Source organism: Aquimarina sp. 433 (genome assembly GCF_054054605.1).
On sequence record NZ_JBSWZK010000010.1, the window covers coordinates 139,031 to 180,206 of the forward strand.

A 41,176-nucleotide genomic window follows, 5' to 3' on the forward strand; every position below is an offset into this window, starting at 1 on the left:
AGTACTTACTTCGTTAGGAATCGGAGAAGCTTTAGTGTCTGCACTGGATGAAAAAGGGAGACCTACTCCACTCGCTGCCACTATGCTTAGAGCACCGATGAGTAGAATGGATATGCTTTCAGAAAGTGAATTAAAAGAATTGCTTAATGCATCTAAACTTTCTAAAAAGTACAATGAAGATATTGATAGAGAAAGTGCCTATGAAATACTTAACGAAAAAATAGAAAAAGCAGAAGCAGAAGAAGCTAAAGCTGCTGCAAAAAAAGAGCGAGAGAAGTTAAAAAGAACTTCCTCTAGTTCGAGATCAAAAAGCAGAAGAGCTAGCACCACTGAAAAAGCAGTTATCAAAGTATTAACAAGTGCAACTTTTATACGAGGAGTACTTGGAGTTCTTAATAAATTATTACGCTAAACAACGCACAAATCATAGTTTAACTTTGGGAATAACTAATACATTATGTTTAAAAAAATTCATTGTATTTTACTAATCAGTTTAAGTTTATTAAGTTGTCAGAAAGATAAAAAGCAAGATCCTTTTGAAATATCTTTTAATCGAATTGGAAAATTAACCAACACTACAAAAGTTAGTCAATTAGACTCTATCTATGCCAATGATTCAATCGTTAAAGCATCGCAAGGTGGTAGTTTTGTAAATGTTGCTAAAACCATAGAGATTTATGAAAAAGGAGGCTCCAAGCTTTTATCTTTAGAACCCAGAGAAGAAAATAACCCAGAATCTTCTATAGAAAGTGTTCAAATTATAGACTCCAAATTTAAAACTACTTCAGGTTTATCTACCAAAAGTGTTTTTAAGGACATCAAAGATAACTATACGATAAGCAAAATTAATAATACCCTAAGTTCTGCGGTTATTTTTATAGACAGTATACAGGCTTCTATTTCCATAGACAAAAAAGATTTGCCTAGTAGCCTTAAAGCGAATACTGCTGCCAAAATCGAAGCATCACAAATACCAGATACTGCTGCGATCAAATATTTTATTATTAACTGGGAAGAAAAATAAATGCCGAAAGATAACTTTATGGGTAAAAAATATCAGATTCAAAAATCACCATTTGTCGTCCCTACTACAGATGGTAAATTAATCGAAGAACATTTCGGAAGAGCAACAGATGGAAATACTCAAGTCAGTATTGCTCACATGGTAGCACCTCCAGGATGGAGCGAACCTTTTCAAACACCAGAATTTGATGAATATACCTATATTATCAAAGGAAAAAAACAATTTATTATCGAAGGAGAAAAGGTCGTTTTAGAATCAGGTCAGTCTATCAAAATTGAAAAAAATACCAGAATACAATATGCAAATCCTTTTGATGAGCCATGTGAATATATCGCGATTTGTCTTCCTGCCTTTTCAATAGAATCCGTTCATAGAGAGGAATTATGAAGAAAAAACTTAAAAAGTATCTTCCTATATTAATCGGAAAACGACTTTTATTACTTTTCTTTTTTAACAAAAAAAAAGCACTGCGCAGCGCATATATTCTATTTAGCACACCACTGAAAGGAAAAATATTACCGGATCAAGAATATTTCTTAGAAGAAGCAGAAGATGAAGTCGTTTCTTTAAATGGGCATTATTTACAAACCTACCGATGGCCAAATATGGGAGAAACTGTATTAATGGTTCACGGATGGGATAGTAACACCCATCGATGGAAAACACTCATAGAAAAACTTCACCAGAAAAATTATAACATCATAGCGTTTGACGCTCCGGCGCACGGAAACTCCTCAGGAAAAACATTAAATGTGCCCTTATACGCAGAATGCCTTCAGAAAATTATCGAATTGTATCGCCCAAATTATGTGATAGGACATTCTATAGGTGGAATGACTTCAATTTTTCATCAATTCAAGTATCCCAATCTGGAGATACAAAAACTAATCGTCTTAGCACCTCCTACAGAATTAGCAGTAATTATGGAAGGTTATCAAAAAACATTAAAGCTGTCTGATAAATTTATGACAGCTTTAAGTCATTATTTTAAGGAAAAGTTCGGTTATTATTTCGAAGAGTTTTCAGTTGCTGAGTTTGCTAAAAGCTTAACACATCCTGGCTTGCTTATTCATGATCGATTAGATGATATTGCGCCTTATTCTGGATCCGAAAAGATTCATAAAAATTGGAATAACTCAGAATTCATCACTACCGAAGATTTTGGACATTCTCTCTTTTTTGACGAAGTAGATGATATGATCATTGACTTTTTAAAAAAATAAGCACTTCGTAAAACACTTTTTTTTTGACTAAAATAGATTTAGTTGTAACTACTTATCCATAAAAGCCATTTTCAGATCCCTAGATATCGTAGCTATAAATACTATATTTGCATTTTATTTAAAATATGTCAAATACGAACCTTACCAGACTCAACAAATACTTAAGCGAAGTAGGATACTGCTCGAGAAGAGAAGCAGATAAATTGATTGATCAAGGTCGTGTTACGATAAACAACAAAGTACCAGAAATGGGCACTAAAGTTGCTCCAGAAGATGTAGTAAGAGTGGATGGAGAATTAATAACTAAACCTAAAGAAAAACATGTATATCTTGCTTTTCATAAACCTATAGGAATTGTCTGTACAACTGCACAAAATGAAAAAGATAATATCATTGACTATATCAATTATCCTAAACGAATTTTTCCTATCGGAAGATTGGACAAACCTAGTGAAGGGCTAATACTATTAACTAGTGATGGAGATATTGTAAATAAAATTTTAAGAGCTAGGAATAATCACGAAAAGGAATACATTGTTACTGTAAACAAATTGATTAGTCCTCAATTTATTAAAAGAATGGGTAATGGGATTCCTATTTTAGATACTGTTACTCGTAAATGTGAAGTTGAGCAAATTAGCAAATACGATTTCAGAATTGTCCTCACCCAAGGCTTAAACCGACAAATCCGCAGAATGTGCGAATACTTAGGGTATGAAGTAACTCGATTAAAGCGAATTCGAATAATGAATATTAATCTAGATACTCCTGTTGGAAAATGGAGATATCTCACAGAAGAAGAGTTAAACATTATTAATAAAGATGTTGGAGATTCGAGTAAAACAGAAGAAGCATCCTTTGTAAAAGAAAAATCGGAAGATAAAGCACCTCATTCTTCTAAACGTTTTAATTCTAAAAACAATAACACAAGAAATTCTTCACACTCAAAAAAAAGAAAGAGAAGCGATAGAAGACGCTAAATGAAGCGTGTTAATTATATCCTAATGGGCTATAACTTTCCTTTTGAACTAGGTAAATTACGTCAAACTTTAGTTCATAAAACGAGAGTATAAAAACACATAGAACTACATTAATTAATTCAATTATGAGCACCTTATCTCCTTTCCATTTGGCTATTCCTGTATACAATTTAGCAATAGCAAGAGATTTTTATAACAACACACTTAATTTAAACGAAGGACGAAGTAGTGATCATTGGGTAGACTTTGATTTTTTTGGACATCAGTTAGTAATTCATTATAAACCAAAATCAGAACAAGAAAAAGCGCATCACAATAGTGTGGATGGTAAAGAAGTTCCAGTTCCCCATTTCGGAATTATTCTAGAATGGGATACTTGGCAAGAATTTGCTAATATGCTATCCGAAAAAAAAATACAGTTTGTTATTGAACCTTATATTAGATTTCAAGGAGAAGTTGGAGAGCAGGCTACAATGTTTTTTTATGACCCTTGCGGAAATGCCTTAGAGTTTAAATCTTTTAAAGATCCATCTCAAATTTTCATGAAATAAACCCTTTCATATTCGTAAAATTCACTCTTTTCTAGTAAACAATCGTTAAAAACCCATCTTTTTTAATTTAAAAGGTACGAATGTTAAAGTTTTACTACAAATTCTTACTATATTCTGCCCCGTAAAGAAAAGAATTGAAAAAGAATGGATTTTACCAACCCATTAGTCTATGGAGTACCTTGCTTCTTAGGATTAATCTTAGTAGAACTTACATATAGTAAGACAAGTAAACACAAAGAACTTTATGAATGGAAAGATCTAGCCGCGAGTGTTTTTATGGGCGTAGGCTCGGCTATTTTAGGACCATTAATTAAAACAATAACGATCATCCTATTTTTTAACTATGCTTATGATCTCTTTAATCCCGAGGTCGATGGCGTAAGAACTAATATTATGGGATGGGAATCTTTTGGATATAGTTGGCCCATATGGCTATTATGTATGTTGGGAGATGATTTTTCTTATTATTGGTTCCATCGACAAAATCACATGGTACGGTTTTTTTGGGCTGCACATATAGTTCATCATTCCTCAGATAATTTTAACTTGGGTACTGCTGTACGGAACGGATGGTTTACTTTACTATATAAACCTTTATTCTATGTTTGGTTACCGATTATTGGTTTTCCTGTAGAAATGGTTATTGTTTGTTTAGGAATTGAAGCCTTATGGCAATTCCAACTACACTGTGTATTTATTCCTAAAATGGGCTTTGTTGAAAAAATTCTCAATACCCATACCATGCATCAAGTGCATCACTCTAAAAATATAGAGTATATGGATAAAAATCATGGTGGGATTCTTAACATCTTTGATAAAATTTTTGGTTCTTGGAAAGAACTTGATGAAAATATAAAAGTACAATACGGAGTTACTCATGCTCCTAATTCCTATAATCCTTGGGTAATACTTACCCATGAATACAAAGACATTTGGAACGACACCAAAAAATCAAAAAACTGGTATCACAAGTTTATGTACATTTTCGGACCTCCAGGATGGAGTCATGACGGTAGTACTCTCACGGTAAAACAAATGCAAAAAGAGCTAGAGCTTAAGAAGCAAATGCAGGCATAATCATAATGCTTTTCTAGATATATTTTTATACTTTTAGCTATGAATTATCAAGAAGTCATAGACAAGCAAAGGGCTTTTTTTGAAACCAATGCTACTAAAAATATCTCATTTAGAATACAACAATTAAAACACCTTAAAAGTGTTTTACAACAAAATGAAGAGTTATTATACAATGCTATCTACTCAGATTTTAAAAAGTCCAAATACGAAACTTACACGACTGAGCTTGCGATCATGTACCATGAGATTGATCTAGCTCTGGTAAAAATCAAAAAATGGTCTAAAAAAAAGAGCGTTTCTACAGGACTTGCTAATCTTCCTGGAAAAACCTATATCATACCTGAACCTTTCGGAACTGTTTTAGTAATGGGTGCTTGGAATTATCCATATCAATTATCAATCGTACCTGCAATTGCTGCCATTACCGCTGGTTGTACGGTTATTATGAAACCAAGTGAAATACCAGCTAATTCTTCTTCCGTTATGGCTAAAATAATTAATGAAAATTTTAGTCCTGAATTCTTTAAAGTGATTGAAGGAGGAGTACCAGAAACTACAGAATTATTAAAAGTAAAATTTGATAAAATATTTTTTACTGGAAGTATTCCAGTTGGAAAGATCATATATCAGGCTGCTGCGAAACACCTTACCCCTGTAACTTTAGAACTTGGAGGAAAAAGTCCAGCAATTATTACCAAAGATGTCAACATCGACATGACTGCCAAACGTTTGGTTTGGGCTAAATTTTTGAATACTGGTCAGACTTGTATTGCTCCAGATTATGTAATGGTTGATAAGGCTGTACATGATGATTTATTGGTTGCTATACAACGTCATATCGAGAGTGCAGATTATAAAATAGAGAATCAAAATTATACGCAAATTGTAAATCAAAAAAACTTTGAACGATTACAAAATATGATTGAACCTGAGAAGGTTTATTTTGGAGGAAATTGCGATGCTGAAAATCGCACTATATCGCCAACCGTAATGACTAGAGTTTCTTTTTCTGATAAAGTAATGCAAGAAGAGATTTTCGGTCCTATTTTACCAATAATTTCTTTTGATAATCTGGATCAGGCTATTGGCGATATCAAAAAATTATCCAAGCCTCTATCCTGTTATGTATTTACAAAAAGTAAAACAATAAAGAACAAAATACTACAGGAGATATCATTTGGAGGAGGTGCTGTAAATGATGCTGTAATGCATTTCATGGAACAAAATTTACCATTTGGAGGTGTAGGTGATAGTGGTATTGGGAGCTATCATGGCAAAGCTGGTTTTGAAACCTTTTCACATTACAAAAGCATTTTGGAAAAATCCTTTTTAATAGAGTTAAACCTTAAATATTCTCCTTATACCAGCACTAAATTAAAATGGTTAAAAAGGTTGGTTGGATGATATTATTTCATAGCACCTGACACAGGAATATCTAAAAGATCCAAGATTTTCTGTTCTACCTCATCACTATCCCATTTTTCTTCGATATTATCAATATTCATTACTTCATCCATAATAGCTGCTTGTTGGTCTCCAATCGCAAGAGCTTCAGCGTAAGGTCTATTGGTAAAAGTGACTCTAGAATAAAGAGGAACCCATTTATCGGGATGGTTTTCAGAAAAACGCTTCTCTATTTTCTTTCGAAGTAAAAAATTGGAATCCGCAGTTTTACTGCTCATTTCCATAAAATTACGATAAGAAAGTTCTGCAATAGCATCGGCACTTGGTTTTCTAGCTTCTTGATATTCCTCAAAAATCTCTTGCCAATTTTCTCCATTATGGTCTTCTATAATCTGATCAAGAACAGAAATATCCTCAAAACCAGCATTAATTCCTTGTCCATAAAATGGCACAATAGCGTGTGCAGAATCTCCTACCAAAACAACTTTATCCCAATAGCTCCAAGGATAACATTTCATCGTAACTAATGCACTGGTAGGATTATTATTAAAATCTTTTAAAAGTGTTGGCATAAGATCTATAGTATCCGGAAAATACTTTTGCCAAAATTCTTTTACCTCTTTATCCGTCTTTAAACTCTCAAAAGAATTCTCCCCTTCATGCGGCATAAATAAGGTGCAAGTAAAACTTCCATCTAAATTTGGCAAGGCAATCAACATAAACTTTCCTCTAGGCCAAATATGAAGTGAATTTTTATCTAATTTATGTGTTCCATCTTCATTAGCGGGAATACCTAATTCTTTATATCCTGCATCTAAAAAATCTTGTGAATAATCAAATCTACTTCTTCGCTGCATTTTATGTCGTACTCTAGAAAAGGCACCATCACATCCAAAAATTAAATCATATTGATACTCCTTCCACTCCCCTTTTTCTGTCTCTCCTGTATAAATTTTAGCTTCTGGTAAATTTACATCCCACACTTTTTCATTAAATCTAAAAACGGCTCCAGACTCTTCTGCCAAACTAATCATTTTTCGATTTAATACCCCTCTGGAAATTGAATATATCGCTTCGCCTTCTTTTCCGTAGTATTGATGATATATAGGTTGGTCATTTACATGCATCGTTCTTTTATCCATTGGAATAGCAAGTTTTCTAATTTCTTCACCAATTCCAACAGTATCCAAAGCTTTCCAACCTCTAACCGACATTGCTAGATTAATTGACCTACCACTAAATTTCACCTGTCTGATATCGGGTCTTCTATCAAAAACAGTTACTTTATGGTTACGCTTTCTTAGATAAATTGCTAATAGTGAACCTGCTAGGCCACTCCCCACGATAGCTATATTTTTTGGTTGCATATGTAAAAGTGATTCCAGTTTGCCAAAATATGAAAAGGAACATTATACGATCCGAGTTTTAATGTTCTTGGCAAACTAGCTCTATATACTTCAGAGCTTTTGTTGACACCAAAACCTTCAGCAAATGTAAAAAAATTATCAATGAATTGTTACTTAAATGCTTTAATAGCAAATAGTATTGGGTATAATTTATCCTTAGTTTCGAACATTCCGTCATTATTCCTTGTCATATTAGGAAACACGTTGTACGGAGATTGATCATATTCTTTCAAGTATTCTATAGTTAATCCAGCTTCAGATAGAGCAGACACTACCTCTCCCAATCCATGGTTCCACCCATATTCTTTACTAATCATGCTAGAGTTCATATCAGCATAAGTACCCTGGTATTCTTCATAGATAGCTTCTTTTTGATGATATCCATATTTCATTTTAGGGGTTTCTTCTAGGTAATCAAACATCCAAACTATAGGATGAAACTCTACTATATAAAAGATTCCTCCCGGTTTTAATCTTTCTGCAATCACTTGCCCCCAAGGTTTCAAATCGGGTAACCACCCTATTACACCATAACTCGTAAAAACAATATCGAATTTTTCCTCTACATGATCAGAAGTATCCAATACATTACAACAATAGAAATTAGCTTCTAACTTTAATTCCTTTGCTAGTTCTTTTGCTAGGTTTATTCCTTTATCAGAAATATCAATTCCCGTACATTCAGCTCCCATCCTACTCCAGCTTAGAGTATCCTGTCCAAAATGACATTGCAAGTGCAATAATGATTTTCCCGAAACATCTCCCAATGCCTCTAATTCAAATTTTGCAAGAGAGCTTCTCCCATCTTTAAAAGATTTTACATCATAAAACTCACTAGCTGCATGTATCGAAACCTTTGTATCCCAAGTCGATTTATTGGTCGAAAAATATTCTTGAAAATCTTTACTCATTATATCACCTCTTTTTTCACAAAACTACATATAAAGTACTTTAACTGCTTTCATTAAATGAGATTTATTAGACTTTCCCTAACATATTTTATCAAGTTAAATAATTAATTTTGTATCAACTTAACTTTGAAAGTTATTTGATCATTTTATGAAGTGGTAAAAGGAACATGTAATTTTTTAAATGCAATTGCGACCTATACGTCATACATAATTATTCAGATTTTTTAATCTACATATTTTTTGCCCCGGTATTGTAGTATAATTTAATGATTTACTTAAAACGTACCAGTATGAAAACTTTTTACAATTCATTTTTCACAGCAATTTTCTCATTGATAAGTTTATCCTTTTCTTATTCGCAAGAAGATATGTATAAATCTCAACTAGAGACAGTATACTTACAAAACACCAAAGAAACTATCTATAAGAATACTTTTAGTCAATACAATAACGACTTAATCGCTTTAAATGAAATTAAGTTCAAAAAAGAAATAAAAAATTTAAAGGGAAAAAGTAGTCTTTTATTTTTTGATTCAAATAAAGAAAAAATAGTGTTAGAAAAAGCTTCTTATCTGAAAATCATACGAAAAGCCGCTAATAGAAGTAAAAACAAAGATTCCTTTGAAACTTTTTTACGAAACAATTTACCACAACTCTCTAATCAATTGTCACAAGATAACAATCTGGAACAATTGTATTTTATATCTAGAAAGAATACATTTAATGGTAAAATAGACGCGTTACCCAGCGTTCTATAGTAACTAACACAAACTCTGAAAATATTTAACAATGAAAAAGGCCATACCCCTGGTACTAAGAATAATTGTAGCTATTATTCTTATACAAACCCTTAGATTTAAGTTTACTGCGCACCCCGACAGTGTTTATATTTTTTCAAAAGTGGGCTTAGAACCTTACGGAAGAATAGCCACCGGAATTGTAGAATTAATTGCCGGCATCTTATTATTAATTCCTAAAACAGTATGGATAGGTGCTACGATAACACTTGGTGTTATTGGAGGAGCTATTTTTATGCATTTAACAAAATTAGGAGTTGAAATCAACAATGATGGAGGTGTTCTTTTTATCACCGCATTATTAACTTTTATTCTAAGTGGTATTATTCTTTGGATAAAAAGAAGAGAAATTAAATTCTTCTAAAACTTATATACTTACTGTAAAAAACCTCCAATTTTTGGAGGTTTTTTTTATTTAGGGAAAAATCTACAAGCGGTTAGGAAAAAATGACATTCTGTAACCCTTATGATTACTTCATCTTTGTAATGTTAATTTAAAACAATACCAAAATGACAGTAGATAATAAATCCATATTCAATTTAATAGAAATTTTTCGTCAAGGAAAAAAAACAATTGTAAACACGTTTAATACAAAAGCTCATTGTGAGCAAAGAAGTCATCATGATTTTTATTGTGATGTAGAAAGACCTTTTATAGCCTCAAAAAAATAGAGGAAGGAAAAATTGACAAGTCATCGGGAAAAACGAACATTCTAATACACATATTTCGATCGGATCTTTGCCTTGTTAAATTAAATAACAATTAAAACTTAAATATAAATCCATTCTGAAGCGCTGGCTCAGAATACTAAAAAATCACAATCATGGCAACAATTAATGTACCAACAAGAGAAGAAGTAAACAGTACCAACCAAGGTATCTTTGACAATCTTACAAAAGCGTTAGGATTTGTTCCTAATCTTTATGCGACATACGCACATAGTGAAACAGCATTAGAAAATTATTTAAACTTCTCTAACGCTAAAACATCATTAAAAGCTAAAGAAAAAGAAGTAGTAAACTTAGCGGTAAGCGAAGTTAACAATTGTATTTATTGTTTATCTGCACATACTGCAATTGGAAAGATGAACGGTTTTACAGATGAACAAATATTAGAATTGAGAGCTGGGCAAGCTTCTTTCGACTCTAAATTAGATGCGCTGGCTAAACTAGCTAAGAATATTACAGAAAATAGAGGTCATGCGGATCAAGAAGTAGTAGACAATTTCTTTGCGGCTGGATATGATAAAGGGAACTTAATTGACACGATTGTATTGGTAGGTGATAAAACTATCTCAAACTACATTCATAGTACTACTCAAGTTCCTGTTGATTTCCCTGTAGCACAACCATTAGAAACTACTACAGCATAATAAAATATCAACCACCAATAAATACTAACAATTAGACAATTCTGAGAAGAAAGAATTCAGAAAGAAACTCTTTCTTCTCAGAAAATCAAAAAAAATCATTTTCAACCTTAATTATTTAAATACTAAAATCATGAAAAAATTAATCACATTATTCACATTCATTTTCGCAATTACTTTAAGTGCAAATGCTCAAGATGTTAAAACTGTTTCTTTAGAGCAGACTAAAGGAGAGTTTACTCAAAAACAAGTTACATTATCAGAAGGAAGTTACGTTTTCAATATTTCAAATAACAACTCAGGTACTGATGTTGGGTTTGTTCTAGTACCAGCTGGAAAAGACGCTTCTAATCCTAAAAATCATATTCAGGAAGCTTATGTAACTAAAGTTGTAGCAGAAGGAAAAACTGAGAGTTCAAAAACAGTAACGTTACAAAAAGGAGAATACACTTATTTTTGTCCATTAAATAAAACTCCACAATATAAACTTATTGTAGAGTAATTATTTTGAAATATTAAACTTTAAAACTCCCTTTTTTTAAGGGAGTTTTTTGTTTTAAATAATATCCACTAAACTTAGATAAAAACCTAAAACCTTGTTAATAAAATTGATCCAGGCATTGCTTTATATATTTTAGCCTAAAATTTCCATTATAATGAGATATCTAGTTGGACTACTTTTATGTTCTTTTATTGTTTTTTCGTGTAAAAAAGATGCTAAAAAACAATACACATACGATAACAATGACGAAATAAAGGAAGAGAAAACAATTACTAAAATTCTTAGCACTACAGAAGCAATAGCCTTAGCAAATGGTTTTGATCAATGGGAAAAAGTGCAAGAAATTAAATTTACTTTTAACATAGATCGCGACAGTAGTCATTACGAACGTTCTTGGAACTGGAAACCAAAAAAAAATGAAATCATTCTAACCACTGCCAAGGACACAATTGTATATAACCGCTCAAATATCGACAGTGTTGCTATAAGAGCCGACCAAGGTTTTATTAATGATAAGTATTGGTTATTAGCACCTTTTAATTTGGTTTGGGATCACAACAGCTTTACATCCTCACATGAAGTAAAAGCAATAGCTCCTATTAGCAATAAAGAAATGCAGAAACTCACTATCGTTTATAAAAATGAAGGTGGATATACACCTGGAGATGCGTATGATTTCTATTTCGAAGGAGATTTTAAAATAAAAGAATGGGTATTTAGAGAAAAAAACAAACCAGAACCATCATTGATAACTTCGTGGGAAGATTATGAAAGCTTCAACGGGATACAAATTGCGAAAACTCATCAGAAAAACGAAGGTAACTGGAAACTTTACTTCACAAATATTGAAGTGATTACAGACAAATAACTATTATTAGCTACGCAAGCTAATTAGATCTTCTTTTAGAAATAAATAGAGTTACCATTAAAGCGATTAGTGTAGCCACTAGTAATGCAGTAAAACTGAGTTTCAGGCTTTCAATTTTGGATAAAAAACCAAGGAATGGAGGACTGATCAAAAAGCCAAGATATCCAAATCCAGCAACGAATGATATTCCTTCTGCAGGTGAGACTCCTTTTGTTTTTCCAGCTAATCTAAATAATTCTGGGATAATCACGGAGAATCCCAAACCTATCAGTCCAAAACCAAGTACACTAAGTATTAAAGTACTACTCAGAACAGAAATAAATCCTAAAGCACTAATAGAAGCTCCTCCTATGATAATTGTTAAAGATCCAAAACTTTTACTCACTGCATCTCCAAAAAATCGACCTATCGTCATCATAAGAGAAAAAGCTACAAATCCAAAACCAGAGATTTTCTCAGAAGAAATTTTTACAACATCCTGCATATAGAGTTTACTCCAATGCTCTATCGCACCTTCGCTACCCATTATCAAAAAAGCAATCACAGTTAATCCTAATAAAGGTTTTACAATTTTAAAATCGAAAGACTTCTTAGTACTTTCTTCTTTTTTTCCTTTAATCATAACATAAGCGCTACAAACCAAAAGATTTGTTATGATAACGAAAGTAGTCGCCAATAACATATGAATAATAGGGACTTCTATCTTGGTTATTAAAAAGCCTCCGATACCTGCCCCGATAACACCTCCTAAACTAAAAAAACCATGCGAAGCGGACATGATATGAACTGCATCTGTCTGTTCTATTTCAGACACCAGAGCATTCATAGCGATATCTGTTAAGCAAGCGAATAATCCCACCAGATATAAAACAGCACATAATAACAAATATGTAGGAGCTAGTAAGGGGATTAAAAAAAGTAAAGAAAAAATAATGATTCCTATTATCGTTGTCTTTCCTACTCCAATTCGTTTTATAATCAATGAAGATATTGGAATCATGGTAAGAGTTCCTAATGCAAAACAAAATAAGGCAATTCCTAACTGTGCGTCATCAATGGCCAATTTTGCTCTTACCTTTGGTATATACAACACCCAAGTACCTGTCATGATATTAAGAGATGCGAAAACCCAAGCTGGACCAAAGTAACGTAGTTTTGTAAGAATAAGATATAAAGAATTCAAAATCTGCTATTTAAACTTTTAAGTATTTCTCAAAATTACTAACAAAATATTAGGTATAAATAACACAAAATATTCAAATACTGAAACAATTTATTCTTTTATAGCTTTATATATAGCCTATTATGATAATTTTGTTTTATGAAATTATCGTACGAGCAAATTTATGTTGAACAATCTAAATCGTTAAAAATAGAAAGCTATACCAAAGATGCTCTTTGTAATGAAATAAACTGGCATTTACATCCTGAGTATGAAATAGTTTTTATTAAAAACGGAAATGGCATTATCCAAGTAGGATCTAATATCAAAAGTTATAAAGATGGACTCTTAATTTTTCTTGGTCCAAATATTCCTCATATGCCTTTTGGAAATAAAGATCTAGAGGATAATGTAGAAGTTGTAATTCAATTTAATCAAAATTTCATTCAAGAGAAGTTAAAAGTATTTCCAGAATTTTCGAGTATACAAAGGTTTATTCAAAAAACATTGAAAGGATGTATTTTTTCTAAAGAGACCAAGGATAAACTATCTAATTCATTTCTAAAATTGGCATCTCAAAATGACACCGAGAAACTACTCAATTTTATGAATATCTTATATCAGCTTTCTGTTTCAAAAGATAATACTCCGGTCATCAAATCTGCCGATCTTTTGGAAATTGATAAAACCGCATTACCAAGAATTTCAAGAGTCTTTGAATATATAAATAAAAACTATTCTCAAAAAATACAATCAAAAGCAATTGCCAAAGAATTAGGATTAACCACCAATTCGTTTTGTCGAATGTTTAAAGCAGCCACGAATAAAAGTTTTATTAGCTTTTTAAACGAGTTTAGAATCAAAAAGGCTCAGGAATACTTTGAAAACAAAACGATGTCAATTTCTGAGGTAGCATATCAATGTGGTTTTAACGACCCATCATATTTTTGTAAACAATTCAAAAAACACACCGATACTTCTCCTTCAGATTATATAAATCATTTAGATAATAACTAGTTTGAATCTTTATTTAAAATTCCCTGTTTAAGAATCTGCCCAAATTCGTACATATCCTCATAAGAACAATAAAATGGTGCAGGTGCTAATCTTATCACATTAGGCTCTCTCCAATCTACAATTACCCCATTTTTCATTAAAAAGTCGAATAATTTTCGCCCTTCTCCATGAAGAAAAACGGAAAGTTGTGTCCCTCTTTCGTCCTGCTTTGATGGGGTTATAACTTCAAAAGTACTTTCTACTTCTGCATCGATAGAATTCAATACAAATTCTAAATATGCTACAATTAGGTTTCTCTTTTCTAGCAAAGCTTCCATACCTACTTCATCAAATAGTTCTAAAGAAGCAAGATATGGTGCCAATGACAAGATCGGAGCATTACTCAATTGCCAAGCATCCGCATTAGGCATTGGTTCGAACTCAGGTTTCATTAAAAACCTAGACTCTTTTTTTGTTCCCCACCAACCTTCAAAACGAGGAATATCTTTTTGATCATGAAATCTTTCATGTACAAAACATCCTGAAGCATTTCCAGGACCACTATTCATATATTTATAACTGCACCAAGAGGCAAAATCAACATCCCAATCATGAAGTTGCAACTCAATATTTCCAGCACCGTGTGCTAGATCCCAACCTACAAAAGCTCCAATATCATGTCCTGCTTTTGTAATGGTTTTCATATCAAAAACTTGTCCTGTATAATAATTAACACCACCCATAAGAATTAGAGCACACTCCTCTCCTACAGATTCGATAGTGCTAAGAATATCTTCAGTCCTAAAATTATGTTCTCCTGGACGCTTTTTTATTTCCACAATGGCATCATTTGGATCATATCCATGAAATCGGACTTGACTTTGAAGCATATATTGATCACTCGGAAAAGCTTTTTCTTCGCATATGATTTTATATCGTTTTCCTTGAGGACGATAAAAGGAAATCATGAGTAAATGCAAGTTCACCGTTAAGGTGTTCATTACAGTAATCTCCGAAGGTTTAGCACCTACTATCTTACTCAACGGTTTTGCCATTCTTTCATGATAATCCCACCAAGGTTTATCTGCATAAAAATGACCTTCTACGGCAAGCTCTGCCCAATCCTTCATTACCTCATCCACATACTTCTTTGTATTTCTAGGTTGAAGCCCTAAAGAATTTCCTGTAAAATAAATGACTTGCTTATTATTAACTTTTGGGAAAAGAAAACGATCTCTATATGATTTTAAAGGATCCTGCCGATCCAATTTCTTAGCAAATTCTCTGCTATTTTCGAATTGCATTCTTGAGTTTTATTTCAAAAATACATATAAGAACTGAGATTAAATAATCTTTTAAAACCTTGTTAAAATTAGTGGGGAAATTATCACTTATTATTATATTAAACACACATTTAAAACTGCCTACCTTAATATACCCTAATTGCAGACATATAACCTGAGTGTCTTTAAATGTTCGGGCACATAATCATTTTTTTAAACTTACTAAACATGTTAAAAAAAATTTTAGAAGTAAGCGGGGCTAATGAATTATCTAAAGAGTCCCAAAGTGCTATCTCTGGCGGTTTGATTTCTTTATCTGATTGTCCATCTGGATGTTTTTCTTTATTCTTTTGTCCATCTGGTGGTGGCGATCTATGCGCAGTTCCAAGTCCATCGGGCGCAACTTGCTTTGGAACACATATTAACGGGCAATGCTGCCTTTAATTACATAAAGAATTATTTCTTTTCTTTTATTTCAAGGTCTCACAGTCTATGTTTTGATCTAGATCTAGCATCACTTCTAATATCTAGTCTAAAACTGAGAAATGATTTTGAAATCTAAGAATGAAAAAATATGGTAAAAAGATTTTTCTATATTTCTTTTTACCATGTTACTTAAATTAGAGACATATAACCTGAATGTCTTTAAATAAATAGGCACATATTCATTTTTAAATTTAATACTCTTATGAAAGAATTAAAAAAATTAGAAGGTGTTAAAACCATTGGTAAAAAAGCACAAAAACTAGTAGTTGGAGGATGTCCTTCAGATGGTGGTCCTGCAGGTTGCCCTGCTGGAATGTGTGGTCAGATTATCTTTCCAGGACCTGATTACTTTTGTGTTCCATGCTAGTATAGCTAATGTACATTTCTCACACAAAATGTAAAAAATCAATAATTGCAGTAGATTCATTATTCTACTGCAATTTTTTTGTACCGTTTCTATTTATTAGAAAACTTATTTTTAGATCTATCAATAATAAAACACTTAGCTTTGCAAAAAAAATAGGAAGCTATGCACTTTATACCAGAAGCACTGGATACATACGTAGTAAATCATACTGAAAAGGAACCAGAGTTACTAGAAAGATTAACTCGTGAGACGTATCAAAAAATACTACAACCTCGAATGCTTAGTGGTCCATATCAAGGTAGAGTGCTAAGCATGCTTTCTAAATTAATCAGTCCAAAACATATTTTGGAAATCGGAACATATACCGGATATTCTGCATTATGCCTTGCAGAAGGCATGAAAAAAGAGGGTGTTTTACATACGATAGATATTAATGAAGAATTAGAAGATTTTCAACGAAAATACTTTGATCTTTCTCCTTATGGTCATCAAATATATCAGCATATTGGAAATGCTACCGAAATTATTCCGTCCTTGAATATTAAATTCGACTTAGTTTTTATTGATGCAGATAAACCTAATTATCCAAAGTACTTCGAGCTAATTATTGATAAAATGAATCCTGGTGGCATTATCCTATCTGATAATGTTCTCTGGAGTGGAAAAGTTATTGAAGAAGTTGCGAAAGACGATCTTTCTACGAACGCACTATTAACATATAATAAATTACTAGTAGAAGATAAAAGAATAGAAACTGTTCTGTTACCTATCAGAGATGGATTAACTATCAGTAGAGTATTATAAAAAAAGTGGAATCTGTTTTACGGATTCCACTTTTTACATGTATTAGTAACTACAATTGCTAATTCATTTATTGTACAGCTTTTAGAGCATCTATATTACCATATCCAAATTTGCTATTTCTATTCGGATAGAACTCTCCTGCTCGTTTTAACTTATCCAATACTTGTGCTCTGGTCATATTTGGATTACGCGCCCATACCAATGCTGCGATTCCAGCTGTAGCCGCAGTAGCTGCGGATGAACCACCAACATATGATTGATCTCCGTTATTAAATCCTAAAACCGGCACATTTCTATTAGAATTGCTTGCTCTTTGCATCACAATGGTAAAGTCAATCTTACTTCCATCATGACAGATATTACATCTGTTATATCCATTGTCTTTTAAACCTGTTACAGCTACAGTTTCATTCATACTTGCTGGAAAAATAACTCCATACCAATTAGTAAATGTAGTAGAGGTACCTCCTGCCGCAATAATCATTTTACCTTTTCCGTAAGCGTACTTAACAGCATCTTTTACATTTCCAATAGACCAAGGGTATCCTATAGACATGGATATAATTTTTACGTTACCATTATTGCCTAATTGCTTTAATGCATTACTTACTCCTTTACGCTCATGATAATCTTCAAGAACAACATCAGATGTTCCTCTATATGAAATTAAATTACAATTATAAGCAACTCCCATAGGCATAAAATCATTGTTTCGTGGAGAAGCAATTATTGAAGCCATTTGAGTACCATGCCCACATTTATCATTTGGTCCATCTACATTATTAGACCACCACCAAATAGAATCTATGTATGTTCCAATCTTTTGGATACTTCTTCCATTGGAAGCTCCATCATTAAATCCATTTCCAAGTAGGTTTTGATTAGCAGACACACCACTATCGATTAATCCCACTGTTATTCCTGCACCAGTACTATAATTCCAAGCTTGTGGTATATTATGAATGTTGTAGTTCCAAGGCACTCTAGCATTTGGTGCTATTACACTGTAATCAGCACTATTAATAGATTGACCGCTTTGTGAACATCCAGCGGATTTTTGCTGTACATCTTCTTGTAAGTAAAAACCATATCCATTAGGTTCTAAATAACGGATATTATCCATTGCTAAAAGCTCCTCAACAGTTTCTAATTTAGTAACATGAACGTCTAACACATTTAGTTTATCATCTTCAAACACTTGAAAATTAGAACGTGTCACCCCTTCATTACTCTGTACTGTATTGTAAATGTCTTCTATAATATCATTTAGCCTTGAAGATCTTTGCGTACCTTCAATAAAACTTTCTCCTTTCTGACCATAACCAATGGTCAATACTTCTCCTCCATGCATTACTGCACTATATAACATATGTGCCGAAGCATCTTTTGACCAATCTAAATCTCCTTTTTGTTTTAGCTGAGATTCGATAAAAGAATTGATTTCATCTATCGACAAAATCTTTTGTGACGTCTGGTTTTCTTCAATTACTTCTGAGGGATCATTTTTAGAACAAGATACGACAAGAAAAAGCCCTAAAAACAGAGGAATAATTTTTTTCATTTTAGTATAAGATTAATGAGTTTGTGCGAATTTGAAATTTAAGATCAGTTATTCTTAAAAATATCAAATAATTATCATTTAGTTAATTTCATGACTAATTTATTAAATAAAGTTTAAATATTAATATCTTTTTTTGAAAGAATCTTAAAAAAAATGCCGATCCTATGCTTGCATAGGACTACAATTCATCGTCAACCACCAATGTTTACAAGGGTTTTACAGAAAAATACTACAGTGTAAGAAAAGTATAAAAAAAGTGGTGTTTTTTTGATCAATTCAAAAAAACGAATGTTCAATTTTAGTAAAATGATAAAATACTAGCTTAAAAGACTAAAGTTTGCGCTTTATAGAACCAGTTACATCTTCGATATCTTTCTTTGCTTGAGTAATCTCATTTTTAATATCTGATGTAATGGAATTAGGAAGTTCTGTATCTATTCCGTGCTTTTCAGCACTCTTGGTTATTTCGGATTTGATATCATTAGTGGCATCTTTAACAATACGCATTCCTTTGCCTAAACCACGAGCTATTTCTGGTATCTTATCTGCTCCAAAAACCATAACCAGAATAAACACTATAAAGGCTATTTCTGTCCCACTTATAAATAAAGGTAATGCTATCATATCTCTGCAAATATAGCTACAATAATGAATACAAAAAAGCCGTTCGTACATTCGAACGGCTTTACTAAAACGATTTATAGGTTTTTTAACTTATTGACCCTTAACTTTGTTTTTAAATTTATCAAACTTACCTAGTTTTTTATTTTTAGGCCAGCTATTATTGGAGGTATCAATATCTGCGGTTTCCTGATTCGGATCTACAACAATTTTAGATATTGCCTTTTCCGAAGCGATAGCTCTTCTAACCGAGTCATCATTTTTTCTCCATATCTCAGCAGGATAAGTAATAGTTTCCGAACTTCCATCTTCATATGTATATTCAACTATTAACGGCATTACTAAACCTCCTGGTTTTTCGAAAGTAATTTCATAGAAATATTTTGGTTCTTTTAGAACTTCTCTTTCCTCTACTGAGAAATTATCGATTAAGTATTCTTTCAATGTTTTTGCATCATCGATTATATTTCCATTCTTCTTAATAGCTTCGTATTCTTCACTTCCTTCTTCAACCATAAAAACTAATGGTCCAAAATCTTCTATTTTAGCACCTCTTGCAGCGGCAAAATCTTTAGCTCTTTTGTTTGGTTCTTTAGAAACCACATACTTTTTCACATCCTTAACACCAATATCAGTATAATCTGTTGTATAGAACCAACCTCTCCAAAACCAATCTAAATCTACTGCAGAAGCATCTTCCATTGTTCTAAAGAAATCTTCTGGTGTTGGGTGTTTAAACATCCATCTTTGAGAATACGTTCTGAAAGAATAATCAAAAAGATCTCTACCCATAACTGTTTCTCTAAGAATATTTAAACCTGTAGCAGGTTTCGCATATGCATTAGCACCAAACTGATAAATATTATTAGACTGTGACATAATTGGCGAAATAAAACTTTGATCTCCACTCATGTAAGGTACAATCTTAGCTGCAGGACCTCTTCTAGAAGGATAACTTTTTAAAGGCGCAATTGCATCAGGATACCACTCTCCAAAATCTTGTTCTGCTACGTATTGTACGAATGTATTTAAACCTTCATCCATCCAAGTCCATTGACGCTCATCACTATTTACGATCATTGGGAAAAAGTTATGTCCTACCTCGTGTATGATTACACTCATCATTCCGTACTTAGTACGATCACTAAATTTTCCTTTTTTATCTGGTCGTCCATAGTTCCAGCAAATCATAGGATATTCCATTCCCTGATTTTTAGCATGAACCGAAATTGCTTTATGATATGGATAATCAAAAGTCATTCTACTATAAGATTTTAGCGTACTCGCTACTACTTTAGTAGACCAATCTTCCCATAGCGGATTTCCTTCTTTTGGATACATAGAAACGGCCATCACATCTTTACCACCAATCTTAACTGCCATCATATCCCATATAAATCTTCTGGATGTAGCAAACCCGAAATCTCTTACATTCTTTGCACTAAGCTTCCATGTTTTTTTGCTAGTAGAGAAGGACTTTTCTTTTGCTTCAGCTTCTTTTTGTGTTACAATAAGAACTGGTTTATCATATGATTTCTTTGCTTGATTATAACGATTCATCATTTCCTTAGTAAATACTTCTTTTCTATTTACTAAAACTCCTGTACCATCCAAAATGTGGTCCGCAGGTACTGTAATGTTTACATCAAAATCTCCGAAAGGAAGTGCAAATTCTCCTCTACCCCAGAACTGGTGATTTTGCCAACCTTCTACATCATTATACACTGCCATTCTTGGATAAAACTGTGCAATTACATACGCTCTATTACCATCCTCAAATTCTTCATATCCCGATCTACCTCTTCCATTTACGTGGTCATTAATATTGTACCACCAGTCAATAGAAAATACAAACTTTCCTCCAGGCGCCAAATCTTTAGGCATTTCTACTCTCATCATCGTACCGTTTATCGTATGCTCTAGAGGTTTCCCTGATGCATCTTTAACAGCAGTAATATTAAAACCTCCATCAAAAGGTTCTCCAAGATATTTTCCAACAAATCTTTGTGGTGGATCCGCTGCATCTACACCTGTTGGTTGGATTAATGGAGTTTTAGATTTTCTGGATCTCATGTTTTGATCCAATTGTACCCATAAAAACTCTAAATTATCAGGTGAATTATTGGTATAGGTAATAGTTTCTTTACCAGTAAGCTTTTTATTCTTGTCATCAAGCTCGATATCCATTTTGTAATCCGCTTGTTGTTGGTAATAAGCAGATCCTGGTGCTCCCGAAGCAGTTCTGTACATGTTTGGTGTTGCAAACTCATCGTACATTTGCTTAAACTTATTTTCATTTGTATGCCCAAGTTCACGCGTTTCTTCAGCGCTGCCCTGATTCTGTGCGTACAATCCAATTCCAGATACAAAAAACGTAGCCGAGAGGATAAAAAGTAATTTTTTCATTAGATGTTATTGTGTTAAGTAATAAACTGCAAAATAATTGTTTTTTAAAAGTTTAATGATTTATTCACTAAACTTTAACATGCCATTATCTCTTTCTTTTTCTAAGATCAAACTTTTTCGTTTTTTCCCTTTTTTAACATGGATAAGATTTTGTTGTTCTTCGAAGAAATCCATTAACGTGAGATTGGACACTTCTATAGTTTCTAAAGATGAAACATTCTCCGCCTCCAGATAACACAATACCAAATCATTATCATACTCTTTCCCCAAAAAAGTATAGTAAACTTCTTTACCATTAACAGTAATTCTTAGTTTCTGTTTTAGATAGGTACTGAGGTATTGATCAACCTTTGTTTCTTGCTCTTTAGAAAGTAATGTTATGTTTTCATCATAACGTTTCCTTAACGCTTCTTCTATATCGTCAATAAAAATCCTAGAGATTATCTGAAGTGATTGTTGTTCCTCTTTATATTCAATCTGTGTTACGCTTACATAAAACTTATGTAATACACCAAAAGAACTTAGTGTTACTAAAAATATAGTGAGTATAAATAGCTGCTTCTTCAAAGTTTCCTTATTTAATGGTCGTAAATGTAACATTTTGGTATAAAATATTATGCCAAAAATTATTTAATACGAAAATATTAGTCAATCTCTTTAAATTCTTTGTATGACCTAGCTTTCTCTTGAAAAAATTCTAGTAATGATAACCTTTTGGTATTTTCTAATAAATCTTCGAAGTATGCATCTTCAGAACAGTAGTATACGAAATCTGAAATAAGATTCTCTGGCAATCCTAAATCTTCGGTAAAAAACGCAGTGTCAAATGATTGCCCCCCTTTTTGAATAAGTGTTTTTAAATCTTCTATGGCTTTGTTGTTTTTTAATTTTTTAAGCTTTCCGGAAAGTGTATTAATAATTCGATCTACAGATATAATGCCGTTAGAAGCCTTTGCCGTGTATAATCTTCTTTCTGCACGTGTAGGCTGTTGGATATCTCTAAACGGAAGCCCCAAGGCTCTATTATTTACAAAAGGTTTAATTTCAATATCCTTAGTATCTTTATCTATATTTCCTGAAAGTTTTACATTACTAACATTCACCTGATCCAACTTTTGTACTACGGGATACAATGTAACCTTAAAAGCGTCATTATTTAAATCGTTGTCAGAAACGACTACAGAAATTACTTTGTATTGAACGGAAGAAAAAATGATAGAATCTTGAGCGGATGCGGGTATTTCAAAAAATCCATTTTGATCATTAGTAGTTCCAATTTTCTTGGTATAGTTAACAATATTGATAGCAAATCCTTGTAATGAATCTGCCTGAATTGTACCTTTTAACCTTGTATTTTGAGCAAAAGAAAAATTTTTTATGAATAAAAAAAGTAAAAATACTCGTAATGTTTTGATCATATATCGAATTAGTTTATGACCAAACCCAAACTCTTACGAGAATATAATTTTCAAAATTTAGTCAACTAATCCAAAGACTGGAGTGTCCAAAAAATGTTGCGAATAAGTGGTAATATCAATTTCTACTTTTATACATTTTACTTTGAGAGACTAAAAACTCAATCAGATTAAGTTCGTTTCCTTCTTCAAGGTAATTCGTATTCAACCCATTTTCCTCTGCAAAGAAAATAAAATCATTGATTTGATCCATTTCTAGAGCTAAATTGGTTTTAAAAAATTCATTATTGTACATTTTTCTCACTTGCACATCGATATCATCAGGGACTTTATTCTCTTTTTTATCCTTATTTTGAAAGACTTCTTTAAAAAGGTTTACAAAATTTAATCCATAAATCATTCGATCCTCTAAGAAAACCTTATTATCCAGTTCAGATAATTCATCGGGTGTCCAATCAAAATCAGTATCATTAATTCTTGAAGAAGTTAGTTTTGCCACTTCATCTACTCCACTTTCGGTTACGTCAATCTTCTTAAGATCCAGAGAAACATTTCCTAACAAATCATAAGGCTTCACAATCACTTCTTCTAATAAATTAACCGACTCATTTAAAAAAATATTTAAACGCCTATTATCCAATACTCCCTTGTTTATCCAAACTACAAATTTCTGATACTGCATGGCTATAACCTCTAACTTATCATTTATTCCTGCACTTATTTTGAAATTACCGTCTTTGTCCGTAATAGTTCCTTTTTTGGATGTTAGATTATAGACCACAACACCTTCTACATCATCTCCAATTGGGGCGCTTATGCGTCCATCGATCATGACTCTTGAAGTAATTTGTGCTATAGAACTATTGATTATTAGGAATATAAAAAGTAGGGATAATTTCTTTTTCATAGTTGGCGCAATTAAATTTGTAAGTAATCAAGATACTATATTTTTTCAATATCCTAAGAAGATTTCTTTATAAGAAAACGTTAAACTACTTTTACTAAAAATTATTTCATGAGAAACTGTATTATAGCTAGTACATCTACCATTCATGGTAGCGGTCCTTTAGAATATCTATTCGACACATTAGTTGAACTTTATAAAAACACTGATCAAATATTATTCATCCCATATGCACGTCCTGGAGGCATCTCTCATGATGAATACACCATTGGAATAAATAATATTTTTAAAAAAATCAATAAAAGGGTACTCGGGATTCACATGTTTTCATCGGTAAATGAAGCGTTTGAAAATACCCAAGGTATTTATACTGGAGGAGGAAATACTTTTCTACTTGTTGATCAATTATATAGAAATAATGTATTGTCTCCTCTAAAAACTGCTATTGACAATGGGGTTCCATATTTGGGAACAAGTGCAGGAAGCAATATTTGCGGACTTACTATGCAAACCACAAATGATATGCCTATTATTCATCCAGAAAGTTATAAGACATTAGGAATACTTCCTTTTAACATCAACGCTCATTATTTAGATCCTGATCCAAACTCAACACACAAAGGAGAAACCAGAGAAACCAGAATCAAAGAATTTCATCATTTAAATCCTCAACCAGTAATAGGTTTAAGAGAAGGAAGTTGGCTAAAAACAAACGGAGATCAAATCACTCTTGAAGGTAAACTATCAGCCAGAATTTTTGAAAAAAATAAAACTCCCTATGAGATAGATTTCGGCAGTTCTTTATCCGACTTAAATTAATAATTTATGGAATACCAGAACATTATAAACACTATAGAAAAAGAAGCTTCTCTTAGGGAATCTAGCGGAAATGTTGCTTCTTACATCCCTGAGTTAGCTAAGATTGATCCCAATAAATTTGGCATGCATCTGTATTGCATCAATTCTGGTCACTACGGTTTTGGAAATCAAGAGGAACGATTTTCTATTCAGAGTATTTCTAAAGTATTTTCATTAACTCTGGCGATGTCTTTATTGGATGATGATGAATTATTCAAAAGAGTAGATGTAGAACCTTCGGGAGATCCTTTTAATTCTTTAGTACAGTTAGAATATGAAAATGGAATTCCAAGAAACCCATTGATAAACGCTGGCGCTCTGGTTATTGCTGATATATTAATTTCTACTTTGGACAATCCGGAGGAAGAGTTTTTAAACCTCATCCGTACTATTTCAAATAATCATGAAATTAATGTAAATCCTAAGGTATTTCAATCCGAAAAGAAATATAGCCATAGAAATGCTGCTTTATTAAATCTTATGAAATCCTTCGGAAATATTAAGAATTCTATTGAAGCTGTTCTTGATCTTTATATTTTCCAATGTGCAATAGAAATGTCTTGTAAAGAATTAGCCACCGCCTTTATGATCTATGCTAATTCAGGAAAAACTTTATTCGATAACACACAAATAATTTCCGAACAAAAGGTAAAAAGAATTAATGCTATTATGCAGACTTGTGGTTTTTACGATGAAGCAGGGGAATTTAGTTTTAGAGTAGGTCTACCAGGGAAAAGCGGTGTTGGTGGAGGAATTGCCGCTATTCATCCTGGTCAATATGCGGTGACTACCTGGAGTCCCCGATTAAACCCTAAAGGAAATTCTGAATTAGGTATGTTTGCACTGGAAAGATTAACTACACTTACTGGGTTTTCTATTTTCTAAGTATTAAACCCTAGATCAAGATAATTTTATCCTTCAACATTTGATCTTTTTTTTAAGTACTCATAAAGCAGAGAAAATATTACAATAAGAACGAAATAGACGAATAAAGAATTGTAGGTAGTACCTTTTCCAGAATATACAATTATTGAAGTTGCTGATAGAGGAAGGGAAACAACGATTACCTTAAGCCAACCCCAGGTTTTTCTTCTAATTAAAAAATAAACCAAAGGTAGTAGAAGTAATCCAACATTAGATACAGGTATTGTTACGGTTAGGGTTTCATAAACTCTTTTAAAAAGAATGGAAATATACCAAAAGGGATCTCTTTTAATATCTGAAAGTACTTTTTCCTTTAGCACATTGTCATAATTTTTAAGTTCCTCTGGCTTTTTATAATATAGTCCAGCATCGTCATAATAATCATCAGTATAATATTTCCCTTGCGTATAGTGTATATTCATTCTGTATTTCTTATTCAAAATAGGAATAGCATATTTGTATGCTACAATATCATACCATTGATATCCGTATTTAGTATCAAAATCCCCTAGTCCACAAAAAACTGGATGCCAGAAATTATGTCCAGTAATTTTTGCTCCGTTGTAAACATGACCTCCTTGTATTCCTACTAATTGACTGGTCTTTTCAAACTTTAGATTAAACTCATTTCTAATAAAAGTTTTTGAAGAATTAAAGAAAAAAATAGCTGTTAATATTATGATCATTTTTTGTACAAGCTTCATACGTTTAGATAACAAATACATAAGTACTAATGAGACAATTACTATTGAAATCTCATTTCTAAACTCACTAAAAAAGCCTACAATAACACCAGATAAAACCGCAATAAGTATTGATTTCAAAAAATTTTGAGATTCACAAAAAAGCATATAAATATTAAGGCCTAAAATCATAAAAAAAACAGAACCTAACAGGCCAAATATATTTTCATGCGAATATATTTCGTAAAGGAAAAAAGGAGTGAAATTGACTAAAAAACACAATACAAATCCTATCAATGGTTTCTTTATATTCCAAAACCCAAAAAACAATATCAATAGTGCTAAAGTAAATACTATCCCGTTAAATAATTTGATAGAGGGATTCTCAGGAGATCCTTTTACATATGCATTTGGTAAGAATGCTAAAATTCTAGCATGTTCACCGAGCCTGGACCAATGTTGATATTCCATAATTAAGTCACTACCTCTTTCTAAAATTTCGTTATCCGCTCCCTCCTTTGAATATTCTAAATCTGCATTTAGTGTAGCTAAAGGAAAATGTCCGGTATAGTAATAAAAATAAGCAAATTTATGAGCTTTATCTGGTGAAAAACCAGCAGCATCTTGTCTCATTTCTTCCGAAGTATAGTTAGTATTAAGAGAGTTTACATAGAGAGCACTATTAATTAAAACAATAACAATCAAAATAGTTTTAAGCCCATTACTCGTTTGCAAAAACCTATCAAAATAGACTATTTTATTAATTATTGAATTCATTCTCGTTACTTTTTATCTTTAATGATGTAGATAGGTCTTTTTCGTATTTCTTGTATTAACTTCTCGAAATAGAGAGACAAAATTGAAAGGGTCACAAATAATATCGAGAACGAAGCTGACATAAAAATGATGATCGTATTATATCCCGAAGGAGCTTCCTCTCCGTATAAATAGGTATATAAGGTATAGCCAACCATCACTAACGTGAAAATTATAAAAAACACCGATAAAAAAACACTTATCCGAAGTGGCTTATTTGAAAAAGAAAATATAGCATTGAAAGCTAATTTTAACAAACTGAGATAAGAATAATTACTTTCCCCGTATAATCTGGCAGGAGCTTTAAAAGAAATTTTACTTTTATTAAAGCCAAGTGATTGTATAAAGCCTCTAATAAATCTATTCTGATCTCGAAAATTGGAGGTAAGAATGTCTCCAACTCGCTTGGAGATCAAAAAAAAATCAGTTGAATTTTTCTCAAATTTAATGACCGATAAGAAATTTATAATCTTATAAAAAAATATAGAAAGCTTTTTCTTTATAAAGCTATTATCCTCTCTTTCCAAACGCTGCATTAATACTATATCACTGCCCTGATTAAAGATCTCGATCATTTTAGGAATTTCTTTTGGAGGATGTTGGCCATCAGAATCTATACAAATAATAGCATCACCAGAAGCATTATCAACCCCAGCAATCATTGCCGACTCATGACCAAAATTCTTCGAAAACTCGATACTAATACTTTTTATATTATCCGAAGAGTTGTCTCTTCTTATATTGTCTATTAATTTTTGAGTATTATCAGTACTCCCATCGTTAACCCACAATAATTCGAAATTTATTTTTTCGGACATATTGTTCAAAACTTCTTTCAAAGAATTCCAGAAATGAACAATTCCCTTTTCCTCATTAAAAAGAGATATCACTATCGATATAGATTGTTCTTTCATTTATAATTTTTAAAGATGAAAATATTTATTTAAGATTCTTTAGATAAGGATGATAATCCCCTTCTAATCGAGATATTTCAGCATTTCTGATATCGTGAACAATTTCTATGGAAGGTTTTGCTTCCAACAACCCAAAACCTTCTCCTTTTAGGATACTTTGATAACTTTTGGTGTGTAATTCTGTAAATCCAGTACTAAATTCAATTTCTTCATTATCCAAAGTGATTGATCTATAGGTCCGCTTACCTTCCGCCTTAATATCATCTGGAATATTATCATAATTTATAGATAGAAACCATCTAACTCTTGCTTTTTCAAATTCTAAATAACCCGACGCACTATCATCGGTAAGTAAGTGAACTTTATTCTTTTTAACATCACCAAAAACCCAGGATAACATATCATAAAAATGAACTCCAATATTAGTTGCAATTCCACCTGATTTGGAAATATCCCCTTTCCACGAGGCATGATACCAATTACCTCTTGAAGTTAGGTATGTTAGATCAAAATCATATATTTTATCCTTAGGACCATTTTCTACTTTCTTCTTTAAGGCAATAATACTAGGGTGTAATCGCAGCTGAAGAATAGTATTTACGCTACCTTTCGATTCGTTTTCTATCTCAACAAGAGTATCAATATTCCAAGGATTCAACACAAGAGGTTTTTCACATATTGCACTAGCTCCCCTTCTCAGAGCCATCCTAATATGAGAATCGTGTAAATAATTTGGTGTACATATACTTACATAATCTAACTGGATATTTTTTCTTCTTTTCAGTTTCTCTATATGTCTATCAAAACGTTCAAATTCTACGAAAAAATGAGATTCGGGAAAATAGCTATCAATAATACCAACACTATCAAATTTATCAAGCGCAGCTATTAAGGTATTGTTAGTATCCTTTATTGCTTTAAGATGTCTTGGAGCTATATACCCTCCTACACCCATTATTGCAAAATTCTTGTTACCCATAAATTAAATTTTAAAAACAGTTTCATTAACAAGCTCATACTCTTCGCCGCTTTCCGAACAGATAGCTTTATTCCCATCCTTAAAATCCAACTTACAACCATATTCGCTCATCCATCCAGTTTGTTTTGCTGGATTCCCTACCATAAGTGCATATGCTTTCACTTCTTTAGTAATAACAGATCCAGCGCCAACGAATGCATATTTCCCAATATTATTTCCACAGACAATAGTAGCATTTGCCCCTATAGAGGCTCCTTCTCCCACATGGGTTTTTATATACACTCCTCTTCTATTTATTGCACTTCTCGGATTAATAACGTTTGTAAAAACGCAGGAAGGACCTAAAAAAACATAATCATCACAAGTAACTCCCGTGTAAACAGAAACATTATTCTGGATTTTTACGTAATTACCTATTCTTACCTCTGGTGAAATAACAACATTTTGACCGATATTACAATTATTGCCGATTATAGAACCCGACATAATATGTGAAAAATGCCATATTTTCGTATCATTTCCAATAATACACCCGTTATCTATAACAGCTGTTTCATTAGCGTAGTAGTTTTTACTCATTTTTAGAATTTAATTATTGAAAGGAAATTAATTTCCTAATGTATTCTAAATATAATTCTTCCTAAATATAAAATAAATCATTCGAATATTGTTTATAATACAAACTATGGTTGATCTGTTCCTCTTCTATAAATTTAAATCAATTGATTGTTACATAATTGTCCTATACTATAGTTCAAATAAAAATTTTTATCTCAATCTTCTTAAAAAAAGATATAAAAACAACTATATTTAAGCCTGTCAATATCATTAAAATTGGTACTAATATTAATAAATTACCTTACCTATTAATAATTTTGACAAATGAACAACCTACCTTATCCATATTAAGTTTCAAAGCAAAATGTTTAAAAATTTCACCTCTAAAGCGTTTGAAATAAAAATTTTAGCATTAATTCTTATTGCTACCGTTTTAATCTATAGTAATCATTTTGACAATCCATTCATCTTCGATGATACGCACACCATAGAAAGTAATAATTCTATAAGAAGTCTAGATAATTGGATTTCTTTTTTCAAAGATGCCAACACCTTTAGTTCTTTACCTGCTAACAGGGCTTACCGACCAATGATCACATTGATGAATGCCATTGATTATAATCTTGCAGGAGAACTAAATCCAAGATTTTTTCATTACCACATCTTTTTTTGGTTTATAGTACTAATAATTCTGGTTTTTCTATTATGCAAACATCTTTATAAAATATCTCTACCTACAAATAGATATTTAGGTATTGCAGCACTTATTTCATCAGCTTGGTTTGCATTCCATACTGGTAATGCCGAAACTATCAACTATATATGTGCGCGTTCAGACTCATTTTCTACGTTATGTATTGTAGCTTCACTTTTACTTTATATTCATCCTTTTGGCAGAAAATGGTATCTCTACATTATTACAATGATTATTGGTATATGGACAAAACAAACTGGAGTAATGTTCATCCCTATATTGTTTACTTATATTCTTCTTTTCGAAGAACATTCCATGATAACGGATTTTAGATCAAATACCAAAACCAAAATATTTCGTTTTCTCAAAAAAGCTTTACCTGCAGGAATTATTGGCTCGTCTTTATTTATTTTAAATCAATATTATTTAACTCCAGAATCTACTGCTTCCACCAATTTTTCCGTTACACGATTTGAGTATATAAGTACTCAATGGTATGTGATTAAACATTATTTAAGTAATTTCTTGCTTCCAATTAATCTAAGTGCTGATCCTGATATAGCTATTATAAAACCATGGTACAGCTTTAAGATACTCTCGGGCTTAATCATTATTATTGGGATGTTGGTTGTCATGATAAAGACGTCTTTAAAAAAAGAACTAAGACCCATATCATTTGGGATAGCCTGGTTTTTTATTGCTTTACTACCAACTACATTAAACCCGCTTTTCCAAATAGCTAATGATCATAGAATGTTTTTTCCATTTATTGGTTTGTTTATTGCAATTCCTTATAGTGCTTTAATATTGGCTAAAAATCAAAAGGAAATTCATAAAAAACACCTATTCTATATAATTCCAATTATATTTCTAATCCTCATAGGTCATGGATATGGGACCATACAAAGAAATGAGGTTTGGAGTTCTCATGAATCACTTTGGCTGGATGTTGTTGTAAAAAGCCCAAAAAATGGCAGGGGTCAAATGAATTATGGCTTAACACAAATGGAAAAAGGTAATTATGATGTCGCTTTGAATTATTTTGAAAAAGCTAATTTATTAAGTCCAAATTACTATATTTTGCATGTTAATTTAGCTATTCTATATTCTGCTAAAAAAAACCTTCAAAAAGCTGAATATTATTTCGATTCGGCAATAAAGTTAAATTCAAGTTCACCTTCTCCTCATTATTTCTTTGCAAAATATCTTTTTGATCAAAAAAGATACCTAGAAGCGAAAAAACAGGCACAAATTGCCCTTCAAAAAAGCCCTAATCATTCACAATCCCAAGATCTTCTTAATAAAATTTCCAAAAATGACATTAAAATAAAACAGGATATCAGCGTATTAAATGCACAAGTAGAAAATTCTAAAGACCCTGCGAAACTTTTAGACATTAGCCTAAAATATTATCAAATACAAGAATATGACTTAGTCATTTCTACTTGCGAAAAAATATTAAAAATCGATCCTAAAAACGCATATGCGTACAATAATATATGCTCTGCTTATAATCAATTACAACAATGGGAACTTGGTGCCAAAGCTTGTAAAAAAGCTATTGAAATTGATCCGAATTACATATTAGCAAAAAACAACTTAAATTGGGCAGAAAGTAATCTAAAACCAGTTAAGATTAATAAAGAATAAAAAAAATAGAATGCTTAATAATAAGACAATAGCCGTAGTAGTGCCATGTTATAATGAATCTCAACAAATCATGATGGTTCTAGATAGCATGCCTTCATTTGTAGATCGAATTATAGTAGTAGATGATGCGTCAAAGGACAATACGGTTGACACAGTGATAAAAAACTTAAAAGGGAATTCTTCCAATCTTAGTTTAATTTCAAACCTAGAAAATAAGATTACACCTAACATCTATAATAGAGCTGATATTGAAGTACAACAAAAAAGTATTGATGAAAGACAAAAATTTACTCCATCGGAGGTTGTAAATAAAAATTCGGAAAATGAAAAAATTATTGTAATCAAGCATCTAGAAAATGGGGGTGTTGGTGCAGCTATTGCTACAGGTTACAAATGGTGTAAAGATCATAATATAGACTGCACCGCAGTAATGGCAGGAGACGGACAAATGGATCCCGCTGAATTGGAATCTATATGCAAACCTGTTGTGGAAGAAGGCATAGATTACGTAAAAGGAAATAGGCTAATTCACAAGAGTGCTTGGGTTATTATTCCTAGAGTACGCTTTTTAGGAAATTCTATCTTAAGTATTCTAACCAAAATTGCTTCAGGTTACTGGGGAGTATCAGATACTCAAAGTGGTTATACTGCAATTTCAAATAATGCACTCAATTCTGTTCCTTTATATGATATCTATAAGCGATATGGAATGCCAAATGATTTATTAGTAAAACTAAATATTGCATTTTGTACAATTAGAGAAGTAAAAATCAAACCAATTTATGGAGTTGGAGAAAAATCCAAGCTAAACATTATTAAAGTATCCTTGCCTATTCTTTTTTTATTAATTAGATGTTTTTTTAAAAGACTACAAACCAAATATTTATACCGTAGCTTTCACCCTCTTTATCTACTATATTGGATTTCTTTCATCATTGGTATCATCAATAGTTATTTCTTTTATCAATTAATCTCTAACTTTTTCGATCCGAATTCAAAAACCCCAACTGACTATTTGATCATATTCATTTTCTTGACTATATCTGGTTTTCAATCACTACTTTTTGCAATGTGGATGGATATTCAGGATAATGAAAGGCTTTCTAAATAACTAGTTGTCTTTTGAAATCCTAAGTTGTTTTAATTGTATAGGTGATAAATAAAACCAGATTGCTCCAGGAAGAAAAGATAATAACTGAAGTAAAAAAATTATTAACGATAAAGCAACTGCATCTTCCGCAGGAAGATTATATAATTGAAAAATTAAAACAAGAGAAGTTTCACGTACTCCAATGCCTAAAATTGTAATGGGAAGCAAACTTAAAACTCCTAAAATAAAAGTTCCTAAAAATAATCCTACATGATCAATACGGATTCCCATAGCCCATGCAACATAATTAAAAACACCATAGATTAAAATCATGCTAACTAATGTAAGAATTAAGCTCAAAAAGCTTTTTTCAACTCCCAAATCATGCGAACTAAAAGCTTCCCACCAAGGCCTTATCTTATTCCTTATATTTTTTCGATTTTTGAAAATAACAAAACTGCAAATAATGGCTAACAAGAGCCAAAAAAGAACTCCCCAATAATTTTTGGGTAAAACCAAAATTTGAAAAACAATTTGATAATAAACAAGTGCGAAAAAGCTAAAAAGTAATAAACAAAACAAATCAAACAATCTATCCATGATAAGACTTGACCATCCTACTTTTTGATTCGGCAACTCATCTTTAATGTATAGTAATCTTCCAAAATCACCCAACTTACCTGGTGTAATATTCCCTAAAAAAATTCCAATAAAAAAAACTCTTAGTCCCTTAAATATTCCGAATTTAATACCATAAGAATTAGAAACTATCTTCCATCTTATGCTTTTTACAAAAAAAGCAATCCAAAAAATTATTAAAGCTACAAGAATATGTAAAAGAGAAATTTTACGAATAGATATAATTGTCTCTTTCCAACCAACTTTATAAATTAGATAAGCTAATAAGAAGAATCCTAAAAACTTAATCCAAAAATTGATAGTAGAAAAAGACTTTTTAATCATTTATAAATTTTCTTTTTGCGCTTCTAAATCCCCAATAAAAACCAAATCCCCATGAATTTTTTCACAGGTATAATTATCCATTTTCATTTCCTGTTCTAGCATCCACTTATAGGGAAAAAATCGCACATGCTCATCTAAGGTATAATAATAAGCTCGCTGACAAGGAACAACTACACATAATGTTTTTTTCGTAACTCTTTTCAACTCAGTAATTGCTCTTTCAAAATCAATGACATGTTCTAATGTATGTGTTGCACAAACAACATCAAAAGAATTATCTTCAAAAGGCAAATTTTCGATGTTAGCTTGATAATAATCACTATGATCAAAAGTTTTTCCCTCAATTATATCGCAGCCAGTTGTAAGAAAACCCTTCTCATTAGCATATTTAAGCAAAAAACCATTTCCACATCCAACATCAAGAAAAGTATCATTATCCGATTTTATATGTTCGAAAACATATTTTAAACATTGCTTCGACATATCAGTCTCTCTACTATTCGAAAAGCGAGTATCTCGGTTAGAGTAAAAATCGGCAAATTCCTTTTCAGACCATTTGAAAATTGTAGCCTTTAAATTCATTACCTTCTTAATATCTCTTCCTTTATAGGCATAATAATAAAATGGAAACATAAAAACTTTAGAATCACGAATAGCCGGAGGAATCCATTCATCCATAAAATACCTAATTACATTTGTAAAACTTCTACTATTCATAGACAATATCTTAATAAAACAACATGAACATTAACGAATGTAACTAAACTTTTTAAAACTTCCCTTTAAAAACAAAAAAGCCTAATCAAATGATTAGGCTTTCGAGCGGGAGACCGGGTTCGAACCGGCGACATTCAGCTTGGAAGGCTGACGCTCTACCAACTGAGCTACTCCCGCTTTCGTGCGACAAATGTATTAGAATTCTTTAAAAATAAAAACTAAAAATAAATATTTTTAATATCTGAAATAATTCCCTTCAATAAACGACTAAAAAAAAGCACTATTATTACTGATTTACAATTACTTGTAAAAAACCAAATTTATCAAAAAAAGGCTTTTTATCGAAAAAAAATGCTTTTTATCGAATAAAAAGTGTATTTTTGTAGTTAAGAAAATATTAATATATTAGCAACTTAACTATTTTAGCGTTGTTAAATAGCTGATTTTAAAAAAGTTAAATTACGTGATAACCCCAACCAAAAAAAGGCAAAACCTTTTTTTAAAAGAAACTTCCTACAGCCTATGAAGGTAAAATTACTTATTCTTATATGTATATTTTCATCATTAGCCCAAGTTCACTCTCAGGTAAAAGTTGGAGATAACCCTGACCAAATAGATGCATCATCTATATTGGAATTAGAAAGCGTAGACAAAGCTTTTATTCTAACCAGAATTACTACTGCTCAAATGAATTCAATAACTCCGTTAAATGGAGCATTGATTTATAATACAGATGATAATTGTATTTTTCAATACAACAATAATAGTTGGACTAGTTTATGTAGCGGAAATGACAATCAGGTTTTAACATTTGATCCAATAACTAATATTCTAACATTAGAAAATGGCGGATCAGTAGATCTTACTTCACTAATCAATGATCCAGACTCCGATCCAACAAATGAAATTCAAATTTTAAGCCAAACAGGGAACACCATTACTCTATCTAATGGTGGTGGAACTATTAATGAAACGATATCTACTCTTGTTGATAATGGTGATGGAACATTCACTTACACTGCAGAAGATGGAACAGTAACTAATATTGGTACTATTGGCGCGCAAGGCCCAACAGGACCGCAAGGACCACAAGGTATTCAAGGTATACAAGGTGAAACTGGTGCACAAGGACCACAAGGTATTCAGGGTATACAAGGAGAAACTGGTGCGCAAGGACCACAAGGACCTCAGGGTGACCAAGGTGTAACGGGTGCGCAAGGACCACAAGGTATTCAAGGTATACAAGGAGAAACTGGTGCGCAAGGACCACAAGGTATTCAAGGTATACAAGGAGAAACCGGTGCACAAGGACCACAAGGTATTCAAGGTATTCAAGGAGAAACTGGTGCGCAAGGACCGCAAGGACCTCAGGGTATACAAGGAGAAACTGGTGCACAAGGACCGCAAGGACCTCAGGGTGACCAAGGTGTTACGGGTGCGCAAGGACCGCAAGGTATTCAAGGTATACAAGGAGAAACTGGTGCGCAAGGACCACAAGGACCTCAGGGTGACCAAGGTGTAACGGGTGCGCAAGGACCACAAGGACCTCAGGGTATACAAGGAGAAACTGGTGCACAAGGACCGCAAGGACCTCAGGGTGACCAAGGTGTAACTGGTGCACAAGGACCACAAGGTATTCAGGGTATACAAGGAGAAACTGGTGCACAAGGACCACAAGGTATTCAAGGTATTCAAGGTATACAAGGAGAAACTGGTGCACAAGGACCACAAGGACCTCAGGGTGACCAAGGTGTAACGGGTGCGCAAGGACCACAAGGTATTCAAGGTATACAAGGAGAAACTGGTGCACAAGGACCGCAAGGACCTCAGGGTGACCAAGGTGTTACGGGTGCGCAAGGACCACAAGGTATTCAAGGTATACAAGGAGAAACCGGTGCACAAGGACCGCAAGGACCTCAGGGTGACCAAGGTGTAACTGGTGCGCAAGGATCACAAGGACCACAAGGTATTCAGGGTATACAAGGAGAAACTGGTGCGCAAGGACCACAAGGTATTCAAGGTATACAAGGAGAAACTGGTGCACAAGGACCGCAAGGACCTCAGGGTGATCAAGGTGTAACGGGTGCCCAAGGACCGCAAGGTATTCAAGGTATACAAGGAGAAACTGGTGCGCAAGGACCACAAGGACCTCAGGGTGACCAAGGTGTAACGGGTGCGCAAGGACCGCAAGGACCTCAGGGTGACCAAGGTGTTACGGGTGCGCAAGGACCACAAGGTATTCAAGGTATACAAGGAGAAACTGGTGCCCAAGGACCACAAGGACCTCAGGGTGACCAAGGTGTAACTGGTGCACAAGGACCACAAGGTATTCAGGGTATACAAGGAGAAACTGGTGCACAAGGACCACAAGGTATTCAAGGTATACAAGGAGAAACTGGGGCGCAAGGACCACAAGGACCTCAGGGTGACCAAGGTGTAACGGGTGCGCAAGGACCACAAGGTATTCAAGGTATACAAGGAGAAACTGGTGCCCAAGGACCACAAGGACCTCAGGGTGACCAAGGTGTTACGGGTGCACAAGGACCACAAGGTATTCAAGGTATACAAGGAGAAACTGGGGCGCAAGGACCACAAGGACCTCAGGGTGATCAAGGTGTAACGGGTGCCCAAGGACCGCAAGGTATTCAAGGTATACAAGGAGAAACTGGTGCGCAAGGACCACAAGGACCTCAGGGTGACCAAGGTGTAACGGGTGCGCAAGGACCGCAAGGACCTCAGGGTGACCAAGGTGTTACGGGTGCGCAAGGACCACAAGGTATTCAAGGTATACAAGGAGAAACTGGTGCCCAAGGACCACAAGGACCTCAGGGTGACCAAGGTGTAACTGGTGCACAAGGACCACAAGGTATTCAGGGTATACAAGGAGAAACTGGTGCACAAGGACCACAAGGTATTCAAGGTATACAAGGAGAAACTGGGGCGCAAGGACCACAAGGACCTCAGGGTGACCAAGGTGTAACGGGTGCGCAAGGACCACAAGGTATTCAAGGTATACAAGGAGAAACTGGTGCGCAAGGACCACAAGGTATTCAAGGTATACAAGGAGAAACTGGTGCACAAGGACCGCAAGGACCTCAGGGTATACAAGGAGAAACTGGTGCACAAGGACCACAAGGTATTCAAGGTATTCAAGGAGAAACTGGTGCGCAAGGACCACAAGGTATTCAAGGTATTCAAGGAGAAACTGGTGCGCAAGGACCGCAAGGTATTCAAGGTATACAAGGAGAAACTGGTGCGCAAGGACCTCAGGGTGACCAAGGTGTTACAGGTGCGCAAGGACCGCAAGGTATACAAGGTATACAAGGAGAAACTGGTGCGCAAGGACCACAAGGACCTCAGGGTGATCAAGGTGTAACGGGTGCCCAAGGACCACAAGGTATTCAAGGTATACAAGGAGAAACTGGTGCACAAGGACCGCAAGGTATTCAAGGTATACAAGGAGAAACCGGAGCACAAGGACCGCAAGGTATTCAAGGTATACAAGGAGAAACCGGAGCCCAAGGACCACAAGGACCTCAGGGTGATCAAGGTGTAACTGGTGCGCAAGGACCACAAGGTATTCAGGGTATACAAGGAGAAACCGGAGCCCAAGGACCACAAGGTATTCAAGGTATACAAGGAGAAACTGGTGCCCAAGGACCACAAGGTATTCAGGGTATACAAGGTGAAACTGGTGCACAAGGACCACAAGGTATTCAAGGTATACAAGGAGAAACTGGTGCGCAAGGACCACAAGGACCTCAGGGTGATCAAGGTGTAACGGGTGCCCAAGGACCGCAAGGTATTCAGGGTATACAAGGAGAAACCGGAGCCCAAGGACCACAAGGTATTCAAGGTATACAAGGAGAAACAGGTGCACAAGGACCTCAGGGTGACCAAGGTGTTACAGGTGCGCAAGGACCGCAAGGTATACAAGGTATACAAGGAGAAACTGGTGCGCAAGGACCACAAGGACCTCAGGGTGATCAAGGTGTAACGGGTGCCCAAGGACCGCAAGGTATTCAGGGTATACAAGGAGAAACCGGTGCACAAGGACCGCAAGGTATTCAAGGTATACAAGGAGAAACCGGAGCCCAAGGACCACAAGGACCTCAGGGTGATCAAGGTGTAACTGGTGCGCAAGGACCACAAGGTATTCAGGGTATACAAGGAGAAACCGGAGCCCAAGGACCACAAGGTATTCAAGGTATTCAAGGTGAAACTGGTGCGCAAGGACCACAAGGTATTCAAGGTATACAAGGAGAAACTGGTGCACAAGGACCACAAGGTATTCAAGGTATACAAGGAGAAACTGGTGCGCAAGGACCACAAGGAACTCAGGGTGACCAAGGTGTAACTGGTGCGCAAGGACCACAAGGTATTCAAGGTATACAAGGAGAAACCGGTGCGCAAGGACCACAAGGTATTCAAGGTGTAACTGGTGCACAAGGACCACAAGGACCGCAGGGTATTCAAGGTATACAAGGAGAAACAGGTGCGCAAGGACCACAAGGTATTCAAGGTATACAAGGAGAAACCGGTGCGCAAGGACCACAAGGACCTCAGGGTATACAAGGAGAAACTGGTGCCCAAGGACCACAAGGACCTCAGGGTATACAAGGAGAAACTGGTGCGCAAGGACCACAAGGTATTCAGGGTATACAAGGAGAAACAGGTGCGCAAGGACCACAAGGTATTCAGGGTATACAAGGAGAAACTGGTGCGCAAGGACCACAAGGTATTCAGGGTATACAAGGTGAAACGGGTGCACAAGGACCACAAGGACCTCAGGGTGACCAAGGTGTTACAGGTGCACAAGGACCACAAGGTATTCAGGGTATACAAGGTGAAACTGGTGCGCAAGGACCACAAGGTATTCAGGGTATACAAGGTGAAACTGGTGCACAAGGACCACAAGGTATTCAAGGTATACAAGGAGAAACCGGAGCCCAAGGACCACAAGGACCTCAGGGTGATCAAGGTGTAACTGGTGCGCAAGGACCACAAGGTATTCAGGGTATACAAGGAGAAACCGGAGCCCAAGGACCACAAGGTATTCAAGGTATACAAGGAGAAACTGGTGCCCAAGGACCACAAGGTATTCAAGGTATACAAGGAGAAACTGGTGCGCAAGGACCTCAGGGTATTCAAGGTATACAAGGAGAAACTGGTGCACAAGGACCGCAAGGACCTCAGGGTGACCAAGGTGTTACGGGTGCGCAAGGACCACAAGGTATACAAGGAGAAACTGGTGCGCAAGGACCGCAAGGACCTCAGGGTGACCAAGGTGTAACGGGTGCGCAAGGACCACAAGGTATACAAGGAGAAACTGGTGCACAAGGACCACAAGGTATTCAAGGTATACAAGGAGAAACTGGTGCACAAGGACCACAAGGTATTCAAGGTATACAAGGAGAAACAGGTGCACAAGGACCACAAGGACCTCAGGGTGACCAAGGTGTAACGGGTGCACAAGGACCGCAAGGTATTCAGGGTATACAAGGAGAAACTGGTGCACAAGGACAGCAAGGACCTCAGGGTGACCAAGGTGTAACGGGTGCGCAAGGACCACAAGGTATTCAAGGTATACAAGGAGAAACAGGTGCACAAGGACCGCAAGGACCTCAGGGTGACCAAGGTGTAACGGGTGCGCAAGGACCACAAGGTATACAAGGAGAAACTGGTGCACAAGGACCTCAGGGTATTCAAGGTATACAAGGAGAAACTGGTGCACAAGGACCGCAAGGTATTCAAGGTATTCAAGGAGAAACAGGTGCACAAGGACCGCAAGGTATTCAAGGTATACAAGGAGAAACAGGTGCACAAGGACCACAAGGACCACAAGGTATACAAGGAGAAACTGGTGCACAAGGACCGCAAGGACCTCAGGGTGACCAAGGTGTAACGGGTGCACAAGGACCGCAAGGTATTCAGGGTATACAAGGAGAAACAGGTGCACAAGGACCACAAGGTATTCAGGGTATACAAGGAGAAACAGGTGCGCAAGGACCACAAGGTATTCAAGGTATTCAAGGAGAAACAGGTGCACAAGGACCACAAGGACCTCAGGGTGACCAAGGTGTAACGGGTGCACAAGGACCGCAAGGTATTCAGGGTATACAAGGAGAAACAGGTGCACAAGGACCACAAGGTATTCAAGGTATACAAGGAGAAACAGGTGCACAAGGACCACAAGGTATTCAAGGTATACA

At 34.3% G+C, this 41,176-nt stretch carries 38 protein-coding genes and 1 tRNA gene (1 of these 39 only partly in view); 22 read left to right on the forward strand and 17 right to left on the reverse strand.

The window, feature by feature from the left end:
- The 8 genes from ACWNT5_RS19305 to ACWNT5_RS19340 form a co-directional block, all read left to right on the forward strand.
- Nucleotides 1–412 carry the end of a helicase HerA-like domain-containing protein gene (locus ACWNT5_RS19305; protein WP_456518316.1) on the forward strand. Its footprint begins 1,124 nt before the window's first position, so only the last 412 of its 1,536 coding nucleotides appear in the window; the start codon falls outside the window, past its left edge; the stop codon is at nucleotides 410–412.
- Nucleotides 413–457: 45 nt separating this feature from the next.
- Nucleotides 458–1,024: a hypothetical protein gene (locus tag ACWNT5_RS19310; RefSeq protein WP_299610234.1), complete on the forward strand. Its 567-nt coding sequence runs from the start codon at nucleotides 458–460 to the stop codon at nucleotides 1,022–1,024.
- 18 nt (nucleotides 1,025–1,042) lie between these two features.
- Entirely contained in the window at nucleotides 1,043–1,411 is a 369-nt protein-coding gene (locus ACWNT5_RS19315) for a cupin domain-containing protein (RefSeq protein ID WP_299610325.1), read from the forward strand.
- Nucleotides 1,408–2,247, forward strand: a complete 840-nt coding sequence (locus tag ACWNT5_RS19320) for an alpha/beta fold hydrolase (RefSeq protein ID WP_299610237.1) — start codon at nucleotides 1,408–1,410, stop codon at nucleotides 2,245–2,247. The genes ACWNT5_RS19315 and ACWNT5_RS19320 overlap by 4 nt, the downstream gene beginning before the upstream one ends.
- A 125-nt stretch (nucleotides 2,248–2,372) precedes the next feature.
- Nucleotides 2,373–3,227, forward strand: coding sequence for a 23S rRNA pseudouridine(2604) synthase RluF (rluF, locus tag ACWNT5_RS19325; protein ID WP_299610240.1), 855 nt, complete (start codon nucleotides 2,373–2,375; stop codon nucleotides 3,225–3,227).
- 125 nt (nucleotides 3,228–3,352) lie between these two features.
- Nucleotides 3,353–3,778 carry a VOC family protein gene (locus ACWNT5_RS19330; RefSeq protein WP_299610243.1) on the forward strand — a complete coding sequence of 142 codons (426 nt, stop codon included), beginning with the start codon at nucleotides 3,353–3,355 and terminating at the stop codon, nucleotides 3,776–3,778.
- A gap of 144 nt (nucleotides 3,779–3,922) precedes the next feature.
- Nucleotides 3,923–4,855 carry a sterol desaturase family protein gene (locus ACWNT5_RS19335; RefSeq protein WP_299610245.1) on the forward strand — a complete coding sequence of 311 codons (933 nt, stop codon included), beginning with the start codon at nucleotides 3,923–3,925 and terminating at the stop codon, nucleotides 4,853–4,855.
- A 39-nt stretch (nucleotides 4,856–4,894) separates the two neighbouring features.
- A complete protein-coding gene (locus tag ACWNT5_RS19340; RefSeq protein WP_299610248.1) occupies nucleotides 4,895–6,259 on the forward strand; it encodes an aldehyde dehydrogenase family protein in 1,365 nt (454 codons plus the stop codon).
- A gap of 2 nt (nucleotides 6,260–6,261) precedes the next feature.
- Here ACWNT5_RS19340 and ACWNT5_RS19345 read toward each other — a convergent pair whose 3' ends face one another.
- Entirely contained in the window at nucleotides 6,262–7,626 is a 1,365-nt protein-coding gene (locus tag ACWNT5_RS19345) for an FAD-dependent oxidoreductase (RefSeq protein WP_299610249.1), read from the reverse strand.
- Nucleotides 7,627–7,775: 149 nt separating this feature from the next.
- The gene (locus tag ACWNT5_RS19350; RefSeq protein ID WP_299610250.1) at nucleotides 7,776–8,576 is read right to left on the reverse strand and encodes a class I SAM-dependent methyltransferase; all 801 of its coding nucleotides are present in this window, start codon (nucleotides 8,574–8,576) and stop codon (nucleotides 7,776–7,778) included.
- Nucleotides 8,577–8,866: 290 nt separating this feature from the next.
- On the opposite strand from ACWNT5_RS19350, the gene ACWNT5_RS19355 reads away from it, so the two are divergent.
- From ACWNT5_RS19355 to ACWNT5_RS19375, 5 genes are all read left to right on the forward strand, one after another.
- On the forward strand, nucleotides 8,867–9,334 hold the full coding sequence (locus ACWNT5_RS19355; protein ID WP_299610253.1) for a hypothetical protein: 468 nt from the start codon (nucleotides 8,867–8,869) through the stop codon (nucleotides 9,332–9,334).
- A gap of 31 nt (nucleotides 9,335–9,365) precedes the next feature.
- The gene (locus ACWNT5_RS19360; protein WP_299610259.1) at nucleotides 9,366–9,737 is read left to right on the forward strand and encodes a DoxX family membrane protein; all 372 of its coding nucleotides are present in this window, start codon (nucleotides 9,366–9,368) and stop codon (nucleotides 9,735–9,737) included.
- A gap of 460 nt (nucleotides 9,738–10,197) precedes the next feature.
- Nucleotides 10,198–10,746, forward strand: coding sequence for a carboxymuconolactone decarboxylase family protein (locus ACWNT5_RS19365; RefSeq protein ID WP_299610262.1), 549 nt, complete (start codon nucleotides 10,198–10,200; stop codon nucleotides 10,744–10,746).
- A 130-nt stretch (nucleotides 10,747–10,876) separates the two neighbouring features.
- Nucleotides 10,877–11,245: a cupredoxin domain-containing protein gene (locus ACWNT5_RS19370; RefSeq protein ID WP_299610265.1), complete on the forward strand. Its 369-nt coding sequence runs from the start codon at nucleotides 10,877–10,879 to the stop codon at nucleotides 11,243–11,245.
- A 154-nt stretch (nucleotides 11,246–11,399) separates the two neighbouring features.
- Nucleotides 11,400–12,113 (forward strand): hypothetical protein, encoded by a 714-nt coding sequence (locus ACWNT5_RS19375; protein WP_299610268.1) that lies wholly within the window; start codon nucleotides 11,400–11,402, stop codon nucleotides 12,111–12,113.
- 19 nt (nucleotides 12,114–12,132) lie between these two features.
- Here the strand turns inward: ACWNT5_RS19375 and ACWNT5_RS19380 are convergent, their stop codons facing one another.
- Nucleotides 12,133–13,296 carry an MFS transporter gene (locus ACWNT5_RS19380; RefSeq protein ID WP_299610270.1) on the reverse strand — a complete coding sequence of 388 codons (1,164 nt, stop codon included), beginning with the start codon at nucleotides 13,294–13,296 and terminating at the stop codon, nucleotides 12,133–12,135.
- A gap of 138 nt (nucleotides 13,297–13,434) precedes the next feature.
- On the opposite strand from ACWNT5_RS19380, the gene ACWNT5_RS19385 reads away from it, so the two are divergent.
- The gene (locus ACWNT5_RS19385) at nucleotides 13,435–14,292 is read left to right on the forward strand and encodes an AraC family transcriptional regulator (protein WP_299610273.1); all 858 of its coding nucleotides are present in this window, start codon (nucleotides 13,435–13,437) and stop codon (nucleotides 14,290–14,292) included.
- On the opposite strand, the gene kynU is transcribed toward ACWNT5_RS19385, so the two are convergent.
- Nucleotides 14,289–15,575: a kynureninase gene (gene kynU, locus ACWNT5_RS19390; protein ID WP_299610275.1), complete on the reverse strand. Its 1,287-nt coding sequence runs from the start codon at nucleotides 15,573–15,575 to the stop codon at nucleotides 14,289–14,291. The two genes, ACWNT5_RS19385 and kynU, sit on opposite strands and share 4 nt — an antisense overlap.
- Before the next feature lie 168 nt (nucleotides 15,576–15,743).
- On the opposite strand from kynU, the gene ACWNT5_RS19395 reads away from it, so the two are divergent.
- From ACWNT5_RS19395 to ACWNT5_RS19405, 3 genes are all read left to right on the forward strand, one after another.
- Nucleotides 15,744–15,998, forward strand: coding sequence for a hypothetical protein (locus tag ACWNT5_RS19395; RefSeq protein ID WP_299610278.1), 255 nt, complete (start codon nucleotides 15,744–15,746; stop codon nucleotides 15,996–15,998).
- Nucleotides 15,999–16,242: 244 nt separating this feature from the next.
- Nucleotides 16,243–16,407, forward strand: a complete 165-nt coding sequence (locus ACWNT5_RS19400; RefSeq protein ID WP_299610281.1) for a hypothetical protein — start codon at nucleotides 16,243–16,245, stop codon at nucleotides 16,405–16,407.
- A gap of 162 nt (nucleotides 16,408–16,569) precedes the next feature.
- Nucleotides 16,570–17,211 (forward strand): O-methyltransferase, encoded by a 642-nt coding sequence (locus tag ACWNT5_RS19405; protein WP_299610284.1) that lies wholly within the window; start codon nucleotides 16,570–16,572, stop codon nucleotides 17,209–17,211.
- 67 nt (nucleotides 17,212–17,278) lie between these two features.
- On the opposite strand, the gene ACWNT5_RS19410 is transcribed toward ACWNT5_RS19405, so the two are convergent.
- From ACWNT5_RS19410 to ACWNT5_RS19435, 6 genes are all read right to left on the reverse strand, one after another.
- On the reverse strand, nucleotides 17,279–18,772 hold the full coding sequence (locus tag ACWNT5_RS19410; RefSeq protein ID WP_456518317.1) for a S8 family peptidase: 1,494 nt from the start codon (nucleotides 18,770–18,772) through the stop codon (nucleotides 17,279–17,281).
- Between the two features lie 330 nt (nucleotides 18,773–19,102).
- Nucleotides 19,103–19,396, reverse strand: coding sequence for a Sec-independent protein translocase subunit TatA/TatB (locus ACWNT5_RS19415; RefSeq protein WP_299610288.1), 294 nt, complete (start codon nucleotides 19,394–19,396; stop codon nucleotides 19,103–19,105).
- 90 nt (nucleotides 19,397–19,486) lie between these two features.
- Nucleotides 19,487–21,799 (reverse strand): M1 family metallopeptidase, encoded by a 2,313-nt coding sequence (locus tag ACWNT5_RS19420; RefSeq protein WP_456518318.1) that lies wholly within the window; start codon nucleotides 21,797–21,799, stop codon nucleotides 19,487–19,489.
- 60 nt (nucleotides 21,800–21,859) lie between these two features.
- Nucleotides 21,860–22,366: a DUF6702 family protein gene (locus ACWNT5_RS19425; protein WP_299610292.1), complete on the reverse strand. Its 507-nt coding sequence runs from the start codon at nucleotides 22,364–22,366 to the stop codon at nucleotides 21,860–21,862.
- Nucleotides 22,367–22,443: 77 nt separating this feature from the next.
- On the reverse strand, nucleotides 22,444–23,217 hold the full coding sequence (locus ACWNT5_RS19430; protein ID WP_456518319.1) for a hypothetical protein: 774 nt from the start codon (nucleotides 23,215–23,217) through the stop codon (nucleotides 22,444–22,446).
- A 115-nt stretch (nucleotides 23,218–23,332) separates the two neighbouring features.
- On the reverse strand, nucleotides 23,333–24,121 hold the full coding sequence (locus ACWNT5_RS19435) for a carboxypeptidase-like regulatory domain-containing protein (RefSeq protein ID WP_299610298.1): 789 nt from the start codon (nucleotides 24,119–24,121) through the stop codon (nucleotides 23,333–23,335).
- A 108-nt stretch (nucleotides 24,122–24,229) separates the two neighbouring features.
- Here ACWNT5_RS19435 and pepE point away from each other — a divergent pair, with 108 nt between their 5' ends.
- Both pepE and ACWNT5_RS19445 read left to right on the forward strand, forming a co-directional pair.
- Nucleotides 24,230–24,937 (forward strand): dipeptidase PepE, encoded by a 708-nt coding sequence (pepE, locus tag ACWNT5_RS19440; protein ID WP_456518320.1) that lies wholly within the window; start codon nucleotides 24,230–24,232, stop codon nucleotides 24,935–24,937.
- A 6-nt stretch (nucleotides 24,938–24,943) separates the two neighbouring features.
- Nucleotides 24,944–25,861, forward strand: coding sequence for a glutaminase (locus tag ACWNT5_RS19445; RefSeq protein WP_456518321.1), 918 nt, complete (start codon nucleotides 24,944–24,946; stop codon nucleotides 25,859–25,861).
- 26 nt (nucleotides 25,862–25,887) lie between these two features.
- Here the strand turns inward: ACWNT5_RS19445 and ACWNT5_RS19450 are convergent, their stop codons facing one another.
- Genes ACWNT5_RS19450 through ACWNT5_RS19465 form a run of 4 tightly spaced genes read right to left on the reverse strand, consistent with a single transcriptional unit; the run spans nucleotide 25,888 to nucleotide 29,871 of the window.
- Complete coding sequence (locus ACWNT5_RS19450) at nucleotides 25,888–27,360, reverse strand: hypothetical protein (RefSeq protein ID WP_456518322.1); 1,473 nt, start codon at nucleotides 27,358–27,360, stop codon at nucleotides 25,888–25,890.
- A gap of 5 nt (nucleotides 27,361–27,365) precedes the next feature.
- Entirely contained in the window at nucleotides 27,366–28,313 is a 948-nt protein-coding gene (locus tag ACWNT5_RS19455; protein ID WP_299610308.1) for a glycosyltransferase, read from the reverse strand.
- Between the two features lie 25 nt (nucleotides 28,314–28,338).
- Nucleotides 28,339–29,292, reverse strand: coding sequence for a Gfo/Idh/MocA family protein (locus ACWNT5_RS19460; protein WP_456518323.1), 954 nt, complete (start codon nucleotides 29,290–29,292; stop codon nucleotides 28,339–28,341).
- Nucleotides 29,293–29,295: 3 nt separating this feature from the next.
- Nucleotides 29,296–29,871, reverse strand: a complete 576-nt coding sequence (locus tag ACWNT5_RS19465) for an acyltransferase (protein WP_299610312.1) — start codon at nucleotides 29,869–29,871, stop codon at nucleotides 29,296–29,298.
- Nucleotides 29,872–30,214: 343 nt separating this feature from the next.
- Between ACWNT5_RS19465 and ACWNT5_RS19470 the strand changes: the two genes are divergently transcribed.
- Entirely contained in the window at nucleotides 30,215–32,194 is a 1,980-nt protein-coding gene (locus tag ACWNT5_RS19470; protein ID WP_456518324.1) for a tetratricopeptide repeat protein, read from the forward strand.
- A gap of 10 nt (nucleotides 32,195–32,204) precedes the next feature.
- The gene (locus tag ACWNT5_RS19475) at nucleotides 32,205–33,305 is read left to right on the forward strand and encodes a glycosyltransferase family 2 protein (RefSeq protein ID WP_456518325.1); all 1,101 of its coding nucleotides are present in this window, start codon (nucleotides 32,205–32,207) and stop codon (nucleotides 33,303–33,305) included.
- Here the strand turns inward: ACWNT5_RS19475 and ACWNT5_RS19480 are convergent, their stop codons facing one another.
- From ACWNT5_RS19480 to ACWNT5_RS19490, 3 genes are all read right to left on the reverse strand, one after another.
- The gene (locus ACWNT5_RS19480; protein ID WP_456518326.1) at nucleotides 33,306–34,247 is read right to left on the reverse strand and encodes a lysylphosphatidylglycerol synthase transmembrane domain-containing protein; all 942 of its coding nucleotides are present in this window, start codon (nucleotides 34,245–34,247) and stop codon (nucleotides 33,306–33,308) included.
- A complete protein-coding gene (locus ACWNT5_RS19485) occupies nucleotides 34,248–34,964 on the reverse strand; it encodes a class I SAM-dependent methyltransferase (protein WP_456518327.1) in 717 nt (238 codons plus the stop codon).
- Nucleotides 34,965–35,068: 104 nt separating this feature from the next.
- Nucleotides 35,069–35,141: transfer RNA gene (locus tag ACWNT5_RS19490), tRNA-Gly, on the reverse strand.
- Between the two features lie 345 nt (nucleotides 35,142–35,486).
- On the opposite strand from ACWNT5_RS19490, the gene ACWNT5_RS19495 reads away from it, so the two are divergent.
- A partial coding sequence (locus ACWNT5_RS19495) for a hypothetical protein (protein ID WP_456518328.1) occupies nucleotides 35,487–41,176 on the forward strand: 5,690 nt, incomplete at its 3' end.

What these genes read in the sequence shown, in the direction of transcription:
- ACWNT5_RS19345 (WP_299610249.1), bottom strand. Translation starts at nt 7,626, where the DNA reads ATGCAACCAAAAAATATAGCTATCGTGGGGAGTGGCCTAGCAGGTTCA.
- ACWNT5_RS19405 (WP_299610284.1), top strand. Translation starts at nt 16,570, where the DNA reads ATGCACTTTATACCAGAAGCACTGGATACATACGTAGTAAATCATACT.
- ACWNT5_RS19375 (WP_299610268.1), top strand. Translation starts at nt 11,400, where the DNA reads ATGAGATATCTAGTTGGACTACTTTTATGTTCTTTTATTGTTTTTTCG.
- ACWNT5_RS19420 (WP_456518318.1), bottom strand. Translation starts at nt 21,799, where the DNA reads ATGAAAAAATTACTTTTTATCCTCTCGGCTACGTTTTTTGTATCTGGA.
- ACWNT5_RS19335 (WP_299610245.1), top strand. Translation starts at nt 3,923, where the DNA reads ATGGATTTTACCAACCCATTAGTCTATGGAGTACCTTGCTTCTTAGGA.
- kynU (WP_299610275.1), bottom strand. Translation starts at nt 15,575, where the DNA reads ATGCAATTCGAAAATAGCAGAGAATTTGCTAAGAAATTGGATCGGCAG.
- ACWNT5_RS19320 (WP_299610237.1), top strand. Translation starts at nt 1,408, where the DNA reads ATGAAGAAAAAACTTAAAAAGTATCTTCCTATATTAATCGGAAAACGA.
- pepE (WP_456518320.1), top strand. Translation starts at nt 24,230, where the DNA reads ATGAGAAACTGTATTATAGCTAGTACATCTACCATTCATGGTAGCGGT.
- ACWNT5_RS19455 (WP_299610308.1), bottom strand. Translation starts at nt 28,313, where the DNA reads ATGAAAGAACAATCTATATCGATAGTGATATCTCTTTTTAATGAGGAA.
- ACWNT5_RS19430 (WP_456518319.1), bottom strand. Translation starts at nt 23,217, where the DNA reads ATGATCAAAACATTACGAGTATTTTTACTTTTTTTATTCATAAAAAAT.
- ACWNT5_RS19475 (WP_456518325.1), top strand. Translation starts at nt 32,205, where the DNA reads ATGCTTAATAATAAGACAATAGCCGTAGTAGTGCCATGTTATAATGAA.
- ACWNT5_RS19350 (WP_299610250.1), bottom strand. Translation starts at nt 8,576, where the DNA reads ATGAGTAAAGATTTTCAAGAATATTTTTCGACCAATAAATCGACTTGG.
- ACWNT5_RS19330 (WP_299610243.1), top strand. Translation starts at nt 3,353, where the DNA reads ATGAGCACCTTATCTCCTTTCCATTTGGCTATTCCTGTATACAATTTA.
- ACWNT5_RS19400 (WP_299610281.1), top strand. Translation starts at nt 16,243, where the DNA reads ATGAAAGAATTAAAAAAATTAGAAGGTGTTAAAACCATTGGTAAAAAA.
- ACWNT5_RS19480 (WP_456518326.1), bottom strand. Translation starts at nt 34,247, where the DNA reads ATGATTAAAAAGTCTTTTTCTACTATCAATTTTTGGATTAAGTTTTTA.
- ACWNT5_RS19395 (WP_299610278.1), top strand. Translation starts at nt 15,744, where the DNA reads ATGTTCGGGCACATAATCATTTTTTTAAACTTACTAAACATGTTAAAA.
- ACWNT5_RS19445 (WP_456518321.1), top strand. Translation starts at nt 24,944, where the DNA reads ATGGAATACCAGAACATTATAAACACTATAGAAAAAGAAGCTTCTCTT.
- ACWNT5_RS19450 (WP_456518322.1), bottom strand. Translation starts at nt 27,360, where the DNA reads ATGAATTCAATAATTAATAAAATAGTCTATTTTGATAGGTTTTTGCAA.
- ACWNT5_RS19315 (WP_299610325.1), top strand. Translation starts at nt 1,043, where the DNA reads ATGGGTAAAAAATATCAGATTCAAAAATCACCATTTGTCGTCCCTACT.
- ACWNT5_RS19365 (WP_299610262.1), top strand. Translation starts at nt 10,198, where the DNA reads ATGGCAACAATTAATGTACCAACAAGAGAAGAAGTAAACAGTACCAAC.
- ACWNT5_RS19470 (WP_456518324.1), top strand. Translation starts at nt 30,215, where the DNA reads ATGTTTAAAAATTTCACCTCTAAAGCGTTTGAAATAAAAATTTTAGCA.
- ACWNT5_RS19465 (WP_299610312.1), bottom strand. Translation starts at nt 29,871, where the DNA reads ATGAGTAAAAACTACTACGCTAATGAAACAGCTGTTATAGATAACGGG.
- ACWNT5_RS19310 (WP_299610234.1), top strand. Translation starts at nt 458, where the DNA reads ATGTTTAAAAAAATTCATTGTATTTTACTAATCAGTTTAAGTTTATTA.
- ACWNT5_RS19340 (WP_299610248.1), top strand. Translation starts at nt 4,895, where the DNA reads ATGAATTATCAAGAAGTCATAGACAAGCAAAGGGCTTTTTTTGAAACC.
- ACWNT5_RS19415 (WP_299610288.1), bottom strand. Translation starts at nt 19,396, where the DNA reads ATGATAGCATTACCTTTATTTATAAGTGGGACAGAAATAGCCTTTATA.
- rluF (WP_299610240.1), top strand. Translation starts at nt 2,373, where the DNA reads ATGTCAAATACGAACCTTACCAGACTCAACAAATACTTAAGCGAAGTA.
- ACWNT5_RS19355 (WP_299610253.1), top strand. Translation starts at nt 8,867, where the DNA reads ATGAAAACTTTTTACAATTCATTTTTCACAGCAATTTTCTCATTGATA.
- ACWNT5_RS19370 (WP_299610265.1), top strand. Translation starts at nt 10,877, where the DNA reads ATGAAAAAATTAATCACATTATTCACATTCATTTTCGCAATTACTTTA.
- ACWNT5_RS19385 (WP_299610273.1), top strand. Translation starts at nt 13,435, where the DNA reads ATGAAATTATCGTACGAGCAAATTTATGTTGAACAATCTAAATCGTTA.
- ACWNT5_RS19410 (WP_456518317.1), bottom strand. Translation starts at nt 18,772, where the DNA reads ATGAAAAAAATTATTCCTCTGTTTTTAGGGCTTTTTCTTGTCGTATCT.
- ACWNT5_RS19360 (WP_299610259.1), top strand. Translation starts at nt 9,366, where the DNA reads ATGAAAAAGGCCATACCCCTGGTACTAAGAATAATTGTAGCTATTATT.
- ACWNT5_RS19435 (WP_299610298.1), bottom strand. Translation starts at nt 24,121, where the DNA reads ATGAAAAAGAAATTATCCCTACTTTTTATATTCCTAATAATCAATAGT.
- ACWNT5_RS19460 (WP_456518323.1), bottom strand. Translation starts at nt 29,292, where the DNA reads ATGGGTAACAAGAATTTTGCAATAATGGGTGTAGGAGGGTATATAGCT.
- ACWNT5_RS19485 (WP_456518327.1), bottom strand. Translation starts at nt 34,964, where the DNA reads ATGAATAGTAGAAGTTTTACAAATGTAATTAGGTATTTTATGGATGAA.